The sequence below is a fragment of the Caulobacter sp. LARHSG274 genome, from assembly GCF_052871235.1.
On record NZ_JBIXJO010000025.1, the window covers coordinates 1 to 53232 of the forward strand.

Below are 53232 nucleotides of genomic sequence, written 5' to 3' on the forward strand. Positions count from 1 at the left end.
CTGCTGCTGCGCCTGGCCAATGACGCCGTCAAGATCACCCACGGCGTCCTGGCCTTCTCAAGACTCGTTCGAGCCAATCTCATGCATCGCAGACCTCTCGATCAGCTCCTCAAGCCGCCGCCAACTCCACGCCACGACCCACGACAACTCTCTCTCGACTTTATGACAGCGTGAACCGGACAGCCGTGCCACAAGGGCGGGAATGACGATCGTGAGGGGGAAGCGCCTAGAACGACCTGGGAGCCGGCGTCCATTCGAACACCGACGCATAGAGGTCATCCCATCGCGGATTGTCGCGTTCGATCAGGTTGATCTTCCACTGCCGCGGCCAGCGCTTGAGCGAGGTCTCGCGCTGGATGGCGTCGGTCATCAGGTCGTGGATTTCGTACCAGACCAGGCGGGTGAGATTGTAGCGTCGGGTGAAGCCGCCGTGTCCTTCCCGGTGTTGCAGGATGCGGCCGTGGAACTGGCCGGTGACGCCGGTGTAGAGCGTGCCGCGATAGCGGTCGGTCATCATGTAGACGGCGATCCAGGCGTCTGGGGCGACCATGGCGGGCCTGCGGAAGTGCGTGTTAAAGCTTTAGATTGATCTTTTCGACGCCACACCTCAGCCGTGATCCGGCGCAGGGTGGAATGTGGGAGGGCGGTGGGACAGGCTATATGATCCATCATGACCGCTTCGATCTCCCAAACCCTCGCCGCCTGGCGCGCCCGCATCACCCGGCCTCCCGGCCCGCTCGGGGCGGCCTCCCGGGCCGTGCAGCGGCGGATCAATGCGATCATTCCCGAAAAGGTCCACGCCGCCGTCACCGCCGCCATGGCGGCGATGACCCAGGCGATGCTGACCGGGGCCGGCTTCGTCACCGGGGCGCCGCTGCGCCAGGGGAGCCTGGAGGCGCGCGAGGCCAAGGTGCGGGCCGCCGTCCGCGGCTGGAAGACCGCCGCCGGGGCCGAGGGCGGGGCGGCCGGGGCCGGCGGTTTCCTGCTGGTGGCGGCCGACTTCCCGCTGCTGATGAGCTTCAAGCTGAAGCTGCTGTTCGAGATCGCCGCCCTCTACGGCCACGACGGGGCGGTGCTCAGCGAGCGGCTCTACATGCTGCACATCTTCGAGCTGGCCTTTTCCGACGCCGAGCACCGGGCCCGGGTGCTGGCGGCCATGGACGACTGGGACGCCCGGCCGCATCCGGCCGACCTCGCCGATTTCGACTGGCGGGCCTTCCAGCAGCAGTACCGCGACCACATCGACCTGGCCAAGCTGGCCCAGCTGCTGCCCGTGGTCGGCGCCCCGGTCGGGGCGGTGGTCAACTGGCGCCTGACCGCGCACCTGGGCGAGACGGCGATGATGGCTTATCGGATGCGGTGGGCGGGTAAGGGGGAGGGGAGTGACGGTTGAGCCGGCGGTGCTCCTCACCTCTTCTTTTTTCTTTTTACTGTCCCTCCCCACGAGGGGGAGGGAAGGGTTTGGGAAAAGAATTAGCCGCCTAGCGGCTGCGGCTGCCGCTTTCGCCCAAGGCGGCTTGCGACGACTTCAGCTGGGCGACGGCGTTGGCGACGGCGTCGCGGTGGCAGTCGGAGGCGGCGACGACGCGCTTGAGTTCGACGAAGCTGCCGCGATAGGCGCCGCAGACTTCCAGGGCGGCGGTGTCGATGCGCTTCATGATCCGCTCGGCGTCGCGGGGATTGCTGGGGTCGAGCCTGTCGGTGCGGACGGCGACGCTGGCGGTTTCCGAGGCGGCGGCGCTGGCGGCGCCCGCGCCGGCCAGGAGCAGGAGGGCGGCGGTGGCGGCGATGAGGGTCTTCATGGTCGGTCTCCCTGACAGGGGCGACGTCTGACTGCGTCGCTCGGTTCGGTCTGGCGCGATCCGGGGCGGATCGGGTCCGGATCTAACGCTCAGACCCTTGCATCTGCCTAAAAATGGCCCTGGAAAAGCAAAATCGGTCGACAAATCGGTCAAAAAACCAGCGAACGCGAAAGTGTTCGCCGAAAAAGTCGAATTCATTTGGGCGCTTAGGCGGCGCTAAGCGGCGAAACTGAAATTTCAGCGGGCGCGAAAAAACTTGGCCGTGGGGCGTTCGAGGGCGGCCGGCCGGCGCGCGGACGGGGAGCTTCCAAAGCATTCGCCACCAAAACTGACCCACACTTCCGCTCATCCCGGCGAATGCCGGGACCCAGATCCTATGGCGTTGAGGATGATGGGACGGGCTCAGTGTTCTTGGCGTCGGCCCCAGAGCCATTCCATCTGGGTCCCGGCATTCGCCGGGATGAGCGGAGATTTTTGGGCTCGCGCCAACTCAGCCGACCTAGACCCTACAGATCCAGGTCGTCGGCGGCGAACTCGGCGTTTTCCTGGATGAAGCGGAAGCGCAGCTCCGGCTTGCGGCCCATCAGGGTCTCGACCAGGGCCTCGACCGCCTCTTCCGAGCGCGGCAGGGTGATCTTGGCCAGGGTGCGGACCGCCGGGTCCATGGTGGTCTCCTTCAGCTGGGAGGCCATCATCTCGCCCAGGCCCTTGAAGCGGCCGATCTCGGGCTTCTTGCCCTTGAACAGCGTGGCCAAGAGCTCGTCCTTGTGGGCGTCGTCGCGGGCATAGGCGCTCTTGCCGCCGTGGCTGAGGCGGTAGAGCGGCGGCAGGGCCAGGAACAGGTGCCCGCCGCGGATCAGCTCGGGCATGGTGCGGTAGAAGAAGGTGATCAGCAGCGAGGCGATGTGGGCGCCGTCGACGTCGGCGTCGGTCATGATGATGATCCGCTCGTAGCGCAGATCCTCTTCGCGATAGCGATTGCCGCCCTGGGCGCCCAGGGCCAGCATCAGGTCCGACAGCTCTTTGTTGGCGCTGAACTTCTCGCCGGTCGCCGAGGCGACGTTGAGGATCTTGCCGCGCAGGGGCAGGATCGCCTGGTTCTTGCGGTTGCGGGCCTGCTTGGCCGAGCCGCCGGCGCTGTCGCCTTCGACGATGAACAGCTCGGCCCCGTCGACGGCCCCCGCCGCGCAGTCGGCCAGCTTGCCGGGCAGGCGCAGCTTGCGGGTGGCGCTGGCGCGCTGGACCTCCTTGTCCTTGCGGCGCTTGAGGCGCTCCTCGGCCCGCTCGATGACGAACTCCAGCAGGGCCTGGGCGGCCTTGGGGCTGCCGGTCAGCCAGTGGTCGAACGGGTCGCGCAGGGCGGTCTCGACGAAGCGCTGGGCCTCGGACGAGGACAGCTTCTCCTTGGTCTGGCCCTGGAATTCCGGGTTCTTGATGAACACCGAGATCAGGGCCCCGGCCTGGGCGATGACGTCGTCGGCGGTGATGATCGCCGCCCGTTTCTCGCCCTTCAGCTCGGCATAGGCCTTCAGACCCCGGGTCAGGGCGGCGCGCAGGCCGCTCTCGTGGGTGCCGCCCTCGGGGGTCGGCACGGTGTTGCAGTAGGACTGCATGAAGCCGTCGTGCTCGCCGAAGCCGCGCGGCGTCCAGGCGATGGCCCATTCGACGGCGCCGGCCTCGCCCTGGCGCTCGATGCGGCCCGAGAAGCTGTCGGGGGTGACCAGCTCCAGCCCCTTGGTGCGCTCGGCCAGGAAGTCGGCCAGGCCGTTGGGGAAGTGGAAGGTGGCCTCGGGCGGCGTCTGGTCCTGGATGCGGGCCGGATCGCAGGACCATTTGATCTGCACGCCGCGGAACAGATAGGCCTTGGAGCGGGCCATGCGGTACAGGCGCGCCGGCTTGAAGCCGCAACCCTCGCCGAAGATCTCGTCGTCGGGCTTGAAGCGCACCTGGGTGCCGCGCTTGCGGCTGGGGGCGATCTTCTCGACCGGGCCCAGCGGCTTGCCGCGGGCGAAGCTCTGGCGGTGCTCGAAGCCGTCGCGCCAGACGGTGACCTCGACCAGTTCCGACAGGGCGTTGACCACGCTGGCCCCGACCCCGTGCAGGCCGCCGGAGGTCTCATAGGCCTTGCCGCTGAACTTCCCGCCGGCGTGCAGGACGGTCATGATCACTTCCAGGGCCGACTTGCCCGGGTGCTTGGGGTGGGGGTCGACCGGCATGCCGCGGCCGTCGTCGCGGACCGACAGGTAGCCGTCGGCGTCGAACTTGACCTCGATGGTCTTGGCGAAGCCGGCCACGGCCTCGTCCATCGAGTTGTCGAGCACCTCGGCGAACAGGTGGTGCAGGGCCCGCTCGTCGGTGCCGCCGATATACATGCCCGGCCGCTTGCGCACCGGCTCCAGGCCCTCGAGCACCTCGATGTCGCTGGCCGTGTAGCCGCCGGAGGACGGCGCGCCCTGGGCGGCGGCGGGGGCCGCTACGGGCGGCGGCGGGGCGGCCGGACGCGGCGCGGGCTGCGGATGCGGCTCGCGGGCCGGGAACGGCGAGGCCGGCGGCGGCGCCAGGGCGTCGTCGTCGAACAGGGAAAGGGGAGGCAGGTCGTCTTTGGAGGACATTACGGGAACATGCGACGATTCGGCGGGATGCTCCGTATGGCCTCAACGGCCGCCGATGAAAAGGGGAGGGGTCGCCAAACGGGCGGGCGGCGAAATTTATCGCTTTGCGCGTATCTGCATAGTCGATCGTCTCAAGGTGGATCAGGGTCCGGCTGCGGGGGAGCTCAGAACCCTGGAGGAAACCGCCATGTCATCCACAGCCACCGCCACCATCGTCGGCAACTTCACCTCGAGCAACTGCGGCGAGGTCAACGGAACGGCCACCTCGGACACCGGCCTGCAGCCCGGCGCCGACGTCGCCATCAACGGCAACACCGATCTCAGCTCCTGCATCGTCGGCAACAGCGGCGGCAAGGTCTACGGGATCCGGCTGGTGTCCAACGCCGGCTTCTACAAGTATCGCGTCGACGTCGACGCCCAGGGGCCGTCCGGCATCGGCTCGGGCAGCATCAACCTGCTGTTCACCGACCAGACCAACGATACCTACAGCCTGGCCATCACCAGCAGCCGGCGCGAGGAGCACACCGTCTCCTACAACAGCGACAAGCCCTCGATCGTCAAGATCGCCTGGAGCGACTGAACGCCCGGTCGGCGCCGGTCCTGGCCGGCGCCGGCCTTTTCGCGCTAAACGATAGCCGCCCCGCGTGGCAGGATGGGCGCCCCCGCCGCGCCCCCTGAACGGAGCCCTCCATGACCTGGCGTCGCCTGACCCTCGCCCTTGCGGTCCTGAGCCTCTGGGCCTGCTCCAGCCCCGGCCCCGCCCAACCGGGTCCGCCGCCAACCACCTCCCGCTCGCCGGTCGCCGAGGGCGGGATGTGCGGCGGCTTCGCCGGCTTCCAGTGCGGCCAGGGGCTGAGCTGCCAGATGGCCAAGGGCCAGTGCCGCACCGTGGCCGACGCCGCCGGCGTCTGCCGCAAGCCGCCGCAGGTCTGCACGATGATCTACGCCCCGGTCTGCGGCTGCGACGGCAGGACCTATCCCAGCGCCTGCACCGCCGCCTCCAAGGGCGTCAGCGTCGCGGCGGACGGCGAGTGCAAGGCGTAGAACGGCTTGCTGCTGACATCCTGAGGACAGGCGTCGCCGAGGATGGCCGCCGGAGGGCCGCATGACTCAACGAAAATCGACGAAGGAAACGCTGCGGCGGCAGGTGCTGGCGGGCGGTCTCGCCGTTACCGTCAGGACCGGCGCGCCCGGCGTTCAGGCTGAGGAGAGCAAGACGATGTACGGACTGATCGGCCAGATGAAGGCCGCGCCCGGCCAGCGCGACGCCCTGATCGCCATCCTGGCGGAGAGCACGGGCGGCATGCCCGGCTGCCTCAGCTACATCATCGCCAAGGACACGGCCGACGCCGACGCCCTGTGGATCACCGAGGTCTGGACCGACCAGGCCAGCCACGCCGCCTCGCTGCAGCTGCCGGCCGTCCAGGCCGCCATCGCCAAGGCCCGCCCGATCATTGCTGGCTTCGGCCACCGGTTCGAGACCGTGCCGGTGGGCGGGGTGGGGCTGGGCTGAGGCGGCGGTGGGGCGGTTGGGTGGTCGGTGCGAGAAAGATGGTTAGACGACATTCCAAAAAGGCGTATCGACGCCCTTGTCCCAGACGTTCTGGAATTCTTCAGGGCTGATCTTTTCGAGGTCCACGCCGTCGAAACCTTGAGCTACTGAACAGTCGATTAAGGAAGGGCAGTCTTTGCCGCTTTGCTCCTCAATCTCGATGCTGTTCCGCGTAACCGAACCATCGGCATAAACCCATACGCTCCGCGTCACTGCGTCAGCAGTGTCATCAATTTCATAGAAGAACCACGACGGCTCACCGACAGGAGCATCACCGTCAGGCCAAGGCAGCTTGGCATGTCGCAGTAGCGTCATGGCTCAACCCGACCGATCTTTTCCAATCCAAGTTCGACATAAACGCTGCCAATAATGCGCTGTGCAGTAGAGGCGAATATGCACCAAAGCTGGCGTGCCTCCCGTAGTTGCACGGGGCGAACGATACCTTCGTATTTTGTCCAGTCCCCACCCTTCTCAGGAGGAATGAACCGCCGGAACATGAGCGCTGCATCGCCGGTCGGTGTGTGAACGAAGGTGGTGTGCCCATGTACGAACATGTGACGCGGCTCAGAGAGTTGATCCAGACGATCCATGAGCAGACCGAGATCCGCGGAATAGGGGGTGAGAGGGCCAGGGTGCGTTAGTAGCTGGCGAAGTAACTTGGCGCGCCCGTCTAGACCCATCGGTAACTTGCGACTTAACGCACTATAATTCGGCATTTTCCATGCATGCCAAAGTAAGTCCGCAACCAGGTATTCGATTTGGCCGTAGCTGTTGATGCACCAGCCTAGGTCTGAAATCATGCCCGAGATTGTAGCGGCTCTGGGGTCATTTTCATCGATGCTGCCGACAATCCAGCTCACCCAGCGCTCCTGAGGAGCGCCACAGTAATCTTTTGGAACCGATCAGCCGCTCTCATTAGTCCAGCTTAAACCTCAAAATCGACCGTCGAAAGGTTCGCTAAGGATCGAAAGCGCGAAATCCCGCCCATGGAGCGCAGCCCCTCGAACTCCCGCTGAACCTCAGCACGCCCGCCACCACCGCCCACCAAAAAAAAGGCCCGCGGATCGCTCCGCGGGCCTCGTCCTTCGTCTAAGCCGTGAAGCCTAGCACTTGTAGTACATGTCGAATTCGACCGGGTGCGGGTGCAGTTGCAGGCGCATCACCTCTTCCATCTTCAGCTCGATGTAGCTGTCGATGAAGTCGTCGTCCATGACGCCGCCGGCCTTCAGGAAGGCGCGGTCCTTGTCCAGGTTTTCCAGGGCTTCGCGCAGGCTGCCGCAGACTTCCGGGATCTTCTTCTGCTCGCGGGGCGGCAGGTCGTAGAGGTTCTTGTCGGCGGGCGCGCCCGGATCGATCTTGTTGTTGATGCCGTCCAGGCCCGCCATCAGCAGCGCCACGAAGGTCAGGTAGGGGTTGCCCATCGGGTCGGGGAAGCGGGCTTCCAGGCGCTTGGCCTTCGGCGAGTCGACGTGCGGGATGCGGATCGAGGCCGAGCGGTTGCGGGCCGAATAGGCCAGCTTCACCGGGGCTTCGTAGCCGGGCACCAGGCGCTTGTAGCTGTTGGTGGTCGAGTTGGAGAAGGCGTTGATGGCCTTGGCGTGCTTGATGATGCCGCCGATGTACCACAGGCACATGTCCGACAGGCCGGCGTACTTGTCGCCGGCGAACAGCGGCTTGCCGTCGCCCCAGATCGACTGGTGGACGTGCATGCCCGAGCCGTTGTCGCCGAACATCGGCTTGGCCATGAAGGTGGCGGTCTTGCCGTAGGCGTGGGCGACGTTGTGGATCACGTACTTATAGAGCTGCAGGCGGTCGGCCATGGTGACCATGGTGTCGAACTTCAGGCCGAGCTCGTGCTGGGCGGGCGCCACTTCGTGGTGGTGCTTTTCCGGCTTCATGCCCAGCTCGCCCATCACCGCCAGCATTTCGCCGCGCAGGTCCTGGGCCGAGTCGATCGGGTTGACCGGGAAGTAGCCGCCCTTGGGGCCCGGGCGGTGGCCCATATTGCCTTCCGGATAGTCCTTGCCGGTGTTGCTCGGCAGCTCGACGGAGTCGAACGAGTAGCTGGTGTGGGTCGACGAGGTGTTCCACTTGACGTCGTCGAAGATGAAGAACTCGGCTTCCGGGCCGAAGAACACGGTGTCGCCGATGCCCGAGGCCTTGACGTAGTTCAGGGCCGCCTTGGCGATCGAGCGCGGGTCGCGGTTGTAGGGGGTGCCGGTGTCGGGGTTCACCACGTCGCAGAACAGCGCCAGGGTGGTCTGCTGGTAGAAGGGGTCGATGATCGCGGTCGACAGGTCGGGACGCAGCTTCATGTCCGACTCGTTGATGGCCTTCCAGCCGGCGATCGACGAGCCGTCGAACATGGTGCCGTCGTTGAGGAAGTCGTCATCGACCAGGTCGATGTCGAAGGTGACGTGCTGCATCTTGCCGCGAACGTCGGTGAAGCGGACGTCGACGTACTTGACGTCCTTTTCCTTGATGAGGTCCAGGATTTCCTTGGCGGTGCTCATAGTTATCCCCTTTGAGCGTTAAGCGGTTGCGACCCGGGCCTAGACGGCGGCGGGGCCGGTTTCTCCCGTGCGGATGCGGACGACTTCCGCGATGTCCGAGACGAAAATCTTGCCGTCGCCGATGCGGCCCGTGCGGGCGGCGCTGGTGATGGCCTCGATGGCGGCGTCGAGCTGGCTGTCTTCGACCACCACCTCGACTTTGATCTTGGGCAGGAAATCGACGACGTACTCGGCGCCGCGATAGAGCTCGGTATGGCCCTTCTGGCGGCCGTAGCCCTTGGCTTCCAGGACGGTCATGCCCTGCACGCCCATGTCCTGCAAAGCTTCTTTGACCTCATCGAGCTTGAACGGCTTGATGATGGCTTCGATCTTTTTCATCAGACTTCTTTCACGCCCATACGGCGCGGGCGCCGCTGACTGAGCGGCACGGAGCACGCCGCCCCCCGGGCCCACAAGCGGGCCTGCGCCGTTTAGTGCGCCAGACCCGCCGGGTTTTGCGCATTGATCGAATATTGGGCACACAAAGCTCAAAACGTCATCATTTGATGTTTGGGCGGCCAAACGGCGTTGCGGCGGCCGATTGCGCCCCTAGGATCGCGGAAACGATCGTTTCGACGGGCCCGAACATGCTGGATGTCGCTTTGCCGTCGACGAGATCGCATCACGGCGGGTTTGGCAAAGTGGCGGAAAACGGGCCTTCGGCGCAAAAAGTGCTGAAGATTGCGGCGAATGTCGCGATCGTCAGCGCCGCGGGGATGCGGTGGGTTCTTGCGCGACTGGACGCGGTGAAGGTTAGCGGCGCCCATGGCGGCGCTCTGGACGCGGCGGCCCGTCCGTGGGCCGGGATGTCGGCGGGAAGATCTTGCGGTCCGGCGGGCGAGCCATGAGCCGGATCTACATGATCCGCCACGGCCGACCGGCGTCGTCCTGGGGCGGGGAGGACCACGATCCGGGCCTGGACGCCGTCGGCGCCGAGCAGGCCCGGGCCGTCGCCGATCTCCTCCTGGCCTTGTCGGCGGCGGCGCGGCCGAGCCGAGTGGTGAGTTCCCCGTTGCGGCGCTGCCGCGAGACCGCCCAGCCCCTTGCCGAGGCCCTGGGCGTGGGGATCGAGATAGATCCGCGGGTCGGCGAGATCCCCACCCCGATCGCCCTGGCGCCCGAGGAACGGCCCGCCTGGCTGCGGGCGGCCTTCGAGGGCCGGTGGCGCGATATCCGAGGCGACCTGGACTACGCCGCCTGGGTTCAAACGGTGGCGCAGGGCGTGGCGGCCCATCCCGGCGCGGCGGTGTTCAGCCATTTCGTGGCGCTGAACGCGGCGGTGTCGGCGGCGACGGGCGGCGAGCAGGTGGCCGCGTTCCGGCCGGACCACGTGTCGGTGACGGTGTTCGACATGGTCGATGGCGACTTGATCCTGGTCGCGAAAGGACGCGAAGCTTCGACCCAGGTGCTGTAGTCCGCGTCGCAGGAGGGGTCGTGCCGGGTGAGATCATGACCGTCGCCGAAATGTCCGCGGCCGATCGCGCCGCGGTCGAGGCCGGGACGCCGACCACGGTGCTGATGGAGCGGGCCGGCCAGGCCGTCGCCGACGTCATCCGCCGCCGATTCGCGCGCCGGCCGACCGTGGTCTGGTGCGGTCCCGGCGACAATGGCGGCGACGGCTATGTCGTGGCCCGGCATCTGCGCCGGCGCGGCTGGCCGGTGCGGGTCGAGGCCCTGGCCCCGCCCGCCAGCCCGGCGGCGCGCTGGGCGGCCGCCCGGTGGAAGGGCCAAACCGGGCCATTGGGGTCGGAGCCCGGCGCGGCCGAACTCTATGTCGACGCCCTGTTCGGCGCAGGGCTTTCGCGGCCGCTGGCGGGGGAGGCCGAACGGCTGGCGCGCGCCCTGATCGATCCGGCCCGGATCGTCGCCATCGACACGCCCAGCGGCGTCCTGGGGGACACGGGACGGCCCCTGGGCGAGGTCGCCCTGAAGGCGGGCCTGACCGTGACCTTCCACCGCCGCAAGCCCGCCCATGTCCTGGCCGAGGGCCGGGCGGCCTGCGGCGAGGTGGTGGTGGTCGACATCGGCCTGCGGACGACGGGCGAGGGCGGCCTGTTCGAGAACGGTCCGAGCCTCTGGGCCGCCCGCTTTCCGTGGCCGGCGCTCGACGCCCACAAGCACGCCCGCGGCCGGCTGATGGTGGTCAGCGGCGGCGCCTGGAACACGGGGGCGGCGCGGCTGGCGGCGCGGGCCGGGCTGCGGATCGGGGCGGGGGCGGTGACGGTGCTGTCGCCGCCGGACGCCCTGGCGGTCAACGCCGCCCATCTGGAGGCGATCATGCTGGCGCCCTTCGACGGCGAGGCCGAGCTGCAGGCGCGCGCCGAACGGGCCGACGCGGTGGTGATCGGGCCGGCGGCCGGGGTGGGCGAGGGGACGGCGCGCAACCTCTCGGCCCTGGCCCGGACCGGCGCGGCCCTGGTCATCGACGCCGACGCCCTGACCAGCTTCGCCCACGATCCGGCGGCGCTGTTTTCGCTGCTGGACGGCGACGACGTGCTGACGCCGCATCCGGGCGAGTTCGAGCGGATCTTTCCGGGCCTGCTGGCCGCCTCGCCCGAACGCATCACCGCGGCGCGGGAGGCGGCGCGGCGCGCTGGGGCGGTGGTGCTGCTGAAGGGACCCGACACCGTGGTGGCCGCGCCGGACGGCCGGGCCGCCGTCAGCCTGAACGGCGCGCCCTGGCTGGCGACGGCGGGGTCGGGCGACGTGCTGGCCGGCTTCATCGCCGGCCTGGTCGCCCAGGGGATGGACAGCTTCGACGCCGCCTGCGCCGCCGCCTGGATCCATGCCGAGGCCGGAGCCGCCCATGGTCCGGGCCTGATCGCCGAGGACCTGCCGGGCCTGGCGCCCATGGTGCTGGCGCGGCTGCTGGCGGCGCGCGGCGACGGCTAGGGCCGGTCCAGAGTCATGAGGGCTTTGGTGGAGGAAACACCGGCCCGGGCGTCAGTCGGGGGGGCATGGCCCGGGCCGGTGCAGGCCCGAAGCGTTTTTCAACAGCTTCGAACATCTGCATAACCCCGGCGACCTCCGGAGGTTCCGGCGGCGCGATGTTTTTTCGGTCGGTCGCAGGCCGGATTTCAACTTTCAAGCGCGCCGGCCTGGCGGACGAAAACGCCGGCGAGCGCGCTGGCGACTTGCAAACCTCGCCGCGCCTGTCTAACCCGCCTTCGGCGCACGGCGCGGATGTGGCGAAACTGGTAGACGCACTAGATTTAGGTTCTAGCGCCGAGAGGCGTGGAGGTTCGAGTCCTCTCATCCGCACCACCCTTGTCGGGCTTTCGATCCGATGGGGCGTCAACGCCCTTGGATGGTCGCCAAACGCGTGACATAAGGGCGCTCTTTCGCCGCCCCGGTGACGTGGGCGGCTTTGATGTTTTGACCCCTGGGGCGGACGACGGGCGCAAGCGCCCCAAGAGCCGAGAAGCTAAGAATGTCGATGCAGATCGTTGAAAAGTCGGGCGAAGGCCTCAGCCGCGTTTATGGCGTGACGGTGCCCGCGAGTGAACTCGCCACGCGTCTCGAGGCCCGGATCGCCGAGGTCGCGCCCCAGATGAACGTCAAGGGCTTCCGCCCCGGCAAGGTGCCGGCCGCCCACGTTCGCCGCCTCTACGGCAAGGCCCTGATGGGCGAAGTCATCGAGGCGACGCTGAACGAGGGCGCCCAGAAGGTGCTCGACGACAACAAGCTGCGCCCGGCCGGCCAGCCCGACCTGAAGCCCTCGTCGGACATGGACAAGGTCCTGGCCGGCGGCGAAGACCTGGCTTTCGAACTGGCCGTCGAGGTCATGCCCGAGTTCGAGCCGATCGACCCGACCTCGATCGAGCTGACCAAGCCGGTCTACAAGGTCTCGGAAGCCGAGGTCGACGAGGCCCTGGCCGACCTGGCCAAGCAGGCCCGCACCTATGAGCCGCGCAAAGGCAAGAGCCTGAAGGCCAAGGACGGCGACCAGCTGCTGATCGACTTCGTCGGCACCATCGACGGCGTGGCCTTCGACGGCGGCACCGCCAACGACGCCGAGCTGACCCTGGGTTCGGGCCAGTTCATCCCGGGCTTCGAAGCCCAGCTGGTCGGCGCCAAGCCGGGCGACGAAGTCACCGTGAAGGTCGACTTCCCGGACGACTATCAAGCCGCCAACCTGGCCGGCAAGGCCGCCGAGTTCGCCACCACCGTCAAGGAAGTGCGCGCCCCGGTCGACGCCGAGCCGGACGACGAGATGGCCAAGCGCCTGGGCCTGTCGGACCTGCAGGCCCTGAAGGACCTGCTGAAGTCCAACCTCGAAGGCCGCTACGGCAACAGCTCGCGTTTCAAGCTCAAGCGCGCCCTGCTCGACGTGCTCGACACCAAGCACGACTTCCCGCTGCCGCCGCGCATGGTCGACGCCGAGTTCGACGGCATCTGGCAGCAGGTCCAGGCCGACAAGACCCAGGGCGGCCTGCCGCCCGAGGACGAGGGCAAGACCGAGGACCAGCTGAAGGACGAGTATCGCAAGATCGCCGAGCGCCGCGTGCGCCTGGGCCTGGTGCTCGCCGAGATCGGCCGCAAGAACGACGTGGCCGTCACCGAGCAGGAACTGGCCGACGCCATGATGCGCGAAGCCCGCCAGTACGGCGCGCAAGCCCAGCAGGTGTTCGACATGTACCGCCAGCGCGCCGACCTGCAGGCCGCCCTGCGCGCCCCGATCTACGAGGACAAGGTCGTCGACCTGATCTTCGGCAAGGCCAAGATCGAGGAGAAGGAAGTCTCCAAGGAAGAACTGCTGGAAGAAGACGAGCTGCCGGAAGGCTACGGCGGCTAAGGCCTCCATCGTCCCCTTGAAGAGGGCGCGGCTCGCGAGGGCCGCGCCCTTTTTCATGCGCCTTGCGACGGCCCGGCTCCTTGCAACCTGTTAAGCGCCACGCGATATGCGATGGCGAAGGCGCGCGGGGGCCGATTCGTTTTCGCGCCGTCCAGACACAAGAAAAGGGCGATCCCTATGTACGATCCGGTTGCAACGGCGATGAACCTCGTGCCGATGGTGGTCGAACAGACCAGCCGCGGCGAGCGGGCGTTCGACATCTTCTCCCGCCTGTTGAAAGAGCGGATCATCTTCCTGACCGGTCCCGTCGAAGACGGGATGGCCAGCCTGATCTGCGCCCAGCTGCTCTTCCTGGAGTCCGAGAACCCCAAGAAGGAAATCGCCATGTACATCAACTCGCCGGGCGGCGTGGTGACGTCGGGCCTGGCGATCTACGACACCATGCAATACATCAAGAGTCCGGTCTCGACGGTGTGCATGGGCATGGCCGCCTCGATGGGCAGCCTGCTGCTGCAGGCCGGCGCCCCCGGCCAGCGCATCGCCCTGCCCAACGCCCGGATCATGGTCCACCAGCCGTCGGGCGGCTTCCGCGGCCAGGCCTCGGACATCGAGCGCCACGCCGAGGACATCATCAAGACCAAGCGCCGCCTGAACGAGATCTACGTCAAGCACTGCGGCCGCACCTATGAGGAAGTCGAAAAGACCCTCGACCGCGACCACTTCATGAGCGCCGAGGAAGCCAAGGCCTGGGGCCTGATCGACCACATCAACGAAAGCCGCGACGCGGCCGACGACAAGGCGTAAGTCGCCTTACGTTTTCGCGCTAGATCAAGCCGCCGGCCGCGAGGTCGGCGGCTTTTTCGTGATCGCGGCCGTCCGGCGGCGCGGGGGGATTCGCGGGAGCTTTGGCCCGCCGAGGGCGACGTCGTCGGCCCAGAAGCAGACCTGTCCGCTGTTCGCGATGGGTGGAAGTCGGACCCACAGCGCGTAAACTCGCTCAATGATCAAGCTAGGCCAAAGCACCGACTTCGCCGACGTCCGCCTTTCCAGGTACGAGTTGAGCCTGATCAACAATGCGCTCAACGAAGTCTGCAATGGGGTGGACATCGAGGACGCCGAATTTGCTACCCGCCTCGGCGCCGAACGAGAGGAGATGCGTAATCTCCTCGAGAGCATCAGGTCATTGATCCGCTAGCCGAACGGTGGGGTTCGCCATGATGACGGTGGATTACGGTGGGGATTACGGTGACAGGATTACGGTGACAGTGCACTAATTAGGATTACGGTGACAGTGCACTAATTAGCCAGGATCAGGCCGATCCCTCAGTCGCGTGACCCCTGGAGGCGCTTGTCGAAGCGCGAATTAAATGCACTGTCACCGTAATTGATGCGGAACGGCGTTGGCTCCGATCGGAGAGATCGACCTATCGCTTCTGCCTTCGGACGATGGCTAGGTAACGTTCGCCACAAGCCTAATGCACGGGAAAGAGATGGAAGCGACTGGCGTTCTGAGCGTCGGGGAAAGCACGACCGCCCTGGCCTATATCAAGGCTCGGCGGGGTCTTTCGCCGCGCCAGGTGAAAGTCATCCTGGTGGTTTGCATGTTGGCCGTCGGCATCCCGGTGGGGGCATGGGCGTCGGGATCATGGTTCGCAGCCGCAATGTCGGTCGAGTGCACGATCATCGGCCTCGGTGTGGGCCTGCTGATCGTCCAGAGGCTGGCGGGTCCTTCAATGCGAAAAGCCCTCGCCGCGCGCGGACAGGCGTACGAGCAGCCGCTTACGCTCCGCCTGACGCCCGAGGCGCTCGTCTATGACCTGGGGGACCTGACGATGACCGCCCGTTGGCCCTGCGTGACCGACCTCTATCAAATCCGCAAGTACTGGGTCTTCCTGGTCCAGAGCAGCGCCATGGTCCTGCCGCGACGCGTCTTCGCAACGCCCGAGGCCGAACGCGATTTCATTGCCGAAGCCAGGTCGCGGATGACGGACGCGGCCCGGGCGCGAAGCCCGGACGCGACAAGGTTTGTCGGTGGTTAGCATCGCTCCGGCAATGTCCGCCCCAGTTCGAAAGCGGGTACTGAGATTTCGCCCGAAGTTGTAGGCGATCGGGGCCAAACGGCGTCCGGCGCGTCTGAAAAAACTTATCCCCACCGCTCCCAGCGTGTTTCCCCAGCAAATTCAACGCCGAAAATTCAGATATCCTCCCCCTTTCCCGCCACCCCCATAATCGACCCACTTCAAGGCGATGGGGAGGGCGTGAGGCCTGCGACCTTCGCGGCCTTGGGGGGCGGTCGAGCGGGACGCGCTCGTCGGCGGCGGTTCCGTCAGGGGCCGCGACCTCGTCATCTGGTGCCGGCCGGGCCCGTTTACGGATACGGCGTTGACGAAGGGCCGAGGAGAGCGACAGGCACGGGGAGACCCGTGCGTTCCGGGACTGGGCTTCGTGGGCCCGGCCCGCCCGCCGGGGGCTTCAGTCGGCGAGGCGTCAACAGCGCCGACCGCCGGGCGCTCCTGAGATAATGATCGCGCGGAGCGTTGGTCCTGGTCGAAACGGTATTTCTTACAAAGCTTCCGGGCCTGGCCCGGCGCTCCGCAGCCCTCCCCCGAACTTCAGCGGCCCGCCGCGTGAGGCGGTCAAGCCGCGTCACGACGACACACGACAGGGATGCGCCATGCCAAAATCAGCCCGGCTTGCCCCTAAAGATGCGGTAACCCTTCTCCTGGGCGATGGCCAACATTTCGCGGTCGCCGGAGGTGTCGCCATAGGCCGCGGCCAGCGACATATTGTCGCCGAACCGCTCGCGCAGCCGGGCGACCTTCTCGGCCCCGCGGCAGTTGGCGCCGAGCAGGACGCCGGCGACCCGGTTGTCGGCGTCGAAGGCCAGGCGCGAGCCGATCAGCACGTCGGCCCCCAGGCCGCGGGCGAAGGGCGCGACCACCAGGTCGGGCGAGGCGGTGACGATCACCAGCTTGGCGCCCTTGGCCCGCCAGCGCCGCCAGACGGCCAGGGCGTCGGGGCGAAACAGCCGCGGCGCCTCGGACTGGGCGAAGGCGCGGGCCTCGCGTTCCAGCTGCTCGAGGCTGACGCCCTTGAGGAATTCCCGCACCGCCGCAGCCTTGATCTTGCCGCGGTTTCGATCGAACACATAGGCCATGGCGGCGGGAAACAGGCGGATCATCCCGATGGCGTGGCGGGCCGGACTGACTCGCCACTTCAGGAAGGCCGTGAAGCTGTCGCGAACGGTCAGGGTTCCGTCGAAGTCGAAGGCCACCAGCGGCGGCCCCTCGTGCAGGTCGCCGGTCATGCCCGTGGAGGCGGTCAGCCCCTTGGCCATCAGTGAACGTTTCGCCATTGGTCTCCGCGCTCGCGCGCCCCGCAACTCTGCCGGCCTTGCAACACGATTCCGCCCTGGCCGCCTAAGGTCATCGCAGGTTCAAGCGAACGGGCGTCCAGGTCGTTCACACCCGGGCCTTATCGTCGGTCCGGCCGGGAGCGAAGGCCACGCGGCTTGCGTTGACGTCGTGGAACGCCATCTTAGGGAAGAATTCCATGAAACCGCGCGCACCATCCACGAACTTGGGGGCTGTAAATCGGCTCCAAGGCTTGTGCCGTGCGCCCGGATCGGGGAATGTCAAGGATTAGACAACTCCCGGCGGATATCCTGGCGCTTCGGTGGCGGGATAGGCGCTACGGAGTCGGTGGTTTCGGCTTCGGCCTCGACCGCCCTAGCGTGAGAAGCGACCATGACGAAAGCCGCGAGCGGCGACACCAAGAGCACGCTCTACTGTTCTTTCTGCGGAAAGAGCCAGCATGAGGTGCGTAAGCTCATCGCGGGTCCGACGGTGTTCATCTGCGATGAGTGCGTCGAACTTTGCATGGACATCATCCGCGAAGAGCACAAGATCGCCTTCGTGAAGTCCAAGGACGGCGTGCCCACGCCGCGGGAGATCTGCGAAGTCCTGGACGATTACGTGATCGGGCAAAATCACGCCAAGAAGGTGCTCGCTGTAGCGGTGCACAACCACTACAAGCGCCTCAACCACGCGTCGAAGAACAACGACGTCGAACTGGCCAAGTCGAACATCCTGCTGGTCGGTCCGACCGGCACCGGCAAGACGCTGCTGGCCCAGACCCTGGCCCGAATCATCGACGTGCCGTTCACGATGGCCGACGCCACCACCCTGACCGAAGCCGGTTATGTGGGCGAGGACGTCGAGAACATCGTGCTCAAGCTGCTGCAAGCCGCCGACTACAATGTCGAGCGCGCCCAGCGCGGCATCGTCTATATCGACGAAATCGACAAGATCAGCCGCAAGTCGGACAATCCGTCGATCACCCGCGACGTGTCGGGCGAGGGCGTGCAGCAGGCCCTGCTGAAGATCATGGAAGGCACCGTCGCCTCCGTGCCGCCGCAAGGCGGGCGCAAGCATCCGCAGCAGGAGTTCCTGCAGGTCGACACCACCAACATCCTGTTCATCTGCGGCGGGGCCTTCGCAGGCCTGGAGCGCATCATCTCGGCGCGCGGCCAGGGCAAGTCGATCGGCTTCGGCGCCAAGGTGGCCGATCCGGAAGAGCGTCGCACCGGCGAGATCCTGCGCGGCGTCGAGCCGGACGACCTGCAGCGCTTCGGCCTGATCCCGGAGTTCATCGGCCGCCTGCCGGTGATCGCCACCCTGGAGGACCTCGACGAGGTCGCCCTGGTCAAGATCCTGACCGAGCCGAAGAACGCCTTCGTCAAGCAGTACCAGCGCCTGTTCGAGATGGAGAACATCGGCCTGACCTTCACCGACGACGCCCTGCACGGCGTCGCCAAGAAGGCCATCCTGCGCAAGACCGGGGCCCGCGGCCTGCGGTCGATCATGGAAGGCATCCTGCTGGAGACCATGTTCGAGCTGCCCAACTACGAGGGCGTCGAGGAAGTGGTGGTCAATGCCGAGGTCGTCGAAGGCCGGGCCCAGCCGCTGCTGATCTACGCCGAGAAGAAGGGCGGGGCCGCTTCGGCCTGATCCTTCGCGGCGCCGCCGTGAAAACCAGGCGCGTCCGGTCCCGCCGGACGCGCCTTTTTCATCACACTGGCGCTGGATACGGCCCCGAAAAGGATGGTTTCTCCGCGGAGGGGCCTGGGCCGCGGGAAAGAGTCGGTCGGTTCTGCCCATCTCGGCGCAAGGACCTTGCACGGCCAAGTTGGCCAAGGGGCATGTTCTCGGCGGCTTGACCGCTTCAGCGCGACTCGTCGCCGCTATCAGGCGAGCCCGCTTGAACCGTGTTGCAAAAGGTCCACATAAATAACGACCATCCGCTCAGTCCCGGGCGGACGGGCCGTACGACTCAGGCGCATCGTCTGGGTGACGGCGGCCCGCGTGGCTGAGTGCGATCAAACGCACCGGCCCAGGAGTAGAAAGCATCATGTCTGAGATTCGTACGCTTCCTGTGCTGCCCTTGCGCGACATCGTTGTGTTCCCGCACATGGTGGTTCCCCTCTTCGTGGGTCGCGACAAGTCTGTGCGCGCCCTCGAGGAAGTGATGCGCGGCGGCAAGGAGATCCTTCTGGTCACCCAGAAGAATTCCGCCGATGACGACCCCGCGCCCTCCGACATCTACGACGTCGGCGTTCTGGCCACCGTGCTGCAGCTGCTGAAACTGCCCGACGGCACCGTCAAGGTGTTGGTCGAGGGCAAGGGGCGCGCCGCCGTGGTGCGGTTCACCGACCAGGAGTCCTTCTACGAGGCCCAGGTCGGCGAGGTCAGCGAGGACCACGGCGTCGGCCCCGAGGCCGAGGCCCTGTCGCGCGCCGTCGTCGAGCAGTTCGAGAACTACGTCAAGCTGAACAAGAAGGTGCCGCCCGAGGCCCTGGCCTCGATCCCGCAGATCGCCGAGCCCGGCAAGCTGGCCGACAGCATCTCGGCCCACCTGTCGGTCAAGATCGCCGACAAGCAGCACCTGCTGGAAATCTTCGACGTCGTGAAGCGCCTGGAAAAGGTCTTCGCCCTGATGGAGGGCGAGATCTCGGTGCTGCAGGTCGAGAAGAAGATCCGCTCGCGCGTCAAGCGCCAGATGGAGAAGACCCAGCGCGAATATTACCTGAACGAGCAGATGAAGGCGATCCAGCGCGAGCTGGGCGATCCCGACGATCAGCGCGACGAACTGATCGAGCTCGAAAAGCGCATCAAGAAGACCAAGCTGTCCAAGGAGGCCCGCACCAAGGCCGAGGGCGAGCTGAAGAAGCTGCGCAACATGAGCCCGATGTCGGCCGAAAGCACGGTCGTGCGCAACTATCTCGACTGGATGCTGTCGATCCCGTGGGGCAAGGCCAAGACCAAGAAGATCGACCTGGTCGAGGCCGAGGCGGTGCTCGAGGAGGACCACTACGGCCTGGAGAAGGTCAAGGAGCGCATCCTTGAATATCTGGCCGTGCAGGCCCGCACCGGCTCGCTGAAGGGCCCGATCCTGTGCCTGGTCGGTCCTCCGGGCGTCGGCAAGACCTCGCTGGGCCGTTCGCTGGCCAAGGCGACTGGGCGCGAGTTCGCCCGCATCTCCCTGGGCGGCGTGCGAGACGAGGCCGAGATCCGCGGCCACCGCCGCACCTATATCGGCTCGATGCCCGGCAAGATCATCCAGACCATGAAGAAGGCCAAGACCACCAACGCCTTCGTGCTGCTGGACGAGATCGACAAGATGGGCAGCGACTATCGCGGCGACCCGTCCTCGGCCCTGCTCGAAGTGCTGGACCCGGCCCAGAACTCGACCTTCGGCGACCACTATCTGGAGGTCGACTACGACCTCAGCCAAGTGATGTTCGTCACCACGGCCAACAGCCTCAACATGCCCCAGCCGCTGCTGGACCGCATGGAGATCATCCGCATCCCCGGCTACACCGAGGATGAGAAGGTCGAGATCGCCAAGCGCCACATCCTGCCCAAGCAGATGAAGGACCATGGCCTGAAGGCGAGCGAGTTCGAGGTGCCGGAAAAGGCCATCCACGACCTGATCCGCTACTACACCCGGGAAGCCGGCGTGCGGTCGCTGGAGCGGGAACTGGGCAACCTGGCGCGCAAGACCGTTCGCGACCTGGCGCGCGAGAAGGTCAGCTCGATCACCATCGACGACGAGCGGCTGGCCAAGTATGCGGGCGTCAGGAAGTACCGCTACGGCGAGACCGACGAAGTCGATCAGGTCGGCATCGTCACCGGCCTGGCCTGGACCGAGTTCGGCGGCGACATCCTGACCATCGAAGCCGTGAAGATGCCGGGCAAGGGCCGCATGACGGTCACCGGCAACCTCAAGGAGGTGATGAAGGAGTCGATCTCGGCGGCCAACAGCTACGTCCGCTCGCGGGCCGTGCAGTTCGGCATCAAGCCGCCGGTGTTCGAGAAGACCGACGTCCACGTGCACGTTCCGGACGGCGCCACGCCCAAGGACGGTCCGTCGGCCGGCAGCGCCATGGCCCTGGCCATCGTCTCGGTGCTGACCGGCGTCCCGATCCGCAAGGACATCGCCATGACCGGCGAGATCACCCTGCGCGGCCGGGTCACGGCGATCGGCGGCCTCAAGGAGAAGCTGCTGGCGGCCCTGCGCTCGGGCGTGAAGACCGTGCTGATCCCTCAGGAGAACGAGAAGGATCTGGCGGATGTCCCGCAGAGCGTGAAGGTCGGCCTGGAGATCATCCCGGTCTCGACCTTCGACGAAGTGCTGAAACACGCCCTGACCGGCCCGCTCACGCCGGTCGAGTGGCGAGAAGAAGACGAGCCGATTGCTGCAACTGCGAAGGTCGACGACAGCGATAGCGACGCTGTTCTGACCCACTGATAGTAACTTATTGTTGATAACTTAGGCGGTGCGGAGGTTTTCCGCGCCGCCTTCGTTTGACGGGCCGTCTGAAGCCCGCATACTCCTGCCCAAGCGAAGCGGTGTCAGCTGCAACCAGCGCCGCCGCTTTCATGCTGGGAGAAGAACATGACCACAAAAGCCGAACTCGTCACGGCGATCGCCGAAAAGGCGGGCATCAATAAGAACCAGGCCAAGGATGCCCTGGAAGCCTTTATCGACGCCGTCACCGCTTCGCTGAAGTCGGGCGAGGATGTTCGCCTCGTTGGTTTCGGCACGTTCAAGGCCGTGGCGCGCGCCGCCGGCACCGCCCGCAACCCGCGCACCGGCGAGACCGTCAACCGTCCGGCCTCGAAGACCGCCCGGTTCCAGGTCGGCGAAGGTCTGAAGACCACGCTCAACGGCTGATCCAGTATCCAGATTTCGGGGGCGGGCCGCCGAGCGGTGTCCCGCCCTTTTTCTATGCGGGACTTTCTAGGGCGGACGGGGTATCTCCCACATCCTCGTCCGTCCTGGCCTCGCCTTGAATTGACCTGAGGGCGGTTAGCTCAGCGGTAGAGCGTCTCGTTTACACCGAGAGGGTCGGGGGTTCGATCCCCTCACCGCCCACCACATTCACAGCCGTTGCAGTATCGATCCGACGACGTGAACGGAGCCCGTTGGCTTGGCCGGCAGGAAATCCATCGCAGAGACCTTGGATCGCCGGGCGCTGAACCGGGCGCTGCTGGCGCGGCAGCACCTGTTGCGGCGCGCCGATCTTTCCGTATCTGAGGCGCTGGATCGGCTGATCGCTCTGCAGGCCCAGGCGGCCCGGGCGCCGTATTTCGCGCTCTGGACCCGGCTGCAGGCCTTCGCGCCGGAAAAACTGTCCGATCGGCTGGAGGATTTCAGTCTGGCGCGCGGCACGCTGATGCGGGGCACGCTTCACATCGCCGCCGCCGAGGACTTCGCGGCGATCCGGCCGCTGATCCAGCCGGGTCTGGACCGGTTCCTGACCGAAGGCGGCGTTCACGGCCGCGCCCTGGCGGGACTGGACCTAGTCGAGATCGCCGCGGCGGCGCGCGACCTGCTGCGGCGGGGTCCGCTGACCGCCGCCCAGCTTCGCAACGCCTTCGCGGAGCGATGGCCTGGACGCGATCCCCAGGCCCTGGCCATGGCGGCGCGCATCGGTCTGCCGATGCTGCAACTGCCGCCGCGCGGCCTGTGGGGGCGCAGCGGCCAGCCGACCTTGGCGGCGGTGGAGGATCGGCTCGCCGCGGCCAGGCCCGGCTTCACCCTGGCCGACCTCGTGCGGCGCTACCTGGCGGCGTTCGGCCCCGCCAGCGTCGCCGACGCCCAGGCCTGGCTGGGCCGCACCCGCCTGGCGGCCACCTTCGACGCGCTCCGGCCGTCGCTGGTCTCGTTCCTGGGCGAGGACGGCGTGGAACTGTTCGATCTTCCCGGGGCGGAGCGGCCCGCAGCCGAGACCGACGCGCCCGTCTGCTTTCTCGGCGAGTTCGACAACGTACTGCTGGCCCACGAGGACCGGACGCGGGTGATGTCGGCGGAACACAAGCGCCGCCTCTATACCGCGAACGGCGTCGTGCGCGCCGCCGTGCTGATCGACGGCTTCACGGCGGGGCGCTGGCGCATCGAGGACGGCAAGACGACGTCAACCCTGTACGTCGAACTGTTCGACCGGCCCGCCGGGGCCGTCGCCAGGACGGTGGCGGAGGAGGGCGAGCGCCTGCTGGCCTTCGCGGCCAGGCACGCCGGCGGCGACGTCCGGATCGACGTCGTCGAGAGCTAGGGCTCGATAGAAACGCCCACCCTATCCCGTCTCCCCGGCGAAGGTCGGGGCCCAGATTCAGCCGTCGTGTTGGACGCCTATCCGGAACGCACAGCCCTACGACCTGGGCCCCGGCCTTCGCCGGGGAGACGGATGAAAGATGATTCCGCCTTCAATCAGCGCCTTAGCCGACCAGCGCCTCAAGCGCGGCCGCGGCGTCGCGCGCGGCTTCGTCGGCCCGGATCGCCGCGCCCAGGGTCTGGGCGGCGGTCCTGAAGGCGGGCTCGTCCAGCAGGCGACGGACCGCCGCGGCGATCGCGTCCGGGGCGGCGTCGGCGGGCAGGGTCAGGCCGGCGCCGCGGTGGGTGACGCGGGCGGCGTTGTCGTGCTGGTCGCGGCCCATCGGCAGGCAGAGCAGCGGCGCGCCGGCCATCAGCGGCCGCAGGGTCGAGCCGTGGCCGGCGTGGGTGACGAACAGGGCCGCGTCCCGCAGCAGGTCGCCGTGCGGCGCGCTGCGGACCACGGCGACGTTGGCCGGGGCGTCGAACTCGGCGGGATCGATCGTCGGTCCCGTGGTCACCACGCCGCGCACCGGAAGCGCGCCGAGGGCGGCGATGATCGCCCGCAGGACGGGTTCCTGGGCTTGGTAGAGGCTGGAGAACGACACCACCACCAGCGGCAGGTCGCCCGGCGGCGGGGTGAAAGGCCGGGCCCAGGCGGGATCGGCGAGATAGGGACCGACATAGGCGAAGGGGGCGGGCAGGGGCTCCGGCGCGAAGTCGAAGGCGCGGCTGGTGGCCAGCAGGATCGCCCGGGCGGCGTCCAGTTGCTCGAAGAGGTCGGCCAGCGGCGGCAGGTCGAGGGCGGCGCGGGCGGTGTTGAGGTCAGGCAGGCCGGCCTGGAAGAAGCCGCGGCTCATCTGGCCGACCATGGCGTGCATGGCTTTCTCCTCGTCGCTGGCCGCCGGCAGCATGCCGGCCCCGAACGGCGGCGCGCCGGGCATCGTCGGCAGCGACCAGATGTTGGCGGCCAGCAGGGCCAGGGGCAGGCGCCGCGCCTCGGCCGCGGCCATCGCGCCCAGCAGCAGTTCCTGCGAGACGACCACGTCCGGCGCGAAGGCGTCGATGGCCGCCAAGGTGTCCTGCGCATAGGCCAGGGCCGGACCGGACATCACCCGGTCGAGCAGGCGCTGGATCACCGCCAGCGGGTTGTCGGCCTCGTGGTCCTTCAGCCGGTCGTCTTCGCGGGTCTTGCCGGTCTGGACGGGCGCGGTCGTCCAGGCCCGGAAGGGCGTGGACAGGGCGGCGGCGTCGGGGGCGTTGCAGGGGTCGCTCAGGACCAGGACCTCATGGCCCCGCGCGGCCAGGTCGCGGGCGACCAGCAGCATCGGCTGCACATGGCCGCCGCCTTCCCAGGTGGTGAAGAGATACCGCGCCATCAGAATCCTCGACCGGATGTTCGCCGCTTGCGTAAGCGATCCGATAGAGCCTTGCCATAAGCAATCAAAGTGATATCACTTTGTTATCAACCTGGGAGGGCTCCAATGTCCGACGCTCCGAATATCAACCGATCGACCGAACGCGCCGGCGGCGGAATCCGCGGCGGCCTGCCGCTGCTGTTTCTGCCTTTGCTGATCGTCGCCGCAGTCTGGGCGTTCAGGATGGGCGCCCCGATCGGGGTGCTCGTGACCTTGCCGTTGATCGTCCTGTTCGTGTTCATCGCCTGCGGCTTCTACGCGCTGCAGCCCAACGAAGCCTATGTCATCACCCTGTTCGGGACCTATGTCGGCACCGATCGCCGGACGGGCCTGCGCTGGGTGCTGCCCTGGTACGGCCGCAAGAAGATCAGCCTGCGGGTGCGCAACGTCACCAGCGAGACCCTCAAGGTCAACGACAAGCGCGGCAACCCGGTCGAGATCGCCGCCAACATCGTCTGGCGGGTGTCGGACACCGCCCAGTCCCTGTTCGACGTCGACGACTACACAGCCTTCGTGCACATCCAGATCGAGACGGCGCTGCGCGAGACGGCCTCGCACTACGCCTACGACCACGACGACAGCGGCGAACCGACCCTGCGGTCCGACGCCGCCCATGTGAGCGAACGCCTGCTGACCGATCTGCGCGGCCGCACCATCGTGGCCGGGGTGTCGATCGACGAAGCGCACCTGATGCACCTGGCCTATGCGCCCGAGATCGCCGGCGCGATGCTCAAGCGCCAGCAGGCCGAGGCCGTACTGGCCGCCCGCCGCACGATCGTCGCCGGCGCGGTGGGCATGGTCGAGAACGCCCTGCAGCAGCTCAGCGAGCGGGAGGTCGTGGTCCTCGACGACGAGCGCAAGGCGGCGATGGTGTCCAACCTGCTGGTGGTGCTGTGCGCCGATCGCGAGGCCCAGCCCGTGGTCAACACCGGCACGCTGTACGGCTGATCCGTTGGCCGCGTCTCCACCCGATGCGTCGAAAGGCGGGCGCCGCGCGTTCCTGATGCGCGTGCGCCCCGACGTGCTGGCCGCCGTCGAACACCTCGCGGCGGCCGAACTGCGTAGCGTCAACGCCCAGGTCGAGATGCTGCTGCGCGAGGCCCTCTCGCGTCGTGGCGCGCTGCGACCGCTGGACAGCGGTTCAGCTTCGGAGGAACCTCCGTCGCCGTGAGTGCCTTAAGACTCAGCGACCGTCACGGCGGAAGCGGTCGATAAGCGAGGTTCGGGCGTGATGAATATGAGGTTTGATCCGCTTTCGGCGTTGAGCGAGGCTGAACAGTTCCTGTTCAGGACCGCCCACCCGGACGGAAAGCCGGTCAGGCTGGTCGACACCACCATGCTCTATGCGCCCCGCAGCGGCGGGGTTCGGCGCTATCTGAACTCGAAACGCACCTGGATCGCGGCGAATCGGCCGGAGGTCCGCCACACCCTGGTGGTGCCCGGTCCGCGCGACGCCCATGACGGGCACGGACGGGTGTCGATCTATGCCGCGCCCCTGCCGTTCGGCGACGGCTATCGCTGGCCGGTCGGCAAGACTGCCTGGATGGAGCGGCTGATTCGTCAGCGGCCGGACATCATCGAGGCCGGCGATCCCTACACCCCCGGCCTGGCCGCCCTGAAGGCTGGCGGGGCCCTGGGGGTGCCGGTGGTCGGCTTCTGCCATACCGACCTGGGGGCCCTGGCGGCCCTGCACATCGGCGAATGGGCCGAAAAACCCGTGCAGAAGCGCTGGGCGGCGATCTACAGCCAGTTCGACCAAGCCGTGGCCCCCAGCCAGTTCATCGCAGGGCGGCTGATCGAGGCCGGCGTCAAGGACGCCATCGGCCTGCCCCTGGGCGTCGACACCGAGATCTTCAATCCCTCCCGCGGCGACCGCGAGGCGCTGCGCCGCGAACTGGGCCTGACCAGCCGCCACCGCATCCTGGTGTTCGCCGGCCGGCCGGCCAAGGAAAAGCGCCTGGACGTCCTGGTCGAGGCCGTCGAGCGCCTGGGCGATCCCTATGTGCTGCTGTTCGTCGGGGCAGGGGCGGGGGCGCCGTCCAGCGACCGGGTGATCTGCATGGACTATCTGCGCGATCCGCAGAGCCTGGCCGCCGTGTTGGCCGGCTGCGACGCCTTCGTCCACGCCAACGACAACGAGCCCTTCGGCCTGATCGTGCTGGAGGCCATGGCCTGCGGCCTGCCGGTGATCGGCGTGGCGGCCGGCGGCGTCGCCGAATCGGTGGACGAGACCGTCGGCGCCCTGGCCACGGCGTCGGAGGCGCGGGCCTTCGCCGAAGCCGTCGAATCGGTGTTCGCCCGCGACGTGCCGGCCCTGAGCCTGGCGGCCCGCCTGCGCGCCGAGCAGAGGCACGGCTGGGATCCGGTGTTCCGACAGCTGTCGGCGATCTACGGCCGGCTGACCGGCTGCGCGGCGTTCACCGGGCCGGTCGAGCAACCCCTGCCGGCCCAATAGGCTCGATCAGGCCGCGGCCTTGTTCAGGTCGCCTCGCACGTCGGCCAGGATCTCGTAGGAGCGCAGCCGCGCGCCGTGATCGTGGATCTGGGACGCGGCCATCAGCTCGTCGGCGCCGGTGGCGTCCACCACCTGCCGGACCTTGGCGCGGACGGTGTCGGGCGCGCCGATCGCCGCGTAGCGGAAGGTATGGTCCAGGCCGGCGATCTCGGTTTCGGATGCGACCTGGCGGATATCGTCGACCGGCGGCGGCAGCAGGCCGGGATTGCCCCGCCGCAGGGCGACGAACTGCTGCTGGCTGGAGGTGAACAGCCGCCGCGCGGCGGCGTCGGTCTCGGCCGCGCAGACGCCGATGCAGACCAGGACATAGGGCCGAGCCAGGGCTTCGGACGCTTTGAAGTGCCGCCGATAGAGGGCGATCGCCTCCATCAGCTGGTCGGGGGCGAAATGGGCGGCGAAGGCGAAGGGCAGGCCCAGCGCCGCCGCCAGCTGGGCGCTGTAGGTGCTGGAGCCCAGCAGCCACAGGGGCACGTCCTGGCCCTCGCCGGGCACGGCTCGCACCGCCTGGCCCGGCTGGGCCGGCTTGAACCAGCCCTGCAGCTCGACGACGTCCTGGGCGAAGCTGTCGACCGCGCCCATGTAGCGGCGCAGGGCGCGCATCGTCGCCTGGTCGGTCCCCGGCGCGCGGCCGAGGCCCAGGTCGATCCGGCCGGGATAAAGGGCGGCCAGGGTGCCGAAGGCCTCGGCCACCATCAGCGGCGCGTGGTTGGGCAGCATCACGCCCCCCGAGCCGACCCGGATCGTCGAGGTGCCGGCGGCCACGTGGCCGATGACCACGGCGGTGGCGGCGCTGGCGATGCCCGGCATGTTGTGGTGCTCGGCCAGCCAGTAGCGGTGATAGCCCAGGCGCTCGGCGTGGCGGGCCAGGTCCAGGCTGTTATGGAGGGCCTGGCCGACGGCGACGCCTTGCGGAACCGGGGCCAGGTCGAGGACGGAAAAGGGCAGGGCTTGGGCGTGCGGCATGCAGGCTAGATCGTGACGCGGGGGGCGAACCTCAAGACGCGCGGATCGTACTAGCCGCCGCCGGGCGATCCGCGCACTAATGCCGAACGCCGCCCCAGGGAAAGCGCGGCGGTGAGTGGAGGCGAGGGATGACGCTGAACTGCACCCATCTGGACAGCATCGCCATGGTGACCCCCGGCACGGCCGGCTGCGAGGAATGCCTGAAATCGGGCGATCGGTGGCTGCATCTGCGGCTTTGCCGGACCTGCGGCCATGTCGGCTGCTGCGACCAGTCCAAGAACAAGCACGCCACCGGGCATTTCAAGGCCACCGGCCACCCGATCATCGAGGGCTACGATCCGCCGGAGGGCTGGGGCTGGTGCTATGTCGACGAGGTATTCTTCGAATTCGACGCGCCGACGCCGCATCCCGGACCGATCCCGCGCTTCTACTGACGGGCGTCGAATCGGGACCGGGCGAATCTGGACGGTAAGGGAAGGTGGCGCGAATGACGGGACTCGAACCCGCGACCTCCGGCGTGACAGGCCGGCGCTCTAACCAACTGAGCTACATCCGCGTCGGGCGCGAACCTGAGGTCCGGCGCGGTCGTTTCCTATGACGCCTGGGGGTGGGAAGCGGCCAACTTCAGGGAAGGTGGCGCGAATGACGGGACTCGAACCCGCGACCTCCGGCGTGACAGGCCGGCGCTCTAACCAACTGAGCTACATCCGCATCAGGCTCCGCCGAAGCGAAGTGCGACCCGCCGTGCGGCGAGGGGCGTCTGATAGGTCGCGCCGATGGGCCTGTCAACGGCCATGTCGTGGAAGCTGTGCGCGAATGCCAGTTGCAATCAATTCTCAATGTGTCGCAGGTGTTTGAAGCGCTGGCGACAGTGGGCTACAACCCGCTCGATTCAAGCCAAGGGCTGTCATGAACGCCTTCCTTCTCCAGTATCTGCCGATCGTGATCTTCCTCGGGATCGCGACGATCATCGGCGTCGCCTTCATTCTCGCCGCGGCGGTGCTCGCCCCCAAGGCGCCGGACCCGGAAAAGCTGTCCGCCTACGAATGCGGCTTCAACGCTTTCGACGACGCGCGCATGAAGTTCGACGTCCGGTTCTACCTGGTCTCGATCCTGTTCATCATCTTCGACCTGGAAGTGGCGTTCCTGTTTCCTTGGGCGGTTTCGCTGATGAAGCTGCCGCATGAGGCGGGGGTCTTCGCCTTCTGGTCGATGCTGGTGTTCCTGGGCGTCCTGACCGTCGGTTTCATCTACGAATGGAAGAAGGGCGCCCTCGAATGGGAGTGATCGTTCCCGCCAACAGCTCGCCCCTCCCGCCCGCCGGTTCGGCCGGTCGCTCGACGGTGCAGGGCTATGACGCCAAGCTGCACGACCCCTATTTCGACGGCCTGTCGGGCCAGCTGGCCGACAAGGGCTTCGTCACCGCGGCCGCCGACGACCTGATCACCTGGGCCCGCACCGGCAGCCTGATGTGGATGACCTTCGGCCTGGCCTGCTGCGCCGTCGAGATGATGCACTCGGCCATGCCGCGCTACGACCTGGAGCGCTACGGCTTCGCGCCGCGCGCCAGCCCGCGGCAGTCGGACGTGATGATCGTCGCCGGCACCCTGACCAACAAGATGGCCCCGGCCCTGCGCAAGGTCTACGACCAGATGCCCGAGCCCCGCTACGTCATCTCGATGGGCAGCTGCGCCAATGGCGGCGGCTATTATTACTACAGCTACAGCGTCGTGCGCGGCTGCGACCGCGTGGTGCCGGTGGACATCTATGTTCCCGGCTGCCCGCCGACCGCCGAGGCCCTGGTCTACGGCGTGCTGCAGCTGCAGAAGAAGATCCGTCGCACGGGGACGATCGAGCGATGAGCCTGCCTGTCCTGAGCGAACACCTGGAAACCCTGGGCCAGGCGATCGTCGCCAACAGCGCCGGGGCCATCACCGCCTATGCGGTGGCCTTCGACGAGCTGACCGTGCTCGGCCCGGCCAACCGCGTGGTCCAGGCCCTGACCTTCCTGCGCGATCATCCCGACTGCCGCTTCCACCAGCTGATCGACCTGGCGGGCGTCGACTATCCGGACCGCGAGCGCCGGTTCGACGTCGTCTACCACCTGCTGTCGATGGTGAAGAACCATCGCATCCGGCTGAAGGTGCAGACCGACGAGGACACCGCCGTGCCCAGCGTCACCCCGGTGTTCCCGGTCGCCGACTGGTTCGAGCGCGAGGCGTTCGACATGTACGGCATCTTCTTCGAAGGCCATCCCGACCTGCGCCGGATTCTGACCGACTACGGCTTCCACGGCCATCCGCTGCGCAAGGACTTCCCGATGACGGGTTATGTGGAGGTCCGCTACGACGACGAGCTCAAGCGCGTCGTCTATGAACCCGTGAAGATCACCGAGTTCCGCGCCTTCGACTTCCTGTCTCCGTGGGAGGGCGCCAACTACGCCCTGCCAGGCGACGAGAAGGCCGAGAAGCGGGCAGGGGACGCGTAAAGCCCATGACCGGTTCCAATTCGCCCGCCGCCGCGACCGACTTCTTCCGCGACACGCCGACAACCCCGGCCGTGCCGGAAACCCCGGTGCGCAAGTTCAACATCAATTTCGGCCCGCAGCACCCGGCCGCGCACGGCGTGCTGCGCCTGGTGCTGGAGCTGGACGGCGAGATCGTCGAGCGCGTCGATCCGCACATCGGCCTGCTGCATCGCGGCACCGAGAAGCTGATGGAGGCGCGCACCTACCTCCAGAACATCCCCTATTTCGACCGCCTCGACTATGTGGCGCCGATGAACCAGGAGCACGCCTTCTGCCTGGCCATCGAGAAGCTGCTGGGCGTCGAGGTGCCCAAGCGCGGCCAGATCATCCGGGTGCTCTATTCGGAAATCGGCCGCATCCTGAACCACCTGCTGAACGTGACGACCCAGGCCATGGACGTCGGCGCCCTGACGCCGCCGCTCTGGGGCTTCGAGGAACGCGAAAAGCTGATGGTGTTCTACGAGCGGGCCTGCGGCGCGCGCCTGCACTCCAACTACTTCCGGCCCGGCGGCGTCCATCAGGACCTGCCGCCCCAGCTGATCGAGGACATCGACACCTGGGCCAAGGCCTTCCCAAAGATCTGCGACGACATCGAAGGCCTGATCACCGACAACCGCATCTTCAAGCAGCGCAATGTCGACATCGGCGTGGTGACGCGCGAGGAGGCCATCCTCTGGGGCTTCTCCGGGGTGATGGTGCGCGGCTCGGGCATCGCCTGGGACCTGCGCCGCAGCCAGCCCTACGAGAACTATAACGAGTTCGAGTTCGACATCCCGCTGGGCAAGAACGGCGACTGCTACGACCGCTATCTCTGCCGCATGCAGGAGATGCGCGAGTCGACCAAGATCATCCGCCAGGCCGTCGAGATGCTGCGCCATACGCCCGGCCCGGTGATGACCGAGGACAACAAGGTCAGCCCGCCGCGCCGCGCCGAGATGAAGCGGTCGATGGAAGCCCTGATCCACCACTTCAAGCTCTATACTGAGGGGTTCCGCACCCCGTCGGGCGAAGTCTACGCCTATGTCGAGGCCCCCAAGGGCGAGTTCGGGGTGTTCGTCGTCAGCGACGGCACCAACAAGCCCTATCGCTGCAAGATCCGCGCGCCGGGCTTCCCGCACCTGGCGGCCATGGACTGGATGAACCGCGGCCACATGCTGGCCGACGTCTCGGCCATCCTCGGCTCGCTGGACATCGTGTTCGGGGAGATCGACCGGTGAGCCTGGAGACCATCGCCCAGGCCCAGCTCGACGCCTACAACGCCCAGGACCTGGACGCCCACTGCGCCCACTTCACCGACGACGTGATCGTCGCGGGCCTGAACGGCGAGGTGTCGCGCACCGGCATCGAGGCTTATCGCGCCTGGTACGAAGCCGCGTTCGCGCAGTTTCCGAACAACAAGGCCAAGCTTCTCAACCGCATCGTGGTGGGCGCGAACGTGATCGATCACGAGCACGTCGACCGCGGCAACGGCGATGCGCCCTTCCAGGTCGCCGCCATCTACACCTTCAGGGGCGACAAGATCGCCCGCGTGGATTTCGCACGATGAGCGTTCGTCGCCTCGCCAAGGACCAGCCCGCCAGCTTCGCCTTCTCCAAGGACAGCCAGGCCAAGGCCGACTGGTGGATCGCCAAATATCCCGCCGAGCGCAAGCAGTCGGCGGTGATCCCGATGCTGTGGCTGGCCCAGAAGCAGGAGGGCTGGGTTTCCGAGCCCGCCATCCAGGAGATCGCCCGCCAGCTGGCCATGCCGGTCATCCGGGTCCTGGAGGTCGCCACCTTCTACGTGATGTTCCAGCTGCAGCCGGTCGGCAAGGTCGCCTTCGTGCAGCTTTGCGGCACCACCCCGTGCCAGCTGCGCGGCGCGCTGGATCTGAAGGCCGTGCTGAAGGCCAAGATCGGCGAGGCCAATGACGTCTCGGCCGACGGCAAGTTCAGCTGGGAAGAGGTCGAGTGCCTGGGGGCCTGCTGCAACGCGCCGATGGCCGCCATCAACGACTATTATTACGAGGACCTGACGCCGGAGAGCCTGGCCCAGATCCTCGACGACTTCGCCGCGGGCAAGTCGCCGCAGCCGGGCAGCTATGACGGCCGCAAGGCCTCGGAGCCGAAGGATGCGGTCAAGACCCTGACCGATCCGAAGCTGTACGACGGCTCGCTGGCCAAGAAGATCAAGATCCCCAACCTGCCCGAAAAGCCCAAGAAGGCTCCGAAGACGGAGCCGGCCGCCTGATGAACAACGCCGACGCCATCCAGAAGAAGCGCCTGACCACGATGTTCGCCATCGACGTGGTCTGCTTCGTGCTGGCCGGCGCGGCGGTCATTGGCTATGTCGCCGCCAAGATCGACTGGCTGGCCCCGGTGTTCGTCGGCGCCATCGCCGTCGGCCTGGGCGCCCAGATCTGGTTCATCCTCGGCTGGATGAAGGCCGCCAAGCGCGAAGAGGGGAGCAAGCGGTCATGACCGACGATCCCGACCTCCGCGCCCGGCGCGCCGCCTACGCCCTGGCGATTCGCGGCCTCTTCCGCGTCGAACGCGGCCTGGGCCTGGCCGGCTGCCTGGTCGGCGCGCTGCTGGTGATCTGGGGCCGGCAGGTCGCCGGCGCCCCGCCCTGGGCCGCGCCCGCCGGTCTGGTCACGATTGGCGTCGCCTGGGCGCTTTTCGCCTATGTCATCTATCGTCGGACGCGCTATGTGCGCGCCCATCCTTTCGATCCGCAAAGCTGAGTCATGGTCGGTATCCTCGAAGACAAGGACCGCATCTTCACCAACCTCTACGGCCTCCACGACTGGGGCCTCGAGGGCGCGAAGAAGCGCGGCTGCTGGAATGGCACCAAGGACATCCTGGACGCGGGACGCGACTGGATCATCGACAACATGAAGAACTCCGGCCTGCGCGGCCGGGGCGGGGCGGGCTTCGGCACCGGCCTGAAGTGGTCGTTCATGCCCAAGGAAGTGAAGGACGGCCGTCCGCACTACCTGGTCGTCAACGCCGACGAGTCCGAGCCGGGCACCTGCAAGGACCGGGAGATCATGCGGCACGATCCGCACCTCCTGATCGAGGGCTGCCTGATCGCCTCGCGCGCCATGCTGGCCAACGCCTGCTACATCTATATCCGCGGCGAATATGTCCGTGAGCGCGAAGTGCTCGAAGCCGCCATCAAGCAGGCCTACGAGGCCAGGCTGATCGGCAAGAACAACGTCCACGGCTGGGACTTCGACCTCTACGTCCACCACGGGGCCGGCGCCTATATTTGCGGCGAAGAGACGGCCCTGCTGGAAAGCCTGGAAGGCAAGAAGGGCCAGCCGCGCCTGAAGCCGCCGTTCCCGGCCGGGGCGGGCCTCTACGGCATGCCGACCACGGTCAACAACGTCGAGAGCATCGCCGTCGCCGGCACGATCCTGCGCCGCGGCGCGGCCTGGTTCACCAGCTTCGGCCGACCCAACAACGCCGGCACCAAGCTGTTCTGCGTCTCGGGCCACGTGAACCTGCCCTGCAACGTCGAAGAGGCGATGAGCATTCCGTTCCGCCAGCTGATCGAGGATCACTGCGGCGGCGTGCGCGGCGGCTGGGGCAATCTGAAGGCCGTGATCCCGGGCGGCGCCTCGGTGCCGATGATCCCGGCCGAGCAGTGCGAAGACCTGCCGATGGACTTCGACGCCCTGCGCAATCTGAAGTCGGGCCTGGGCACCGCGGCGGTCATGGTCATGGACAAGGACACCGACCTAGTCCGCGCCATCGCCCGCCTCAGCTACTTCTACAAGCACGAGAGCTGCGGCCAGTGCACGCCGTGCCGCGAAGGCACCGGCTGGATGTGGCGGGTCATGGAACGGATGGCCACCGGCCAGGCCGATCCGAAGGAGATCGACACCCTGCTGGACGTCACCACCCAGGTCGAGGGTCACACCATCTGCGCCCTGGGCGACGCGGCCGCCTGGCCGATCCAAGGCCTGTTCCGCCACTTCCGCCACGAGGTGGAGGAGCGGATCGCATCCTATCGTAGCGGTCGCCTGCACGTGCAGGGCGCCAGCCTGATCGCGGCGGAGTAAGTCTATGGCAATCGCCAAGGTCAACGGCGTCGAGGTCGAGTTCGAGCCCGGCATGACGGTTCTGCAGGTGGCGGAACTGGCCGGGGAGGAGATCCCGCGCTTCTGCTATCACGAGCGACTGAGCATCGCCGGCAACTGCCGCATGTGCCTGGTCGAGGTGAAGCCCGGCCCGCCCAAGCCGCAGGCGTCCTGCGCCCTGCCGGCCGCCGAAGGCCAGGAGATCTTCACCAAGACCCCGATGGTCAAGAAGGCCCGCGAAGGGGTGATGGAGTTCCTGCTCATCAACCACCCGCTGGATTGCCCGATCTGCGACCAGGGCGGCGAGTGCGACCTGCAGGACCAGGCCATGGGCTATGGCCGCGACGACAGCCGCTATCACGAGAACAAGCGCGCGGTCGAAGAGAAGGCCATGGGCCCGCTCATCAAGACCGTGATGACCCGCTGCATCCAGTGCACCCGCTGCGTGCGCTTCATCACCGAGGTCGCCGGCTCGCCGGAGATCGGCCTGATCTCGCGCGGCGAAGACGTTGAAATCACAACCTATCTGGGCGCGGCGGTGACGTCGGAGCTCAGCGCCAATGTCATCGACCTGTGCCCGGTCGGCGCCCTGACCTCCAAGCCTTACGCCTTCGAGGCGCGGCCCTGGGAGCTGAAGAAGACCGAGAGCGTCGACGTCATGGACGCCCTGGGTTCGGCCATCCGGGTCGACAGCCGCGCCGCCGCGGTGCTGCGGGTGCTGCCGCGGGTCAATGAGGACGTCAACGAGGAGTGGATCAGCGACAAGACCCGCTACGCCGTCGACGGCCTGCAGCGCCAGCGCCTCGACCGCCCCTATGTCCGCGTCGGCGGCAAGCTGGCCCCGGCCAGCTGGGCCCAGGCCTTCGCGGCCGTGGCCGAGAAGATCAAGGCCGCCAAGCCCGAGCGGGTCGGCGTCATCGCCGGCGACCTGCAGGACGCCGAGAGCCTGAAGGCGGCCAAGGACCTGTTCGCCGCCCTGGGCGTCAAGAACCTCGACGCCCGCCAGGACGGAACGGTGCTGGGCTACGCTCCGCGCGAGAGCTGGCTGTTCAATTCGACGATCGCCGGCATCGAGAACGCCGACGTCATCCTGCTGGTCGGGACCAATCCGCGCCTCGAGGCGCCGGTGCTCAACGCCCGCCTGCGCAAGCAGTGGCTGGCCGGCAAGGTCCGCATCGGGGTGATCGGCGAGCAAGGCGACCTGACCTACGACTACGACTATCTCGGCGCCGGGACCAAGACCCTGTCGGGTCTGGCCAAGAGCAAGAACGACTTCGTCGCGGCCCTGAAGGATGCGCAGCGTCCGGCGATCATCGTCGGCCAGGGCGCCCTGACCCGGGCCGACGGCGCCGCCGTGCTGAAGGCCGCCGCAGCCGTGGCCAAGACCTTCAAGGTGGTTCGCGAAGGCTGGAACGGCTGGAACGTGCTGCACGCCGCCGCCGCCCGCGTCGCCGGCCTGGACCTGGGCTTCGTGCCGGGCGAGGGCGGTCTGACCGCCGGCCAGATGGTGCAGAAGGGCGCGCTCGACGTGCTGTTCCTGCTGGGGGCCGACGAGATCGACGCCTCGGCCAGCGACGCCTTCAAGATCTATCTGGGCACCCACGGCGACGCCGGCGCCCACAAGGCCGACGTCATCCTGCCGGGCGCGGCCTATACCGAGAAGAACGGCCTCTATGTGAACACCGAAGGCCGCGTCCAGATGGGCGAGCGGGCGGTGTTCCCCAAGGGCGAGGCCAAGGAGGATTGGTCGATCCTGCGGGCCCTGTCCGAGCACCTGGGCGCCAAGCTGCCCTATGACAGCCTGGACCAGCTGCGGGCCCGGCTGTTCGCCGAGCACCCGACCTTCGGCCAGATCGACTTCGCGCCAGGCTCGATCCCGACCGTGTTCGACCTGTCGGGCCTGGGCGGGGAGGGCGAACTCTCCGACGCCCCGTTCGAAAGCCCGATCAAGGCCTTCCACCTGACCAATCCCATCGCGCGCGCCAGCGTGACCATGGCCGAGTGCGCGGCCACGGCGTCCGGCGCCGCCAAGATCGCCGCGGAGTAGACCGTGTCTCAAACCTCTCCGCTTCTGTGGTTCGGCCTGACGCTCGGCGGCATCCTGCTGGTCGTGGTCTGGGTCCTGCTCAGCCTGGCCTTCCTGCTGCTGGCCGACCGCAAGATCTGGGCCGGGGTCCAGATGCGCAAGGGCCCCAACGTCGTGGGTCCCTTCGGCCTGCTGCAGTCCTTCGCCGACTTCCTCAAGTTCGTGCTGAAGGAAATCATCATCCCGGCCGGCGCCGACAAGGTCGTCTTCATCCTGGCCCCGCTGCTGAGCCTGGTCCTGGCCTTCGTCGGCTGGGCCGTGGTGCCGTTCGCGCCGGGCTGGGTGGTTTCCAACCTCAATGTCGGCATCCTCTACCTGCTGGCGATGAGCTCGCTGGGCGTCTACGGCATCATCATGGGCGGCTGGGCTTCGAACTCGAAGTATCCGTTCCTCGGCGCGTTGCGCTCGGCGGCGCAGATGGTGTCGTACGAAGTGTCGATCGGCCTGATCATCATCACGGTGATCATCCTGGCCGGCACCATGAACCTGACCTCGATCGTCGAGCAGCAAGCCGGCTGGATCTGGAACTGGAACGTGTTCGGCGGCCACGGCCTGAAGAACATCATCCTGCTGCCGGTGATGGTCGTCGCCATGGGCATGTTCTTCATCTCGGCCCTGGCCGAGACCAACCGCCCGCCCTTCGACCTGCCCGAGGCCGAGTCCGAGCTCGTGGCCGGCTATCAGGTCGAGTACAGCTCGACCCCGTACCTGCTGTTCATGGTCGCCGAATATTCCAACATCGTCCTGATGTGCGCGATGATCAGCGTGCTGTTCTTCGGCGGCTGGAACCTGCCGTTCCCGGTCGATCTGTCCGGCCTGGGCTGGTGGGGCAAGCTGCTGCTGTCGGTCGTGTTCTTCGCCAAGATCTGCTTCTGGTTCTTCATGATCGCCATGGCCAAGGCCATCGTGCCTCGCTATCGCTACGACCAGCTGATGCGGCTGGGCTGGAAGGTCTTCCTGCCGATGTCGCTGGTGCTGGTAGTGCTGGTGTCGGCCTGGCGCGTGTTCGGGCCGGCGGCGTGATTGGGCGGACCGCCATCCTGGCCCTCGCCGGCCTCGGCTTCGCGACCGCGGGCTGCGCGACCGACGACGCGGCCGCGGCCCGGACGTCCTATTCCCTCGGGCGCGGCGTGGTCAGCTATGACGAGCTTCGCCGGGCGAACGACCAGTGCGCGGCCGACGGCGGCAAGATCGAGGTCAAGCAGGACGGGGGCGACCCCGCCCAGCTTTCGAACTACACCTGCGTCATTCCGAGGGGTGCAAGATGATAAGAGCCGCGCCGCTGGCTGGATTAGTCCTGCTGACTGCTCTGTCCGGCTGCGTGGCATGGGAGCATCCGCGCAGCATGGGATCGCCGCCGGCTCGCTCCTTGGACGAACAGGTCGAGGCGCGCCAGAAGGCCGACGCCGCGACCAAGGAATGCGTCCTCCGGCAGGCTGTCCGGCGGGAAAAGATCGAAGCGGGTAGGGGCGCGCGTCCTTTCCCCAAGGAAAAGTGTTAGGAGAGCTCTGGTGTTCCAGCGCGTCACTCAAGCGGTCAAGGGCGTGGCCCTGCTCGACTTCGCCGGGGCCTTCGGCCTGGCGATGAAGTACATGATCGCCCCCAAGAAGACCGTGATCTATCCGAACGAGCGCAATCCGCAGTCGCCCCGTTTCCGGGGCGAGCACGCCCTGCGCCGCTATCCGTCGGGCGAAGAGCGCTGCATCGCCTGCAAGCTGTGCGAGGCCATCTGCCCGGCCCAGGCGATCACCATTGAGGCCGAACCGCGCGAGGACGGCAGCCGCCGCACGACCCGCTACGACATCGACATGGTCAAGTGCATCTATTGCGGTCTGTGCCAGGAGGCCTGCCCGGTGGACGCCATCGTCGAGGGGCCGAACATCGAGTTCGCCGTCGAGACGCGCGAGGAACTCTACTACGACAAGGAGAAGCTGCTCGATAACGGAGATCGTTGGGAGCGGCTGATCGCGAAGAATCTGGAGTTGGACGCGCCCTACCGCTAAAGGACGGGGCGCGATTCCGAGGGTAGACGGCGAGCCGCCCGGCGCGTCGTTGTTTTGCAGTTTTCAAGGGAGCACCTGGGCCGATGGCCTTGCAGGCGATAGCTTTCTATTTGCTCGCGGTGGCGACCGTGGCGGCGGGTCTTCTCGTCGTCTCGGCACGCAATCCCGTGCACTCGGTGCTCTTCCTGATCACCGCCTTCTTCTCGGCCGCCGGCCTGTTCGTCCTGATGGGCGCGGAGTTCCTGGCGATGCTGCTGATCGTCGTCTATGTGGGCGCGGTCGCGGTGCTGTTCCTGTTCGTCGTGATGATGCTCGACGTGGACTTCGCCGAGTTGCGCCAGGGCTTCGCCCAGTACCTGCCGATCGGCGGGCTGGTGGCGGGCTTCCTGACGCTGGAGATGATCTTCGTCGCCGCGACGGTGGCCGCCAACGGCGCGGCCGGCAAGAACGCCGACCCGCTGGCCTCGCCGGTCGGGGTGTCGAACACCGAGACGATCGGCCGGGTGCTCTACACCGACTACATCTTCTTCTTCCAACTGGCGGGCCTGGTGCTGCTGGTGGCCATGATCGGCGCCATCGTCCTGACCCTACGCCACAAGCCGGGCGTCAAGCGCCAGAACATCGGCCAGCAGAACGCCCGCACGCCAAAGACCGGGATGGAACTCGTGCAGATCAAGCCGGGCGAGGGGATCAGCGAATGATCAGCCTGTCGCACTATCTCGTCGTCGCCGCCATCCTGTTCACGATCGGCGTGTTCGGCATCTTCGTGAACCGCAAGAACATCATCGTCATCCTGATGTCGATCGAGCTGATCCTGCTGGCGGTGAACATCAACCTGGTGGCCTTCTCGGTCTATCTGCACGACGTGGTGGGGCAGGTCTTCGCCATGTTCGTGCTGACCGTCGCGGCGGCCGAGGCCGCCGTCGGCCTGGCCATTCTGGTGACGTTCTTCCGGAACCGCGGCGACATCGCCGTCGACGACGCCAGCGTGATGAAGGGCTGATCGCAGTGCAGACTCTCGTCACCCTCATCGTCTTCGCGCCGCTGCTCGCCGCGATCATCGCCGGCCTTTTCGGCCGCCGCATCGGCGACGTCGCCTCCCAGGCGGTTACCACCGGCGCGCTGCTGCTGGCCTGCGCCCTGTCCTGGTACACCTTCAGCCAGTGGACCTGGGGCCATCTGCAGGCCTTCACGGTCGACCTGCTGCCCTTCATCCATGTCGGGAACTTCGTCTCCAACTGGTCGATCCGCATCGACGCCCTGTCGGCGGTGATGCTGATCGTGGTCACCACCGTCTCGGCCCTCGTCCACGTCTACAGCTGGGGCTACATGGCCCACGACCCGGACAAGCCGCGGTTCTTCGCCTATCTGTCGCTGTTCACCTTCGCCATGCTGGCCCTGGTCACCGCCGCCGACTTCATGCAGCTGTTCTTCGGCTGGGAAGGGGTGGGTCTGGCCTCGTACCTGCTGATCGGCTTCTGGTTCAAGAAGCCGAGCGCCAGCGCCGCCGCAATCAAGGCCTTCGTCGTCAACCGGGTCGGCGATTTCGGCTTCGCCCTCGGCATCATGACCACCTTCTGGGCGTTCGGCTCGATCCAGTTCCACGAGATCTTCCCGCAGATCGCCGCCGGCGCGGCGCGCAGCTGGACGTTCGCCGGCCACAGCTTCCCGCTGGTCGACATCGCCTGCTTCCTGCTGTTCATCGGCGCGATGGGCAAGTCGGCGCAGTTCTTCCTGCACACCTGGCTGCCCGACGCCATGGAGGGCCCGACCCCGGTCTCGGCCCTGATCCACGCGGCGACCATGGTGACCGCCGGCGTCTACATGCTGTGCCTGCTGTCGCCGATGTTCGAATACGCGCCCGTCGCCAAGAACATCGTCACGGTGATCGGCGCGATCACCGCCCTGTTCGCGGCCACGGTCGGCCTGACCCAGAACGACATCAAGCGGGTCATCGCCTATTCGACCTGTTCGCAGCTGGGATACATGTTCTTCGCGGCCGGGGTCGGCGCCTACCAGGCGGCGATGTTCCACCTGTTCACCCACGCCTTCTTCAAGGCGCTGCTGTTCCTGGGCGCAGGCTCGGTGATCAACGGCATGCACCACGAGCAGGACATGCGGAAGTACGGGGCCCTGGCCAAGCTGCTGCCGGTGACCTTCATCGCCATGACCATCGGCACCATCGCCATCACCGGCCTGGGCCTGCCGCCGCTGCACCTGGGCTTCGCGGGCTTCTATTCGAAGGACACCATCATCGAGGCGGCCTACGCCGCCGGCACGCACAACGGCGTCGCCATGTTCGCCTGGACGATCGGCGTGCTGGTGGCCGGCCTGACCTCGTTCTACTCCTGGCGCCTGGCCTTCTTCACCTTCAACGGCAAGGCCCGCTGGGGGCATGACGACCACCACGCTCACGACGCGCACGGCCACGACGACCACGCCTCGTCGGCCCAGATCGAGACCCATGACGAGCCGCTGCCCGACGATGGGCACGACGATCATGGCCACGACCACAAGCCGCACGAGAGCCCATGGGTGATGCTGGTTCCGCTGGTCGTACTGTCGATCGGCGCGGTGTTCGCCGGCTTCGTGTTCACCGACTATTTCGTCGGCCACGGCCAGGCCGAGTTCTGGCGCGGCGCGATCTTCAACGCCCCGACCAACCACGTGCTGCACGAGGCGCACGAGGTTCCGGAACTGGTGAAGTGGAGCCCGCTGTTCGCTTCGATCCTCGGCCTGGCGATCGCCGTCTGGGTCTATCTGGTGAAGGGCGACGAACGGCTGGGGGCCAAGCTCGCCGCCCGCAACGGCCCGCTCTACGTGTTCTTCTACAACAAGTGGTTCTTCGACGAACTCTATCAGGCGACCTTCGTGCGCCTGGCCAAGTTCCTCGGCGACCTGTTCTGGAAGGGCGGCGACCAGAAGCTGATCGACGGCCTCGGACCCGACGGCGTCAGCGCCGTCAGCTACGAGGTCGGTCGGCGGACCGGCAAGCTGCAGAGCGGCTACGTCTATCACTACGCCTTCGTCATGCTGCTCGGCGTCGCCGGCCTGCTGACGTTCGCCCTCTATGCATTCCGTTGAGGACGGATCGATGACCGGCCTGCTTAGCCTCACCACCTTCTTCCCGCTCGCCGGCGTGGCGGTCCTGCTGGCGGTCCGCGCCCTGCAGGGCGACAACGCCAAGACCGACGGCCTGGCGAAGTGGATCACCCTGGCGACCACCCTGGTGACCTTCGCCCTGTCGATCCTGCTGGTCGCCCAGTTCGATCCCAAGAACCCCGGCTTCCAGTTCGTGGAGGACGCGGCCTGGTTCGCCGGCCTGCACTACCGCATGGGCGTGGACGGGATCTCGATCCTGTTCGTGCTGCTGACCGCCTTCCTGCTGCCGCTCTGCATCGTCGCCAGCTGGAAGTCGATCGACAAGCGGATCGTCGAATACATGATCTGCTTCCTGGTCCTCGAGACCCTGGTGATCGGCGTGTTCTGCGCCCTGGACCTGATCCTGTTCTACCTCTTCTTCGAGGGCGGCCTGGTTCCGATGTTCCTGATCATCGGCATCTGGGGCGGCAAGCGCCGGGTCTATGCGGCCTACAAATTCTTCCTCTACACCCTGCTCGGCTCGGTGCTGATGCTGGCGGCCATCCTGTCGATGATCGCCATCGCCCACACCTCGTCGATCCCGGCGCTGATGACCTATAAGTTCGCGCCGTGGCTGCAGACCTGGCTGTGGCTGGCCTTCTTCGCCAGCTTCGCGGTCAAGATGCCAATGTGGCCGGTCCACACCTGGCTGCCCGACGCTCACGTCGAGGCCCCGACCGCCGGTTCGGTGATCCTGGCCGGGATCCTGCTGAAGATGGGCGGCTACGGCTTCCTGCGCTTTTCCCTGCCGATGTTCCCCAACGCGTCGGAGCTGTTTCAGCCGCTGGTGTTCGCGATGTCGGTGATCGCCATCGTCTACACCTCGCTGGTCGCCTTCCGGCAGACCGACATCAAGAAGCTGATCGCCTATTCCTCGGTGGCCCACATGGGCTTTGTGACCATGGGCATCTTCTCGGGCAACGCCCAGGGCGAGCAGGGCGCGATCTTCCAGATGCTGAGCCACGGGGTGATCTCCGGCGCGCTCTTCCTCTGTGTCGGCGTCGTCTATGACCGCATGCACACCCGCGAGATCGCCTTCTACGGCGGCCTGACCAACCGCATGCCGTGGTACGCCGCGACCTTCATGCTGTTCACCATGGGCAATGTCGGCCTGCCGGGCACCTCGGGCTTCGTCGGTGAAATCCTGACCATGACCGGCGCGTACAAGGCCTCGACCTGGACGGCCCTGGTGGCCACCACGGGGGTGATCCTGTCGGCGGTCTATGCGCTGAACCTCTACCGTCGGGTGATGTTCGGCGAGATCGTCAATCCCGAGCTTAAGGCCATCACCGATCTGGACCTCCGCGAGATCGTGATCTTCGCCCCGCTGATCATCGCCACCCTGGTGCTCGGCGTTTATCCCAATCTCATCTTCAACCTGACCGCGTCGTCCGTCGACGGGCTCGTCGGCGCCTGGCGCGCCGCCGTGGGCGGGTGAGGGACCCCATGACGTTCGCCGCCAACTTCTCCCTCGTTCTTCCCGAAGTCATCCTCGGGGCCTCGGCCCTGGTGCTGCTGGTCTGGGGCGCGTTCCAGGGCAAGACCTCGCCGCTGTTCACCGGCGCGGCCGTCCTGGCCCTGCTGGCCGCCGCCGTCGCCGCCGTCTGTGGTCCGCACGGCCACGCCTTCAACGGCGTCTACGCCGCCGACGCCGCCGCCAGCTACGCCAAGGTCGCCATCTACCTGTTCAGCGCCATCGCCATCGTGCTGGGCGACCGCTGGCTGGCCGTGCGCGGCGACCAGAAGTTCGAATACGCCGTGCTGGTGATCCTGGCCGCCGTGGGCATGGGCGTCACCGCCTCGGCCGGCGACCTGATCAGCCTCTATATCGGCGTCGAGCTGCAATCCCTGGCGCTCTACGTGCTGGCCGCCTTCCGCCGCGACGACGCCAAGTCGTCGGAGGCGGGCCTGAAGTATTTCGTGCTCGGCGCCCTGTCGTCGGGCCTGCTGCTGTACGGCGCCTCGCTGATCTACGGCTTCGCCGGCTCGACCCGCTTCGCCGACATCGCCGCCGTCGCCCATGGCGCCCACGGCATGGGCCTGCTGTTCGGCCTGGTGTTCCTGGTCTGCGGCCTGGCCTTCAAGGTCTCGGCCGCGCCGTTCCACATGTGGACGCCCGACGTCTATGAAGGCGCCCCGACCCCGGTGGTCGGCTTCTTCGCGGCGGCTCCCAAGCTGGCGGCGATGATGATGTTCGCCCGGGTGCTGGGCGACGCCTTCCCGGACGCGGTCGGCCAATGGCGGCAGATCCTGGTGATCACCGCCCTGGCCTCGGTGTTCGTCGGCGCCTTCGCGGGCCTGGCCCAGAGCAACCTCAAGCGCCTGTGGGCCTACAGCTCGATCGCCAATGTCGGCTACGCCCTGCTGGGCGTGGCGACCGGCGGCGAGGTCGGCCTGCAGTCGATGCTGATGTTCATGACCCTCTACATGGTCGACGTCACCGGCTTCTTCGCCTGCCTTCAGGCCCTGTCCCGCGACGGCAAGCCGATGGAGACCATCGAGGACATGGCCGGCCTGGTGAAGGAACGTCCGGGCGTGGCCCTGGCCATGACCGCGTTCTCGCTGTCGGCCCTGGGCCTGCCGCCGTTCTCGGGCTTCTGGGCCAAGTTCTACGTGTTCAAGGCGGCCATGGGCTCGGGCGACGTGCTGCTGCAATGGGCGGCGGTGCTGGGCCTGGTCGGCAGCGTGGTCGCGGCCTTCTACTACCTGCGCCTGATCAAGACCATGTGGTTCGACGCCCCGGCCGGCGCCGTCGACAAGCCGCAGCCGACCGCCCGCGCGATCGGCTTCGCCGCGGCGCTGTTCTCGTTCCCGGTCGTGCTGGTGGCGCTGGTCTGGCTCGACCCCGCGGCCAGAGCGGCCGCGGCGGCCTTCGGCCACGCGTGACGTGACGGGCGCAGTCCCGCCTTCCCAAGGTCCGGCCATCGTCGTTCTGGACGTGATCGACTCGACCAACGCCGAGGCCCGTCGCCGGGCCGAGGCGGGGGAGGCGGGCCCCGTCTGGCTGCTGGGCCTGCGCCAGACCGCCGGGCGCGGCCGACGCGGCCGGGCCTGGGAGACCGGCGAGGGCAACCTGGCCGCCACCCTGCTGTTTTGCACCGACAAGCCGCCGGCCGAGGCCGCCCAGGTGTCGTTCGTCGCCGCCCTGGCGGTGGCCGACCTGCTGGGCGCCTATGTCCCCGCCAGCCTCGTTAGCCTCAAATGGCCCAACGACCCGCTGCTGGGCGGACTGAAGGTCAGCGGCATCCTGGTGGAGTCCGGGGCGCGGCCGGCTGGGGGCCTTTGGGTCGCCGTCGGGGTGGGGGTCAATCTGGCCCGCAAGCCGATCGACAGCGAACGCCCCGCCACCGCCTTGCCCACCTACAGGGTGGCGCCGCCGCCCAAGCCGATCGAGGCGATCGAGGTCCTGGCCGCCGCCTTCGCCCGCTGGAACGACGTCTGGCTGCGGCTGGGCTTTCCCGCCATCGCCGACGCCTGGACCGCGCGCGCCCACGGCCTGGGCGAGCCCTGCCTGGCGCGGCTGGGCCAGGAAACCGTCGAGGGCGTCGCCGAAGGTCTGGACGCCGACGGCGCCCTGCGTCTTCGTCTGGCCGACGGCCGTGTGCGCCGGATCACCGCCGGCGACGTCTTTTTCGGGGGGGCCTCCTGATGTTGCTGGCCATCGAACAGGGCAACACCAACACCATGTTCGCCATCCACGACGGCGAAGCCTGGATCGCCCAGTGGCGCGCCGCCACCGAGAGCACGCGTACGGCTGACGAATACGTGGTCTGGCTGTCGCAGCTGCTGTCGATGCGCGGCCTGGGCTTTCGGGCCATCGACGCCTGCATCATCTCCAGCGTCGTGCCGCAGTCGATCTTCAACCTGCGCAACCTGTCGCGGCGCTATTTCAACGTCGAGCCGCTGGTGATCGGCGAGAACGCCCGGTTGGGCGTCGACGTGCGGATCGACAAGCCGTCCGAGGCCGGGGCCGACCGCCTGGTCAACGCCGTGGGCGCGCACATGGTCTATCCGGGGCCGCTGATCGTCATCGACAGCGGCACGGCCACCACCTTCGACATCGTCGGCGCCGACGGGGCCTTCGAGGGCGGCATCATCGCCCCAGGCATCAACCTCTCCATGCAGGCCCTGCACGAAGCCGCCGCCAAGCTGCCGCGCATCGCCATCCAGCGGCCGGCCGGCAATCGCGTGGTCGGCACCGACACTGTCAGCGCCATGCAATCGGGCGTATTCTGGGGCTATATCTCGTTGATCGAAGGCCTGGTGGCCCGGATCAAGGCCGAGCGGGCCGAACCCATGACTGTCGTCGCCACCGGCGGCGTCGCCTCGCTGTTCGAGGGCGCCACCGACAGCATCGACCACTTCGATTCAGACCTGACCATCCGTGGCCTCCTCGAAATTCATCGCCGCAACACCCATTTAGAGACCTAATGACCAAATATACCGACAAGCCTTCCCCCAAGGACGAACTCGTCTTCCTGCCGCTCGGCGGGTCGAACGAGATCGGCATGAACTTCAATCTGTACGGCTACGGCCCGGCCGACGATCGCAAATGGATCGTCGTCGACCTGGGCGTGACGTTCGGCGACCAGACCACGCCCGGCGTCGAGATCATCCTGCCCGACCCCGAATTCATCGAGGCCTATGCCGACGACATCATCGGCATCGTCCTGACCCACGCCCACGAAGACCACCTGGGCGCCGTGCACTGGCTGTGGCCGCGCCTGAAGGCGCCGGTCTACGCCACGCCCTTCACCGCCTTCCTGCTGCGCGAGAAGCTGCGCGACGCGCGGCTGCTGGACGAGGTGCCGATCACCGAGATCCCGCTGAGCGGCAGCTTCGACCTGGGTCCGTTCCACCTGGAAATGATCACCCTGACCCACTCGATCCCCGAGCCGAACGGCCTGGCGATCAAGACGCCGTTGGGCACGATCCTGCACACCGGTGACTGGAAGATCGATCCCGATCCCCAGCTGGGCGGTCCCACCGACATCGCGGCCATCAAGCGCCTCGGCGACGAGGGCGTGCTGGCCATGGTCTGCGACAGCACCAACGTCTTCGTCGACGGCGAGGCCGGGTCCGAAGCCGACGTCCGCGTGGCGATGAACCGGCTGATCAAGGGCCTGACCGGCAAGATCGCCGTGGCCTGCTTCGCGTCCAACGTGGCCCGGATGGACACGGTGATCCGCGCCGCCCAGGCCGCCGGCCGCAAGGTCTGCCTGGCCGGCCGCTCGATGCACCGGATGAGCGCCGCCGCCCGCCACGTCGGCCTGCTGGAGGGCCTGGAGCCGTTCATCACCGACGACCAGGCCAAGTACCTGCCCGAGAACGAGGTCCTGTTCCTATGCACCGGCAGCCAGGGCGAGGCCCGCGCGGCCCTGGCCCGGATCGCCGAAGGCACCCACCCGCACGTCAAGCTCTCGCAGGGCGACCACGTGATCTTCAGCTCGCGGGTGATCCCGGGCAACGAGATCCCGATCCGCAACCTGCAGAACAAGCTGGCCGACCGCGGCGTGCGCCTGCACACCGAGCGCGACACCCCCGGCATCCACGTCAGCGGCCACCCCTGCCGCGACGAGCTCAAGCAGATGTACCAGTGGGCCCGGCCGACCATCGCCGTGCCGACCCACGGCGAGCGCCGCCACCTGATCGAGCACGCCGCCTTCGCCAAGGACCTGCAGGTGCCGCACGCGGTCAGCCCGCGCAACGGCGACATGGTGCTGCTGGCCCCCGGCCATCCGCAGATCATCGACGAGGTACCGTCCGGCCGGCTCTATGTCGACGGCGGCGTGGTGACGCCCGAGAACGGCGACGCCCTGCGCGAGCGCCGTCACGCGGCGTTCAACGGCATGCTGGCGGTCTCGGTCGTGCTGGACGGCAAGAGCCGCATCGTCTCGGGCCCGCAGGTCCGCGGCCTGGGCCTGGCCGGCGACGCCGAGTATCCGCTCGACGACGCCCTCGACGACCTGGCGGAGGAGGCCGAGAACGCCTTCAAGCGCCTGGGCGGCGACCAGCGCGAGATCGACGAGGCCATCGAGAGCGCCCTGTCGCGCGCCGTCAAGAAGGCGGCCTTCCGGATCTGGGAGCGCAAGCCCGTGGTCGAGACCACGGTGCTGCGGGTCTAGGCCGCGATGGACGAAGACCAGCTGACCGTCTCCGAACCCCCACCGCGCCAAGCGCTGTGGGGCAGGGGGCCGGCGCTGCTGTGGTACGAGGCCTGGCCGGTTCTGGTGTTGACCGCGGTGATCTGGCTGGTCTTCGCCGGTCAGCTGATCGGCGACGCCCTGGGCTATGACGAGGCGATCTTCGTGTACGGCGCCCTGTCCGCGCCTGGCGTTGCGCACGGCTTCTGGTGGACGACCCTGACCCACATGTTCCTGCATGCGGGTTGGCTGCATATCGCCATGAACAGCGCCGCGCTGGTCGCCTTGGGCCCCGCGATCGCCCAGCGACTGGGGCGCGACGCCCTGGGCGGATTGCTGTTCCTCGCCTTCTTCCTGGTCTGCGGTCTGGCCGGCGCCGGCGCCTTCCTGCTGCTGGCGCCCGGCCAAGGCGCGGCGGTCGGGGCGTCGGGCGCGATCTTCGGCCTCTGGGGCGCGGTGGCGCGGCTGTCTGGGCCCGGCGAGATTAAGCTGGCCCCGCTGTTTTCCGACTCGGTCCTGCGACAGGTCGGCTCGGCCGTGGTCTCCAACCTGCTGGTCGTCGGCCTCGGCGCAGCCTACGGCCTGGCTTCGGGCGTGGGGATCATCGGCATCGCCTGGCAGGCTCATCTCGGCGGCTTCGTGGCCGGTCTGCTGTTGATCCAGCTCCTGCCGGCCCGCTTCTATTGGCTGGCCGCGCCGCGCTGAGTCGCCGCTCTTTTCGCAGTGCGGCATAGGTGCTAGGCCAACCGCAAATCATAAGAAATGTGCGGAAACCCACCATGATCGGCAAGCTCAACCACGTCGGCGTCGCCACCCCCTCGATCGACGAGTCGCTGAAGATGTACCGCGACCTGCTGGGCGCGACCTCGCACACCGACAAGTGGGCCATGCCCGAGCAGGGGGTGTGGGTCTGTTTCGTCAACCTGCCCAACAGCCAGATCGAGCTGATCGAGCCCTATGGCGAGGCCTCGCCGATCCACGGCTTCCTGGCCAAGAACCCCAAGGGCGGCCAGCACCACATCTGTTTCGAGGTCGAGAACATCTACGAGGCCCGCGACAGCCTGGTCGCCAAGGGCGCCACCGTGCTGGGCGAGCCGCGGATCGGCGCCCATGGCACGCTGATCATCTTCGTCCACCCCAAGAACATGGGCGGCCTGCTGGTCGAACTCATGGAAACTCCGAAAGAGGCGCACTGATGGGGCCCGTCACCTGCATCGCCGTCTATCTGACCATCTGGTGGACCACGCTGTTCGCGGTTCTGCCGCTGGGCAACCGCACCTTCCGCGAGATGGGCATCGAGCCGCCGCCCGGCGCGGATCCCGGCGCGCCGGTCAATCCGAACCTCAAGCGCAAGTTCTTCACCACCACCTGGGTGTCGGCCCTGGTGATGGCCGGGCTGCTGCTGGTGATCCACTTCCACCTGATCAGCCTGCCGACCCTGCCGGCCACCTATTAATAGCATCAATGGCGCCCAAGCCTTGAGCGATCGGCGGCGAATTTACTGTCATGCGCCCAATCCGTGGGCGAACTTCACCCAGTGGTCAGACCAGACGCAATCCGGCGCCCCGAACAACCGTTCGAGGCCTAGACTCAGAATCACGAGGCCGGCTTTTCCGACCTTGCTCTGTGGCGTCTTCCCCGACGATGACTTGACGGGCCGCGCGTGAACCGCGCGGCCCTCTTTTCGTTCTTGAAGGCGCTCTTTTGTCGGCGCGTTTTCTTCACGCGAACCGGCGGTCCCTTCGCTCGAAAACGCTTCCCCGTCATCTTTTCGCCGCGCGCGTTGCCAAGCTGACGCCCAAGCGGCTATCTCAACGCCTTGAATTTCCCGGAGACGTCCGTTCCATGCGCCTGTCGCGCTATTTCCTGCCCGTTCTGAAAGAATCCCCCGCCGACGCCCAGATCGCCTCGCACCAGCTGATGCTGCGGGCCGGGATGATCCGCCAGGAGGCCGCCGGCATCTATGCCTGGCTGCCGCTGGGCCTGCGGGTGCTCAAGAAGATCGAGCAGATCGTCCGCGAGGAGATGGACCGGGCCGGGGCCATCGAGCTGTTGATGCCGACCCTGCAGCTGGCCGACCTGTGGCGCGAGAGCGGCCGCTACGACGCCTACGGCCCCGAGATGCTGCGCATCGTCGACCGCCACGACCGCGAGCTGCTGTACGGACCGACCAACGAGGAGATGATCACCGAGATCTTCCGCGGCTCGGTGCGCAGCTACAAGGACCTGCCCAAGAACCTCTACCATGTGCAGTGGAAGTTCCGCGACGAGACCCGCCCGCGCTTCGGCGTGATGCGCGGCCGCGAGTTCCTGATGAAGGACGCCTACAGCTTCGACCTCGACGTCGAGGGCGCGCGCAAGTCGTACAACCGCATGTTCGTGGCCTATCTGAACCTGTTCGCCCGCATGGGCCTGAAGGCTGTGCCGATGCGCGCCGACACCGGTCCGATCGGCGGCGACCTGAGCCACGAGTTCATCGTCCTGGCCGACACCGGCGAGAGCGAGGTGTTCTGCCACAAGGACCTGGTCGAGATGGGCGCGCCCGGTCCCGACGTTGACTGGTACGGCGACCTGCAGCCGCTGGTCGACCAGCGCACGGCGATGTACGCGGCCACCGAGGAAATGCACGACGCCGAGGCCTTCGCCAGGATTCCCGAAGGCGACCGCCTGTCGGCCCGCGGCATCGAGGTCGGCCACATCTTCTCGTTCGGGACCAAGTATTCCGAGCCGATGAAGGCCGTGGTCGCCGGCCCCGACGGCAAGGACACTCCGGTGCAGATGGGCAGCTACGGCGTCGGCGTCTCGCGCCTGCTGGGCGCGATCATCGAGGCCAGCCATGACGAGGCCGGGATCATCTGGCCTGAGGCGGTGGCCCCGTTCGACGTCGGGATCATCAGCCTGCGGGTCGGCGACGCCGCCTGCGACGCGGCCTGCGAGAGCGCCTACAAGGCCCTGACCGCGGCCGGCAAGGCGGTGCTCTATGACGACACCGACGCCCGCGGCGGCGGCAAGTTCGCCACCATGGACCTGATCGGCGTGCCCTGGCAGGTGATCGTCGGCCCCAAGGGGATCGCCGACGGCGTGGTCGAGATCAAGAACCGCCGGACCGGCGAGCGCCACACCGCGCCCCTGGCCGAGGTGCTGGCGCAACTGACCGGCAAGGCGGCCGGCTGATGGCCCTCGGCGCCGCCGGCCCGTTCGGAACCTGGGAGCGCACCGTCGCCTGGCGGTACCTGCGCAACAAGCGCAAGAACGGCGGCGTGGCGCTGATCGCCATCATCTCCTTCGCCGCGGTGATGCTGGCGGTCTTCGCCCTGATCACCGTGATGAGCGTGATGAACGGCTTCCGGGCCGAGCTGCTGGGCCGGCTGCTGGGCTTCAACGGCCATGTCTACGCCCAGGGGCCGCTGCTCAACGGCCCCGACCGCGACGGCGTCATCACCCGCATCAAGGCCGTGCGCGGCGTGACCCAGGCTGCGCCGATGGTCGAGGCCCAGGCCATGGTCATCGGGCCCAGCCAGGTGTCGGGCGCCATCGTCCGCGGCGTCACCCCCGCCGACCTGCGCGGCATGAAGATGATCGCCTCCAACATCAAGCGCGGCTCGCTGGCCGGCTTCGGCGAGGGCGAATACGGCGGCGACATGGTGCTGATCGGCGACCGCATGGCCCGCAACCTCGGCCTGTCGGTCGGCGACGCCATCACCCTGATCTCGCCCGCCGGCCCGGCCACCGCCTTCGGGTCCTCGACCAATGAGAAGGACTATACGGTCGGCGGCATCTTCAGCGTCGGCATGAGCCAGTTCGACGAAAGCTTCGTCTATATGGCGCTGCCCCAGGCCCAGCTGTTCTTCGGCCGCGACACGTCAATTGACTATGTCGAGATCAAGATCGCCGATCCCGACAAGGCCAAGCAGATCAAGCCGATCATCGAGCAGGCCAGCGGACCGGGGGCCTTCGTCCAGGATTGGATGGACAAGAACGCCAGCTATTTCAACGCCCTGCAGGTCGAGCGCAAGGTCATGCGGCTGATCCTGTTCTTCATCGTCGCCATCGCCACCCTCAACATCATCTCGGCCCTGGTCATGCTGGTGAAGAACAAGGGCCGCGACATCGCCATCCTGCGGACCATGGGGGCCAGCCAAAGTTCGATCCTGCGGATCTTCATCATGGCCGGCGCCTCGATCGGCCTGGCCGGCACCCTGACGGGCCTGCTGCTGGGGGTGCTGTTCTGCGCCAATATCGCCGCCATCCAGAACTTCGTCGAATGGGTGACCGGCACGGCGGTGTTTAGCGCCGACATCTATTTCCTCGCCCATATCCCGGCCAAGATCGACTGGGCCGAGGTGGCCGGCATTGTCGGGATCTCGACGGCGATGAGCATCCTGGCCACCCTGCCGCCGGCCATCCGCGCCTCGCATCTCGATCCGGTCGAGGCCCTTCGCTATGAGTAGCCCGGTCCTGGCTCTGCGCGGCGTCGAGCGCACCTATGTCACCGAGGCCGGGGCGCTGAACGTGCTGCGCGGCGTCGACCTGGACGTCTATCCCGGCGAGGTGGTCGGGCTGATCGGACCGTCCGGCTCGGGCAAGTCGTCGCTGCTGCACGCCGCCGGCCTGCTGGAAAAGCCCAACGCCGGGGTGATCGCCCTGGACGGCCGCGACTGCTCCAAGTTGTCGGAACGGCAACGCACCAAGGTGCGGCTGTCGACCGTCGGCTTCATCTACCAGTTCCACCACCTGCTGCCCGAGTTCAGCGCGCTGGACAACGTCGCCATGCCCTCGATGATCGCCGGCAAGAGCAAGGCCGAGGCGCGGGCCTCGGCGACCGAGATGCTGAACCAACTGGGCTTGGCCGCGCGCCTCGACCACCAGCCGGGCCAGATGTCGGGCGGCGAGCAGCAGCGGGTGGCCATCGCCCGGGCCCTGGCCAACAAGCCCAAGCTGCTGCTGGCCGACGAGCCGACCGGCAATCTCGACCCGGCCAATTCGGCGGGGGTGTTCCAGGCGCTCTACGAGCAGGCCCGGCAACGCGGCGTGGCGGCCCTGATCGCCACCCACAACATGGAACTGGCCCGCTACATGGACCGGGTCTTCGCTCTGAAGGACGGCCACCTGGTGGCGCAAAGGTTCTAGGCTCGCCCCATATCTCCCTCCCACCGTCATCCTCGGACTTGTTCCGAGGACCCCTATGCCAGCCGCGCTGTCGGTCGGGATGGACCGCGGCCTCGCCGTACTTCCGTCCGCCTTCTTCGCGGCGGAAGCAGGGATCCTCGGAACAAGTCCACGGCTGTCCGGTTGGGGCTGTGGAGCGGTCGGGATGTTGCTGATTTGACTCGGGTCTTGAGATTTTCGGCGTGAGAGGACGCTGACGGGCGTGCCGCCATTGTTTGAGTAGACGGGTTGCATGGC

At 67.3% G+C, this 53232-nt stretch carries 56 protein-coding genes and 4 tRNA genes; 48 read left to right on the plus strand and 12 right to left on the minus strand.

What is annotated here, in order from left to right; all coding sequences use genetic code 11:
* Positions 1-226: 226 nt before the first annotated feature.
* Positions 227-550 carry a GIY-YIG nuclease family protein gene (locus tag ACIPQB_RS23875; RefSeq protein ID WP_446487742.1) on the minus strand — a complete coding sequence of 108 codons (324 nt, stop codon included), beginning with the start codon at positions 548-550 and terminating at the stop codon, positions 227-229.
* 120 nt (positions 551-670) lie between these two features.
* On the opposite strand from ACIPQB_RS23875, the gene ACIPQB_RS23880 reads away from it, so the two are divergent.
* On the plus strand, positions 671-1393 hold the full coding sequence (locus tag ACIPQB_RS23880; RefSeq protein ID WP_446487743.1) for an EcsC family protein: 723 nt from the start codon (positions 671-673) through the stop codon (positions 1391-1393).
* Between the two features lie 88 nt (positions 1394-1481).
* Here the strand turns inward: ACIPQB_RS23880 and ACIPQB_RS23885 are convergent, their stop codons facing one another.
* Positions 1482-1802 (minus strand): UrcA family protein, encoded by a 321-nt coding sequence (locus tag ACIPQB_RS23885; RefSeq protein WP_446487744.1) that lies wholly within the window; start codon positions 1800-1802, stop codon positions 1482-1484.
* A gap of 506 nt (positions 1803-2308) precedes the next feature.
* Complete coding sequence (gene parE, locus ACIPQB_RS23890; protein WP_446487745.1) at positions 2309-4414, minus strand: DNA topoisomerase IV subunit B; 2106 nt, start codon at positions 4412-4414, stop codon at positions 2309-2311.
* A 187-nt stretch (positions 4415-4601) separates the two neighbouring features.
* On the opposite strand from parE, the gene ACIPQB_RS23895 reads away from it, so the two are divergent.
* The 3 genes from ACIPQB_RS23895 (at position 4602) to ACIPQB_RS23905 (ending at position 5927) form a co-directional block, all read left to right on the plus strand.
* On the plus strand, positions 4602-4994 hold the full coding sequence (locus ACIPQB_RS23895; RefSeq protein ID WP_446487746.1) for a hypothetical protein: 393 nt from the start codon (positions 4602-4604) through the stop codon (positions 4992-4994).
* 110 nt (positions 4995-5104) lie between these two features.
* Positions 5105-5458, plus strand: a complete 354-nt coding sequence (locus ACIPQB_RS23900; RefSeq protein WP_446487747.1) for a Kazal-type serine protease inhibitor family protein — start codon at positions 5105-5107, stop codon at positions 5456-5458.
* 61 nt (positions 5459-5519) lie between these two features.
* Positions 5520-5927: a putative quinol monooxygenase gene (locus tag ACIPQB_RS23905; protein ID WP_446487748.1), complete on the plus strand. Its 408-nt coding sequence runs from the start codon at positions 5520-5522 to the stop codon at positions 5925-5927.
* A 42-nt stretch (positions 5928-5969) separates the two neighbouring features.
* Here ACIPQB_RS23905 and ACIPQB_RS23910 read toward each other — a convergent pair whose 3' ends face one another.
* The 4 genes from ACIPQB_RS23910 to ACIPQB_RS23925 form a co-directional block, all read right to left on the minus strand.
* Complete coding sequence (locus ACIPQB_RS23910; RefSeq protein ID WP_446487749.1) at positions 5970-6281, minus strand: hypothetical protein; 312 nt, start codon at positions 6279-6281, stop codon at positions 5970-5972.
* Positions 6278-6826 (minus strand): hypothetical protein, encoded by a 549-nt coding sequence (locus ACIPQB_RS23915; RefSeq protein ID WP_446487750.1) that lies wholly within the window; start codon positions 6824-6826, stop codon positions 6278-6280. Before ACIPQB_RS23915 ends, ACIPQB_RS23910 begins: the two co-directional genes overlap by 4 nt.
* 243 nt (positions 6827-7069) lie before the next feature.
* The gene (gene glnA / locus ACIPQB_RS23920; RefSeq protein ID WP_446487751.1) at positions 7070-8479 is read right to left on the minus strand and encodes a type I glutamate--ammonia ligase; all 1410 of its coding nucleotides are present in this window, start codon (positions 8477-8479) and stop codon (positions 7070-7072) included.
* Between the two features lie 39 nt (positions 8480-8518).
* Complete coding sequence (locus ACIPQB_RS23925) at positions 8519-8857, minus strand: P-II family nitrogen regulator (RefSeq protein ID WP_446487752.1); 339 nt, start codon at positions 8855-8857, stop codon at positions 8519-8521.
* 248 nt (positions 8858-9105) lie between these two features.
* Here ACIPQB_RS23925 and ACIPQB_RS23930 point away from each other — a divergent pair, with 248 nt between their 5' ends.
* From ACIPQB_RS23930 to ACIPQB_RS23965, 8 genes are all read left to right on the plus strand, one after another.
* The gene (locus ACIPQB_RS23930; protein ID WP_446487753.1) at positions 9106-9366 is read left to right on the plus strand and encodes a hypothetical protein; all 261 of its coding nucleotides are present in this window, start codon (positions 9106-9108) and stop codon (positions 9364-9366) included.
* Positions 9363-9932 (plus strand): histidine phosphatase family protein, encoded by a 570-nt coding sequence (locus ACIPQB_RS23935; RefSeq protein ID WP_446487754.1) that lies wholly within the window; start codon positions 9363-9365, stop codon positions 9930-9932. The genes ACIPQB_RS23930 and ACIPQB_RS23935 overlap by 4 nt, the downstream gene beginning before the upstream one ends.
* 20 nt (positions 9933-9952) lie before the next feature.
* On the plus strand, positions 9953-11410 hold the full coding sequence (locus ACIPQB_RS23940; protein WP_446487755.1) for an NAD(P)H-hydrate dehydratase: 1458 nt from the start codon (positions 9953-9955) through the stop codon (positions 11408-11410).
* Between the two features lie 287 nt (positions 11411-11697).
* Positions 11698-11782: transfer RNA gene (locus ACIPQB_RS23945), tRNA-Leu, on the plus strand.
* 172 nt (positions 11783-11954) lie between these two features.
* Positions 11955-13313 carry a trigger factor gene (tig, locus tag ACIPQB_RS23950; RefSeq protein ID WP_446487795.1) on the plus strand — a complete coding sequence of 453 codons (1359 nt, stop codon included), beginning with the start codon at positions 11955-11957 and terminating at the stop codon, positions 13311-13313.
* A 177-nt stretch (positions 13314-13490) separates the two neighbouring features.
* The gene (locus tag ACIPQB_RS23955) at positions 13491-14117 is read left to right on the plus strand and encodes an ATP-dependent Clp protease proteolytic subunit (RefSeq protein ID WP_446487756.1); all 627 of its coding nucleotides are present in this window, start codon (positions 13491-13493) and stop codon (positions 14115-14117) included.
* A 196-nt stretch (positions 14118-14313) separates the two neighbouring features.
* The gene (locus ACIPQB_RS23960) at positions 14314-14508 is read left to right on the plus strand and encodes a hypothetical protein (RefSeq protein ID WP_446487757.1); all 195 of its coding nucleotides are present in this window, start codon (positions 14314-14316) and stop codon (positions 14506-14508) included.
* Between the two features lie 295 nt (positions 14509-14803).
* A complete protein-coding gene (locus ACIPQB_RS23965; RefSeq protein WP_446487758.1) occupies positions 14804-15352 on the plus strand; it encodes a YcxB family protein in 549 nt (182 codons plus the stop codon).
* A 644-nt stretch (positions 15353-15996) separates the two neighbouring features.
* On the opposite strand, the gene ACIPQB_RS23970 is transcribed toward ACIPQB_RS23965, so the two are convergent.
* The gene (locus tag ACIPQB_RS23970) at positions 15997-16668 is read right to left on the minus strand and encodes an HAD-IB family hydrolase (protein WP_446487759.1); all 672 of its coding nucleotides are present in this window, start codon (positions 16666-16668) and stop codon (positions 15997-15999) included.
* A 391-nt stretch (positions 16669-17059) separates the two neighbouring features.
* On the opposite strand from ACIPQB_RS23970, the gene clpX reads away from it, so the two are divergent.
* From clpX to ACIPQB_RS23995, 5 genes are all read left to right on the plus strand, one after another.
* On the plus strand, positions 17060-18322 hold the full coding sequence (clpX, locus tag ACIPQB_RS23975) for an ATP-dependent Clp protease ATP-binding subunit ClpX (protein ID WP_446487760.1): 1263 nt from the start codon (positions 17060-17062) through the stop codon (positions 18320-18322).
* 400 nt (positions 18323-18722) lie between these two features.
* The gene (gene lon / locus ACIPQB_RS23980) at positions 18723-21122 is read left to right on the plus strand and encodes an endopeptidase La (RefSeq protein ID WP_446487761.1); all 2400 of its coding nucleotides are present in this window, start codon (positions 18723-18725) and stop codon (positions 21120-21122) included.
* 147 nt (positions 21123-21269) lie between these two features.
* Positions 21270-21548, plus strand: a complete 279-nt coding sequence (locus tag ACIPQB_RS23985) for an HU family DNA-binding protein (RefSeq protein WP_446487762.1) — start codon at positions 21270-21272, stop codon at positions 21546-21548.
* 129 nt (positions 21549-21677) lie between these two features.
* Positions 21678-21752 (plus strand) — tRNA-Val (locus ACIPQB_RS23990).
* Positions 21753-21804: 52 nt separating this feature from the next.
* On the plus strand, positions 21805-22929 hold the full coding sequence (locus tag ACIPQB_RS23995; protein WP_446487763.1) for a winged helix DNA-binding domain-containing protein: 1125 nt from the start codon (positions 21805-21807) through the stop codon (positions 22927-22929).
* Between the two features lie 163 nt (positions 22930-23092).
* Here the strand turns inward: ACIPQB_RS23995 and ACIPQB_RS24000 are convergent, their stop codons facing one another.
* Positions 23093-24346: a glycosyltransferase gene (locus tag ACIPQB_RS24000; protein WP_446487764.1), complete on the minus strand. Its 1254-nt coding sequence runs from the start codon at positions 24344-24346 to the stop codon at positions 23093-23095.
* Positions 24347-24451: 105 nt separating this feature from the next.
* On the opposite strand from ACIPQB_RS24000, the gene ACIPQB_RS24005 reads away from it, so the two are divergent.
* Genes ACIPQB_RS24005 through ACIPQB_RS24015 form a run of 3 tightly spaced genes read left to right on the plus strand, consistent with a single transcriptional unit; the run spans position 24452 to position 26840 of the window.
* Positions 24452-25333, plus strand: coding sequence for an SPFH domain-containing protein (locus ACIPQB_RS24005; RefSeq protein ID WP_446487765.1), 882 nt, complete (start codon positions 24452-24454; stop codon positions 25331-25333).
* 55 nt (positions 25334-25388) lie between these two features.
* Complete coding sequence (locus tag ACIPQB_RS24010) at positions 25389-25556, plus strand: hypothetical protein (RefSeq protein ID WP_446487766.1); 168 nt, start codon at positions 25389-25391, stop codon at positions 25554-25556.
* Positions 25557-25616: 60 nt separating this feature from the next.
* The gene (locus tag ACIPQB_RS24015; protein WP_446487767.1) at positions 25617-26840 is read left to right on the plus strand and encodes a glycosyltransferase family 4 protein; all 1224 of its coding nucleotides are present in this window, start codon (positions 25617-25619) and stop codon (positions 26838-26840) included.
* 6 nt (positions 26841-26846) lie between these two features.
* Here ACIPQB_RS24015 and ACIPQB_RS24020 read toward each other — a convergent pair whose 3' ends face one another.
* A complete protein-coding gene (locus ACIPQB_RS24020) occupies positions 26847-27863 on the minus strand; it encodes an LLM class flavin-dependent oxidoreductase (protein WP_446487768.1) in 1017 nt (338 codons plus the stop codon).
* A 128-nt stretch (positions 27864-27991) separates the two neighbouring features.
* Between ACIPQB_RS24020 and ACIPQB_RS24025 the strand changes: the two genes are divergently transcribed.
* Entirely contained in the window at positions 27992-28297 is a 306-nt protein-coding gene (locus ACIPQB_RS24025) for a UBP-type zinc finger domain-containing protein (RefSeq protein ID WP_446487769.1), read from the plus strand.
* 45 nt (positions 28298-28342) lie between these two features.
* Here ACIPQB_RS24025 and ACIPQB_RS24030 read toward each other — a convergent pair.
* Positions 28343-28419: transfer RNA gene (locus ACIPQB_RS24030), tRNA-Asp, on the minus strand.
* Positions 28420-28497: 78 nt separating this feature from the next.
* Positions 28498-28574, minus strand: a tRNA-Asp gene (locus ACIPQB_RS24035).
* A 198-nt stretch (positions 28575-28772) separates the two neighbouring features.
* Here ACIPQB_RS24035 and ACIPQB_RS24040 point away from each other — a divergent pair.
* From ACIPQB_RS24040 to ACIPQB_RS24170, 27 genes are all read left to right on the plus strand, one after another.
* The gene (locus ACIPQB_RS24040; protein ID WP_446487770.1) at positions 28773-29150 is read left to right on the plus strand and encodes an NADH-quinone oxidoreductase subunit A; all 378 of its coding nucleotides are present in this window, start codon (positions 28773-28775) and stop codon (positions 29148-29150) included.
* Positions 29120-29725, plus strand: a complete 606-nt coding sequence (locus ACIPQB_RS24045) for a NuoB/complex I 20 kDa subunit family protein (RefSeq protein ID WP_446487771.1) — start codon at positions 29120-29122, stop codon at positions 29723-29725. Before ACIPQB_RS24040 ends, ACIPQB_RS24045 begins: the two co-directional genes overlap by 31 nt.
* Before the next feature lie 11 nt (positions 29726-29736).
* Positions 29737-30351 carry an NADH-quinone oxidoreductase subunit C gene (locus ACIPQB_RS24050; protein ID WP_446487796.1) on the plus strand — a complete coding sequence of 205 codons (615 nt, stop codon included), beginning with the start codon at positions 29737-29739 and terminating at the stop codon, positions 30349-30351.
* 5 nt (positions 30352-30356) lie between these two features.
* Entirely contained in the window at positions 30357-31607 is a 1251-nt protein-coding gene (locus ACIPQB_RS24055) for an NADH-quinone oxidoreductase subunit D (RefSeq protein ID WP_446487772.1), read from the plus strand.
* Positions 31604-31936: a nuclear transport factor 2 family protein gene (locus tag ACIPQB_RS24060; protein ID WP_446487773.1), complete on the plus strand. Its 333-nt coding sequence runs from the start codon at positions 31604-31606 to the stop codon at positions 31934-31936. The genes ACIPQB_RS24055 and ACIPQB_RS24060 overlap by 4 nt, the downstream gene beginning before the upstream one ends.
* On the plus strand, positions 31933-32619 hold the full coding sequence (gene nuoE / locus ACIPQB_RS24065; protein WP_446487774.1) for an NADH-quinone oxidoreductase subunit NuoE: 687 nt from the start codon (positions 31933-31935) through the stop codon (positions 32617-32619). Before ACIPQB_RS24060 ends, nuoE begins: the two co-directional genes overlap by 4 nt.
* A complete protein-coding gene (locus ACIPQB_RS24070; RefSeq protein ID WP_446487775.1) occupies positions 32619-32849 on the plus strand; it encodes a hypothetical protein in 231 nt (76 codons plus the stop codon). Before nuoE ends, ACIPQB_RS24070 begins: the two co-directional genes overlap by 1 nt.
* Positions 32846-33112, plus strand: a complete 267-nt coding sequence (locus ACIPQB_RS24075; protein WP_446487776.1) for a hypothetical protein — start codon at positions 32846-32848, stop codon at positions 33110-33112. The genes ACIPQB_RS24070 and ACIPQB_RS24075 overlap by 4 nt, the downstream gene beginning before the upstream one ends.
* Before the next feature lie 3 nt (positions 33113-33115).
* Positions 33116-34435: an NADH-quinone oxidoreductase subunit NuoF gene (gene nuoF / locus ACIPQB_RS24080; RefSeq protein WP_446487777.1), complete on the plus strand. Its 1320-nt coding sequence runs from the start codon at positions 33116-33118 to the stop codon at positions 34433-34435.
* 4 nt (positions 34436-34439) lie between these two features.
* Positions 34440-36500, plus strand: coding sequence for an NADH-quinone oxidoreductase subunit NuoG (gene nuoG / locus ACIPQB_RS24085; RefSeq protein WP_446487778.1), 2061 nt, complete (start codon positions 34440-34442; stop codon positions 36498-36500).
* Between the two features lie 3 nt (positions 36501-36503).
* Positions 36504-37562, plus strand: a complete 1059-nt coding sequence (nuoH, locus tag ACIPQB_RS24090) for an NADH-quinone oxidoreductase subunit NuoH (protein WP_446487779.1) — start codon at positions 36504-36506, stop codon at positions 37560-37562.
* Positions 37559-37807 carry a hypothetical protein gene (locus ACIPQB_RS24095; protein ID WP_446487780.1) on the plus strand — a complete coding sequence of 83 codons (249 nt, stop codon included), beginning with the start codon at positions 37559-37561 and terminating at the stop codon, positions 37805-37807. The genes nuoH and ACIPQB_RS24095 overlap by 4 nt, the downstream gene beginning before the upstream one ends.
* 243 nt (positions 37808-38050) lie before the next feature.
* A complete protein-coding gene (gene nuoI, locus ACIPQB_RS24100) occupies positions 38051-38542 on the plus strand; it encodes an NADH-quinone oxidoreductase subunit NuoI (protein WP_446487781.1) in 492 nt (163 codons plus the stop codon).
* A gap of 83 nt (positions 38543-38625) precedes the next feature.
* Positions 38626-39243, plus strand: a complete 618-nt coding sequence (locus ACIPQB_RS24105) for an NADH-quinone oxidoreductase subunit J (RefSeq protein ID WP_446487782.1) — start codon at positions 38626-38628, stop codon at positions 39241-39243.
* Positions 39240-39545: an NADH-quinone oxidoreductase subunit NuoK gene (nuoK, locus tag ACIPQB_RS24110; protein WP_446487783.1), complete on the plus strand. Its 306-nt coding sequence runs from the start codon at positions 39240-39242 to the stop codon at positions 39543-39545. Before ACIPQB_RS24105 ends, nuoK begins: the two co-directional genes overlap by 4 nt.
* Positions 39546-39550: 5 nt before the next feature.
* Positions 39551-41626, plus strand: coding sequence for an NADH-quinone oxidoreductase subunit L (gene nuoL, locus ACIPQB_RS24115; RefSeq protein WP_446487784.1), 2076 nt, complete (start codon positions 39551-39553; stop codon positions 41624-41626).
* Positions 41627-41636: 10 nt separating this feature from the next.
* On the plus strand, positions 41637-43121 hold the full coding sequence (locus ACIPQB_RS24120) for an NADH-quinone oxidoreductase subunit M (RefSeq protein ID WP_446487785.1): 1485 nt from the start codon (positions 41637-41639) through the stop codon (positions 43119-43121).
* Positions 43122-43129: 8 nt separating this feature from the next.
* A complete protein-coding gene (gene nuoN / locus ACIPQB_RS24125; protein ID WP_446487786.1) occupies positions 43130-44569 on the plus strand; it encodes an NADH-quinone oxidoreductase subunit NuoN in 1440 nt (479 codons plus the stop codon).
* Between the two features lies 1 nt (position 44570).
* Positions 44571-45332: a biotin--[acetyl-CoA-carboxylase] ligase gene (locus ACIPQB_RS24130; RefSeq protein ID WP_446487787.1), complete on the plus strand. Its 762-nt coding sequence runs from the start codon at positions 44571-44573 to the stop codon at positions 45330-45332.
* Positions 45329-46114, plus strand: a complete 786-nt coding sequence (locus tag ACIPQB_RS24135) for a type III pantothenate kinase (RefSeq protein ID WP_446487797.1) — start codon at positions 45329-45331, stop codon at positions 46112-46114. Before ACIPQB_RS24130 ends, ACIPQB_RS24135 begins: the two co-directional genes overlap by 4 nt.
* Positions 46114-47808: a ribonuclease J gene (locus ACIPQB_RS24140; RefSeq protein ID WP_446487788.1), complete on the plus strand. Its 1695-nt coding sequence runs from the start codon at positions 46114-46116 to the stop codon at positions 47806-47808. Before ACIPQB_RS24135 ends, ACIPQB_RS24140 begins: the two co-directional genes overlap by 1 nt.
* A 6-nt stretch (positions 47809-47814) precedes the next feature.
* On the plus strand, positions 47815-48531 hold the full coding sequence (locus tag ACIPQB_RS24145) for a rhomboid family intramembrane serine protease (RefSeq protein WP_446487789.1): 717 nt from the start codon (positions 47815-47817) through the stop codon (positions 48529-48531).
* Positions 48532-48605: 74 nt separating this feature from the next.
* A complete protein-coding gene (gene mce / locus ACIPQB_RS24150; RefSeq protein ID WP_446487790.1) occupies positions 48606-49022 on the plus strand; it encodes a methylmalonyl-CoA epimerase in 417 nt (138 codons plus the stop codon).
* Positions 49022-49282, plus strand: coding sequence for a DUF1467 family protein (locus ACIPQB_RS24155; RefSeq protein WP_446487791.1), 261 nt, complete (start codon positions 49022-49024; stop codon positions 49280-49282). The genes mce and ACIPQB_RS24155 overlap by 1 nt, the downstream gene beginning before the upstream one ends.
* A gap of 389 nt (positions 49283-49671) precedes the next feature.
* Positions 49672-51000 carry a proline--tRNA ligase gene (gene proS, locus ACIPQB_RS24160; protein ID WP_446487792.1) on the plus strand — a complete coding sequence of 443 codons (1329 nt, stop codon included), beginning with the start codon at positions 49672-49674 and terminating at the stop codon, positions 50998-51000.
* The gene (locus tag ACIPQB_RS24165; protein ID WP_446487793.1) at positions 51000-52277 is read left to right on the plus strand and encodes a lipoprotein-releasing ABC transporter permease subunit; all 1278 of its coding nucleotides are present in this window, start codon (positions 51000-51002) and stop codon (positions 52275-52277) included. Before proS ends, ACIPQB_RS24165 begins: the two co-directional genes overlap by 1 nt.
* Complete coding sequence (locus tag ACIPQB_RS24170) at positions 52270-52956, plus strand: ABC transporter ATP-binding protein (protein WP_446487794.1); 687 nt, start codon at positions 52270-52272, stop codon at positions 52954-52956. The genes ACIPQB_RS24165 and ACIPQB_RS24170 overlap by 8 nt, the downstream gene beginning before the upstream one ends.
* Positions 52957-53232: the final 276 nt, after the last annotated feature.

Excerpts from the sequence above, each read along its gene's own strand:
- ACIPQB_RS23875 (WP_446487742.1), bottom strand. The coding sequence starts at position 550 with ATGGTCGCCCCAGACGCCTGGATCGCCGTCTACATGATGACCGACCGC.
- ACIPQB_RS23880 (WP_446487743.1), top strand. The coding sequence starts at position 671 with ATGACCGCTTCGATCTCCCAAACCCTCGCCGCCTGGCGCGCCCGCATC.
- ACIPQB_RS23885 (WP_446487744.1), bottom strand. The coding sequence starts at position 1,802 with ATGAAGACCCTCATCGCCGCCACCGCCGCCCTCCTGCTCCTGGCCGGC.
- parE (WP_446487745.1), bottom strand. The coding sequence starts at position 4,414 with ATGTCCTCCAAAGACGACCTGCCTCCCCTTTCCCTGTTCGACGACGAC.
- ACIPQB_RS23895 (WP_446487746.1), top strand. The coding sequence starts at position 4,602 with ATGTCATCCACAGCCACCGCCACCATCGTCGGCAACTTCACCTCGAGC.
- ACIPQB_RS23900 (WP_446487747.1), top strand. The coding sequence starts at position 5,105 with ATGACCTGGCGTCGCCTGACCCTCGCCCTTGCGGTCCTGAGCCTCTGG.
- ACIPQB_RS23905 (WP_446487748.1), top strand. The coding sequence starts at position 5,520 with ATGACTCAACGAAAATCGACGAAGGAAACGCTGCGGCGGCAGGTGCTG.
- ACIPQB_RS23910 (WP_446487749.1), bottom strand. The coding sequence starts at position 6,281 with ATGACGCTACTGCGACATGCCAAGCTGCCTTGGCCTGACGGTGATGCT.
- glnA (WP_446487751.1), bottom strand. The coding sequence starts at position 8,479 with ATGAGCACCGCCAAGGAAATCCTGGACCTCATCAAGGAAAAGGACGTC.
- ACIPQB_RS23925 (WP_446487752.1), bottom strand. The coding sequence starts at position 8,857 with ATGAAAAAGATCGAAGCCATCATCAAGCCGTTCAAGCTCGATGAGGTC.
- ACIPQB_RS23930 (WP_446487753.1), top strand. The coding sequence starts at position 9,106 with ATGCTGGATGTCGCTTTGCCGTCGACGAGATCGCATCACGGCGGGTTT.
- ACIPQB_RS23935 (WP_446487754.1), top strand. The coding sequence starts at position 9,363 with ATGAGCCGGATCTACATGATCCGCCACGGCCGACCGGCGTCGTCCTGG.
- tig (WP_446487795.1), top strand. The coding sequence starts at position 11,955 with ATGCAGATCGTTGAAAAGTCGGGCGAAGGCCTCAGCCGCGTTTATGGC.
- ACIPQB_RS23955 (WP_446487756.1), top strand. The coding sequence starts at position 13,491 with ATGTACGATCCGGTTGCAACGGCGATGAACCTCGTGCCGATGGTGGTC.
- ACIPQB_RS23960 (WP_446487757.1), top strand. The coding sequence starts at position 14,314 with ATGATCAAGCTAGGCCAAAGCACCGACTTCGCCGACGTCCGCCTTTCC.
- ACIPQB_RS23965 (WP_446487758.1), top strand. The coding sequence starts at position 14,804 with ATGGAAGCGACTGGCGTTCTGAGCGTCGGGGAAAGCACGACCGCCCTG.
- ACIPQB_RS23970 (WP_446487759.1), bottom strand. The coding sequence starts at position 16,668 with ATGGCGAAACGTTCACTGATGGCCAAGGGGCTGACCGCCTCCACGGGC.
- clpX (WP_446487760.1), top strand. The coding sequence starts at position 17,060 with ATGACGAAAGCCGCGAGCGGCGACACCAAGAGCACGCTCTACTGTTCT.
- lon (WP_446487761.1), top strand. The coding sequence starts at position 18,723 with ATGTCTGAGATTCGTACGCTTCCTGTGCTGCCCTTGCGCGACATCGTT.
- ACIPQB_RS23985 (WP_446487762.1), top strand. The coding sequence starts at position 21,270 with ATGACCACAAAAGCCGAACTCGTCACGGCGATCGCCGAAAAGGCGGGC.
- ACIPQB_RS24000 (WP_446487764.1), bottom strand. The coding sequence starts at position 24,346 with ATGGCGCGGTATCTCTTCACCACCTGGGAAGGCGGCGGCCATGTGCAG.
- ACIPQB_RS24005 (WP_446487765.1), top strand. The coding sequence starts at position 24,452 with ATGTCCGACGCTCCGAATATCAACCGATCGACCGAACGCGCCGGCGGC.
- ACIPQB_RS24010 (WP_446487766.1), top strand. The coding sequence starts at position 25,389 with ATGCGCGTGCGCCCCGACGTGCTGGCCGCCGTCGAACACCTCGCGGCG.
- ACIPQB_RS24015 (WP_446487767.1), top strand. The coding sequence starts at position 25,617 with ATGAATATGAGGTTTGATCCGCTTTCGGCGTTGAGCGAGGCTGAACAG.
- ACIPQB_RS24020 (WP_446487768.1), bottom strand. The coding sequence starts at position 27,863 with ATGCCGCACGCCCAAGCCCTGCCCTTTTCCGTCCTCGACCTGGCCCCG.
- ACIPQB_RS24025 (WP_446487769.1), top strand. The coding sequence starts at position 27,992 with ATGACGCTGAACTGCACCCATCTGGACAGCATCGCCATGGTGACCCCC.
- ACIPQB_RS24040 (WP_446487770.1), top strand. The coding sequence starts at position 28,773 with ATGAACGCCTTCCTTCTCCAGTATCTGCCGATCGTGATCTTCCTCGGG.
- ACIPQB_RS24045 (WP_446487771.1), top strand. The coding sequence starts at position 29,120 with ATGGAAGAAGGGCGCCCTCGAATGGGAGTGATCGTTCCCGCCAACAGC.
- ACIPQB_RS24055 (WP_446487772.1), top strand. The coding sequence starts at position 30,357 with ATGACCGGTTCCAATTCGCCCGCCGCCGCGACCGACTTCTTCCGCGAC.
- nuoE (WP_446487774.1), top strand. The coding sequence starts at position 31,933 with ATGAGCGTTCGTCGCCTCGCCAAGGACCAGCCCGCCAGCTTCGCCTTC.
- ACIPQB_RS24070 (WP_446487775.1), top strand. The coding sequence starts at position 32,619 with ATGAACAACGCCGACGCCATCCAGAAGAAGCGCCTGACCACGATGTTC.
- ACIPQB_RS24075 (WP_446487776.1), top strand. The coding sequence starts at position 32,846 with ATGACCGACGATCCCGACCTCCGCGCCCGGCGCGCCGCCTACGCCCTG.
- nuoF (WP_446487777.1), top strand. The coding sequence starts at position 33,116 with ATGGTCGGTATCCTCGAAGACAAGGACCGCATCTTCACCAACCTCTAC.
- nuoG (WP_446487778.1), top strand. The coding sequence starts at position 34,440 with ATGGCAATCGCCAAGGTCAACGGCGTCGAGGTCGAGTTCGAGCCCGGC.
- ACIPQB_RS24105 (WP_446487782.1), top strand. The coding sequence starts at position 38,626 with ATGGCCTTGCAGGCGATAGCTTTCTATTTGCTCGCGGTGGCGACCGTG.
- nuoK (WP_446487783.1), top strand. The coding sequence starts at position 39,240 with ATGATCAGCCTGTCGCACTATCTCGTCGTCGCCGCCATCCTGTTCACG.
- ACIPQB_RS24120 (WP_446487785.1), top strand. The coding sequence starts at position 41,637 with ATGACCGGCCTGCTTAGCCTCACCACCTTCTTCCCGCTCGCCGGCGTG.
- nuoN (WP_446487786.1), top strand. The coding sequence starts at position 43,130 with ATGACGTTCGCCGCCAACTTCTCCCTCGTTCTTCCCGAAGTCATCCTC.
- ACIPQB_RS24140 (WP_446487788.1), top strand. The coding sequence starts at position 46,114 with ATGACCAAATATACCGACAAGCCTTCCCCCAAGGACGAACTCGTCTTC.
- ACIPQB_RS24145 (WP_446487789.1), top strand. The coding sequence starts at position 47,815 with ATGGACGAAGACCAGCTGACCGTCTCCGAACCCCCACCGCGCCAAGCG.
- mce (WP_446487790.1), top strand. The coding sequence starts at position 48,606 with ATGATCGGCAAGCTCAACCACGTCGGCGTCGCCACCCCCTCGATCGAC.
- ACIPQB_RS24155 (WP_446487791.1), top strand. The coding sequence starts at position 49,022 with ATGGGGCCCGTCACCTGCATCGCCGTCTATCTGACCATCTGGTGGACC.
- proS (WP_446487792.1), top strand. The coding sequence starts at position 49,672 with ATGCGCCTGTCGCGCTATTTCCTGCCCGTTCTGAAAGAATCCCCCGCC.
- ACIPQB_RS24165 (WP_446487793.1), top strand. The coding sequence starts at position 51,000 with ATGGCCCTCGGCGCCGCCGGCCCGTTCGGAACCTGGGAGCGCACCGTC.
- ACIPQB_RS24170 (WP_446487794.1), top strand. The coding sequence starts at position 52,270 with ATGAGTAGCCCGGTCCTGGCTCTGCGCGGCGTCGAGCGCACCTATGTC.